The organism is Micromonospora sp. L5 (assembly GCF_000177655.2).
In the GTDB taxonomy this organism is placed as follows: Bacteria; Actinomycetota; Actinomycetes; order Mycobacteriales; family Micromonosporaceae; genus Micromonospora; species Micromonospora aurantiaca.
The window spans coordinates 110,826-167,156 of the sequence record NC_014815.1 but is presented as its reverse complement, the minus strand read 5'-3'; the positions used below and the strand labels follow the sequence as shown (position 1 = coordinate 167,156).

Annotated in this window: 57 protein-coding genes (2 of these 57 running past the window's edge); 21 read left to right on the top strand and 36 right to left on the bottom strand. The window is 72.8% G+C overall.

Annotated elements, in window-relative coordinates:
- Positions 1–84, bottom strand: the 5' portion of a protein-coding gene (locus tag ML5_RS00850; RefSeq protein WP_013473421.1) for a SigE family RNA polymerase sigma factor. The gene continues 399 nt to the left of window position 1, outside the view; the window shows 84 of its 483 coding nt (coding positions 1–84); the start codon lies at positions 82–84; its stop codon lies beyond the left edge, outside the window.
- 118 nt (positions 85–202) lie between these two features.
- Between ML5_RS00850 and ML5_RS00845 the strand changes: the two genes are divergently transcribed.
- From ML5_RS00845 to ML5_RS00835, 3 genes are all read left to right on the top strand, one after another.
- Complete coding sequence (locus tag ML5_RS00845; RefSeq protein ID WP_013473420.1) at positions 203–1,693, top strand: 3' terminal RNA ribose 2'-O-methyltransferase Hen1; 1,491 nt, start codon at positions 203–205, stop codon at positions 1,691–1,693.
- Complete coding sequence (locus ML5_RS00840; protein WP_013473419.1) at positions 1,690–4,206, top strand: polynucleotide kinase-phosphatase; 2,517 nt, start codon at positions 1,690–1,692, stop codon at positions 4,204–4,206. The genes ML5_RS00845 and ML5_RS00840 overlap by 4 nt, the downstream gene beginning before the upstream one ends.
- 80 nt (positions 4,207–4,286) lie before the next feature.
- Positions 4,287–5,075, top strand: coding sequence for a DedA family protein (locus ML5_RS00835; RefSeq protein ID WP_369752208.1), 789 nt, complete (start codon positions 4,287–4,289; stop codon positions 5,073–5,075).
- Between the two features lie 172 nt (positions 5,076–5,247).
- Here ML5_RS00835 and ML5_RS00830 read toward each other — a convergent pair whose 3' ends face one another.
- From ML5_RS00830 to ML5_RS00755, 16 genes are all read right to left on the bottom strand, one after another.
- The gene (locus ML5_RS00830; RefSeq protein ID WP_007454255.1) at positions 5,248–5,625 is read right to left on the bottom strand and encodes a helix-turn-helix transcriptional regulator; all 378 of its coding nucleotides are present in this window, start codon (positions 5,623–5,625) and stop codon (positions 5,248–5,250) included.
- A 57-nt stretch (positions 5,626–5,682) separates the two neighbouring features.
- Positions 5,683–6,222: an orotate phosphoribosyltransferase gene (pyrE, locus tag ML5_RS00825; RefSeq protein ID WP_013283387.1), complete on the bottom strand. Its 540-nt coding sequence runs from the start codon at positions 6,220–6,222 to the stop codon at positions 5,683–5,685.
- A gap of 154 nt (positions 6,223–6,376) precedes the next feature.
- Positions 6,377–7,186 carry an SDR family oxidoreductase gene (locus ML5_RS00820; RefSeq protein ID WP_013473418.1) on the bottom strand — a complete coding sequence of 270 codons (810 nt, stop codon included), beginning with the start codon at positions 7,184–7,186 and terminating at the stop codon, positions 6,377–6,379.
- On the bottom strand, positions 7,183–7,911 hold the full coding sequence (locus tag ML5_RS00815) for a hypothetical protein (protein WP_013473417.1): 729 nt from the start codon (positions 7,909–7,911) through the stop codon (positions 7,183–7,185). The genes ML5_RS00820 and ML5_RS00815 overlap by 4 nt, the downstream gene beginning before the upstream one ends.
- 72 nt (positions 7,912–7,983) lie before the next feature.
- A complete protein-coding gene (locus tag ML5_RS00810) occupies positions 7,984–8,763 on the bottom strand; it encodes a hypothetical protein (RefSeq protein WP_013283384.1) in 780 nt (259 codons plus the stop codon).
- A 69-nt stretch (positions 8,764–8,832) separates the two neighbouring features.
- A complete protein-coding gene (locus ML5_RS00805) occupies positions 8,833–9,831 on the bottom strand; it encodes a hypothetical protein (protein ID WP_041784385.1) in 999 nt (332 codons plus the stop codon).
- A gap of 67 nt (positions 9,832–9,898) precedes the next feature.
- The gene (locus ML5_RS00800; protein ID WP_013473416.1) at positions 9,899–11,467 is read right to left on the bottom strand and encodes a polyamine aminopropyltransferase; all 1,569 of its coding nucleotides are present in this window, start codon (positions 11,465–11,467) and stop codon (positions 9,899–9,901) included.
- The gene (locus ML5_RS00795) at positions 11,464–12,237 is read right to left on the bottom strand and encodes a hypothetical protein (RefSeq protein WP_013473415.1); all 774 of its coding nucleotides are present in this window, start codon (positions 12,235–12,237) and stop codon (positions 11,464–11,466) included. The genes ML5_RS00800 and ML5_RS00795 overlap by 4 nt, the downstream gene beginning before the upstream one ends.
- Entirely contained in the window at positions 12,237–12,659 is a 423-nt protein-coding gene (locus tag ML5_RS00790; RefSeq protein WP_013473414.1) for a DUF350 domain-containing protein, read from the bottom strand. Before ML5_RS00790 ends, ML5_RS00795 begins: the two co-directional genes overlap by 1 nt.
- 30 nt (positions 12,660–12,689) lie before the next feature.
- Positions 12,690–13,115 carry a DUF4247 domain-containing protein gene (locus tag ML5_RS00785; RefSeq protein ID WP_013473413.1) on the bottom strand — a complete coding sequence of 142 codons (426 nt, stop codon included), beginning with the start codon at positions 13,113–13,115 and terminating at the stop codon, positions 12,690–12,692.
- Entirely contained in the window at positions 13,112–13,606 is a 495-nt protein-coding gene (locus ML5_RS00780; protein ID WP_013473412.1) for a DUF2617 family protein, read from the bottom strand. The genes ML5_RS00785 and ML5_RS00780 overlap by 4 nt, the downstream gene beginning before the upstream one ends.
- Before the next feature lies 1 nt (position 13,607).
- Complete coding sequence (locus tag ML5_RS00775) at positions 13,608–14,246, bottom strand: DUF4178 domain-containing protein (protein WP_013473411.1); 639 nt, start codon at positions 14,244–14,246, stop codon at positions 13,608–13,610.
- A gap of 84 nt (positions 14,247–14,330) precedes the next feature.
- Positions 14,331–14,708 carry a hypothetical protein gene (locus ML5_RS00770; RefSeq protein WP_013473410.1) on the bottom strand — a complete coding sequence of 126 codons (378 nt, stop codon included), beginning with the start codon at positions 14,706–14,708 and terminating at the stop codon, positions 14,331–14,333.
- 216 nt (positions 14,709–14,924) lie between these two features.
- Entirely contained in the window at positions 14,925–17,516 is a 2,592-nt protein-coding gene (clpB, locus tag ML5_RS00765; protein WP_013473409.1) for an ATP-dependent chaperone ClpB, read from the bottom strand.
- An 85-nt stretch (positions 17,517–17,601) separates the two neighbouring features.
- Positions 17,602–17,868 carry a hypothetical protein gene (locus ML5_RS00760; RefSeq protein WP_013283374.1) on the bottom strand — a complete coding sequence of 89 codons (267 nt, stop codon included), beginning with the start codon at positions 17,866–17,868 and terminating at the stop codon, positions 17,602–17,604.
- On the bottom strand, positions 17,865–18,182 hold the full coding sequence (locus ML5_RS00755; RefSeq protein ID WP_013473408.1) for a DivIVA domain-containing protein: 318 nt from the start codon (positions 18,180–18,182) through the stop codon (positions 17,865–17,867). Before ML5_RS00755 ends, ML5_RS00760 begins: the two co-directional genes overlap by 4 nt.
- Positions 18,183–18,386: 204 nt before the next feature.
- On the opposite strand from ML5_RS00755, the gene ML5_RS00750 reads away from it, so the two are divergent.
- From ML5_RS00750 to ML5_RS00735, 4 genes are all read left to right on the top strand, one after another.
- Positions 18,387–18,605: a winged helix-turn-helix domain-containing protein gene (locus tag ML5_RS00750; protein ID WP_013283372.1), complete on the top strand. Its 219-nt coding sequence runs from the start codon at positions 18,387–18,389 to the stop codon at positions 18,603–18,605.
- An 81-nt stretch (positions 18,606–18,686) separates the two neighbouring features.
- On the top strand, positions 18,687–19,187 hold the full coding sequence (locus ML5_RS00745; protein WP_013283371.1) for a cation:proton antiporter regulatory subunit: 501 nt from the start codon (positions 18,687–18,689) through the stop codon (positions 19,185–19,187).
- 5 nt (positions 19,188–19,192) lie between these two features.
- A complete protein-coding gene (locus ML5_RS00740; protein WP_013283370.1) occupies positions 19,193–20,410 on the top strand; it encodes a cation:proton antiporter in 1,218 nt (405 codons plus the stop codon).
- Between the two features lie 164 nt (positions 20,411–20,574).
- Positions 20,575–21,003 carry a hypothetical protein gene (locus tag ML5_RS00735; RefSeq protein WP_013473407.1) on the top strand — a complete coding sequence of 143 codons (429 nt, stop codon included), beginning with the start codon at positions 20,575–20,577 and terminating at the stop codon, positions 21,001–21,003.
- Between the two features lie 229 nt (positions 21,004–21,232).
- Here ML5_RS00735 and ML5_RS00730 read toward each other — a convergent pair whose 3' ends face one another.
- The 5 genes from ML5_RS00730 to dnaK form a co-directional block, all read right to left on the bottom strand.
- Positions 21,233–21,439, bottom strand: a complete 207-nt coding sequence (locus ML5_RS00730) for a hypothetical protein (protein ID WP_013283368.1) — start codon at positions 21,437–21,439, stop codon at positions 21,233–21,235.
- A gap of 176 nt (positions 21,440–21,615) precedes the next feature.
- The gene (locus ML5_RS00725; protein WP_013283367.1) at positions 21,616–22,056 is read right to left on the bottom strand and encodes a heat shock protein transcriptional repressor HspR; all 441 of its coding nucleotides are present in this window, start codon (positions 22,054–22,056) and stop codon (positions 21,616–21,618) included.
- A gap of 24 nt (positions 22,057–22,080) precedes the next feature.
- Entirely contained in the window at positions 22,081–23,268 is a 1,188-nt protein-coding gene (dnaJ, locus tag ML5_RS00720) for a molecular chaperone DnaJ (protein ID WP_013473406.1), read from the bottom strand.
- Positions 23,269–23,347: 79 nt separating this feature from the next.
- Positions 23,348–24,085 (bottom strand): nucleotide exchange factor GrpE, encoded by a 738-nt coding sequence (gene grpE, locus ML5_RS00715; RefSeq protein ID WP_013473405.1) that lies wholly within the window; start codon positions 24,083–24,085, stop codon positions 23,348–23,350.
- A 48-nt stretch (positions 24,086–24,133) separates the two neighbouring features.
- Complete coding sequence (gene dnaK, locus ML5_RS00710; protein WP_013473404.1) at positions 24,134–25,996, bottom strand: molecular chaperone DnaK; 1,863 nt, start codon at positions 25,994–25,996, stop codon at positions 24,134–24,136.
- A 210-nt stretch (positions 25,997–26,206) separates the two neighbouring features.
- Between dnaK and ML5_RS00705 the strand changes: the two genes are divergently transcribed.
- The 3 genes from ML5_RS00705 to ML5_RS00695 are packed head-to-tail and all read left to right on the top strand — an operon-like array spanning position 26,207 to position 31,062.
- Positions 26,207–28,024 (top strand): ABC transporter, encoded by a 1,818-nt coding sequence (locus ML5_RS00705; RefSeq protein WP_013473403.1) that lies wholly within the window; start codon positions 26,207–26,209, stop codon positions 28,022–28,024.
- Positions 28,025–28,079: 55 nt separating this feature from the next.
- The gene (locus ML5_RS00700) at positions 28,080–29,783 is read left to right on the top strand and encodes a GTPase (protein ID WP_013473402.1); all 1,704 of its coding nucleotides are present in this window, start codon (positions 28,080–28,082) and stop codon (positions 29,781–29,783) included.
- Positions 29,784–29,835: 52 nt separating this feature from the next.
- A complete protein-coding gene (locus ML5_RS00695; RefSeq protein WP_013473401.1) occupies positions 29,836–31,062 on the top strand; it encodes a hypothetical protein in 1,227 nt (408 codons plus the stop codon).
- 15 nt (positions 31,063–31,077) lie between these two features.
- On the opposite strand, the gene ML5_RS31325 is transcribed toward ML5_RS00695, so the two are convergent.
- Together ML5_RS31325 and ML5_RS32250 are read right to left on the bottom strand one after the other, a co-directional pair.
- Positions 31,078–31,943, bottom strand: a protein-coding gene (locus ML5_RS31325; protein ID WP_013474031.1) for an IS5 family transposase whose coding sequence is annotated in 2 segments (ribosomal slippage) — positions 31,078–31,610 and positions 31,610–31,943 — 867 coding nt in all. Because the reading frame shifts where the segments join, the coding sequence is not laid out codon by codon here.
- A 678-nt stretch (positions 31,944–32,621) separates the two neighbouring features.
- A complete protein-coding gene (locus ML5_RS32250; RefSeq protein ID WP_168168207.1) occupies positions 32,622–33,335 on the bottom strand; it encodes a hypothetical protein in 714 nt (237 codons plus the stop codon).
- Positions 33,336–33,820: 485 nt separating this feature from the next.
- Here ML5_RS32250 and pdhA point away from each other — a divergent pair, with 485 nt between their 5' ends.
- The 6 genes from pdhA (at position 33,821) to ML5_RS00655 (ending at position 42,903) form a co-directional block, all read left to right on the top strand.
- Positions 33,821–34,999 (top strand): pyruvate dehydrogenase (acetyl-transferring) E1 component subunit alpha, encoded by a 1,179-nt coding sequence (gene pdhA, locus ML5_RS00675; protein ID WP_013473399.1) that lies wholly within the window; start codon positions 33,821–33,823, stop codon positions 34,997–34,999.
- Positions 34,999–35,988, top strand: coding sequence for an alpha-ketoacid dehydrogenase subunit beta (locus ML5_RS00670; protein WP_013283358.1), 990 nt, complete (start codon positions 34,999–35,001; stop codon positions 35,986–35,988). Before pdhA ends, ML5_RS00670 begins: the two co-directional genes overlap by 1 nt.
- Positions 35,989–35,993: 5 nt before the next feature.
- On the top strand, positions 35,994–37,463 hold the full coding sequence (locus ML5_RS00665) for a dihydrolipoamide acetyltransferase family protein (protein ID WP_013473398.1): 1,470 nt from the start codon (positions 35,994–35,996) through the stop codon (positions 37,461–37,463).
- Positions 37,464–37,687: 224 nt separating this feature from the next.
- The gene (locus ML5_RS32245) at positions 37,688–37,825 is read left to right on the top strand and encodes a hypothetical protein (RefSeq protein WP_013283356.1); all 138 of its coding nucleotides are present in this window, start codon (positions 37,688–37,690) and stop codon (positions 37,823–37,825) included.
- A 348-nt stretch (positions 37,826–38,173) separates the two neighbouring features.
- Positions 38,174–40,951 carry a hypothetical protein gene (locus ML5_RS00660; protein WP_013473397.1) on the top strand — a complete coding sequence of 926 codons (2,778 nt, stop codon included), beginning with the start codon at positions 38,174–38,176 and terminating at the stop codon, positions 40,949–40,951.
- Between the two features lie 119 nt (positions 40,952–41,070).
- A complete protein-coding gene (locus ML5_RS00655; protein ID WP_013473396.1) occupies positions 41,071–42,903 on the top strand; it encodes an NHL domain-containing thioredoxin family protein in 1,833 nt (610 codons plus the stop codon).
- Positions 42,904–42,963: 60 nt separating this feature from the next.
- Here the strand turns inward: ML5_RS00655 and ML5_RS00650 are convergent, their stop codons facing one another.
- From ML5_RS00650 to ML5_RS00640, 3 genes are read right to left on the bottom strand one after another with little or no spacing between them, the layout of a single operon-like run.
- Positions 42,964–43,713, bottom strand: a complete 750-nt coding sequence (locus tag ML5_RS00650; RefSeq protein WP_013473395.1) for a LamB/YcsF family protein — start codon at positions 43,711–43,713, stop codon at positions 42,964–42,966.
- Positions 43,697–44,566 (bottom strand): biotin-dependent carboxyltransferase family protein, encoded by an 870-nt coding sequence (locus ML5_RS00645; RefSeq protein WP_013473394.1) that lies wholly within the window; start codon positions 44,564–44,566, stop codon positions 43,697–43,699. Before ML5_RS00645 ends, ML5_RS00650 begins: the two co-directional genes overlap by 17 nt.
- Positions 44,563–45,177 carry an allophanate hydrolase subunit 1 gene (locus ML5_RS00640; protein WP_013473393.1) on the bottom strand — a complete coding sequence of 205 codons (615 nt, stop codon included), beginning with the start codon at positions 45,175–45,177 and terminating at the stop codon, positions 44,563–44,565. The genes ML5_RS00645 and ML5_RS00640 overlap by 4 nt, the downstream gene beginning before the upstream one ends.
- Positions 45,178–45,252: 75 nt before the next feature.
- Between ML5_RS00640 and ML5_RS00635 the strand changes: the two genes are divergently transcribed.
- Positions 45,253–45,930: a hemolysin III family protein gene (locus ML5_RS00635; protein WP_013283350.1), complete on the top strand. Its 678-nt coding sequence runs from the start codon at positions 45,253–45,255 to the stop codon at positions 45,928–45,930.
- Positions 45,931–45,994: 64 nt separating this feature from the next.
- Here ML5_RS00635 and ML5_RS00630 read toward each other — a convergent pair whose 3' ends face one another.
- On the bottom strand, positions 45,995–46,285 hold the full coding sequence (locus ML5_RS00630) for a DUF6458 family protein (protein WP_013283349.1): 291 nt from the start codon (positions 46,283–46,285) through the stop codon (positions 45,995–45,997).
- A gap of 117 nt (positions 46,286–46,402) precedes the next feature.
- Here ML5_RS00630 and ML5_RS00625 point away from each other — a divergent pair, with 117 nt between their 5' ends.
- The gene (locus tag ML5_RS00625) at positions 46,403–46,939 is read left to right on the top strand and encodes a histidine phosphatase family protein (protein ID WP_013473392.1); all 537 of its coding nucleotides are present in this window, start codon (positions 46,403–46,405) and stop codon (positions 46,937–46,939) included.
- A gap of 10 nt (positions 46,940–46,949) precedes the next feature.
- Here ML5_RS00625 and ML5_RS00620 read toward each other — a convergent pair whose 3' ends face one another.
- Entirely contained in the window at positions 46,950–47,357 is a 408-nt protein-coding gene (locus tag ML5_RS00620) for a helix-turn-helix domain-containing protein (protein WP_013473391.1), read from the bottom strand.
- Between the two features lie 150 nt (positions 47,358–47,507).
- Between ML5_RS00620 and ML5_RS00615 the strand changes: the two genes are divergently transcribed.
- Entirely contained in the window at positions 47,508–48,374 is an 867-nt protein-coding gene (locus tag ML5_RS00615) for an aldo/keto reductase family oxidoreductase (RefSeq protein WP_013283346.1), read from the top strand.
- A 9-nt stretch (positions 48,375–48,383) separates the two neighbouring features.
- On the opposite strand, the gene ML5_RS00610 is transcribed toward ML5_RS00615, so the two are convergent.
- The 4 genes from ML5_RS00610 to ML5_RS00595 all read right to left on the bottom strand — a co-directional run bounded on the left by ML5_RS00610 (position 48,384) and on the right by ML5_RS00595 (position 52,640).
- Positions 48,384–48,653 (bottom strand): DUF6458 family protein, encoded by a 270-nt coding sequence (locus tag ML5_RS00610; RefSeq protein WP_013283345.1) that lies wholly within the window; start codon positions 48,651–48,653, stop codon positions 48,384–48,386.
- Positions 48,654–48,837: 184 nt separating this feature from the next.
- The gene (locus tag ML5_RS00605) at positions 48,838–50,694 is read right to left on the bottom strand and encodes an acyl-CoA dehydrogenase (RefSeq protein WP_013473390.1); all 1,857 of its coding nucleotides are present in this window, start codon (positions 50,692–50,694) and stop codon (positions 48,838–48,840) included.
- A 120-nt stretch (positions 50,695–50,814) separates the two neighbouring features.
- Complete coding sequence (locus ML5_RS00600; RefSeq protein WP_013473389.1) at positions 50,815–51,939, bottom strand: PP2C family protein-serine/threonine phosphatase; 1,125 nt, start codon at positions 51,937–51,939, stop codon at positions 50,815–50,817.
- Positions 51,940–52,007: 68 nt separating this feature from the next.
- A complete protein-coding gene (locus ML5_RS00595; RefSeq protein WP_013473388.1) occupies positions 52,008–52,640 on the bottom strand; it encodes a septal ring lytic transglycosylase RlpA family protein in 633 nt (210 codons plus the stop codon).
- A gap of 168 nt (positions 52,641–52,808) precedes the next feature.
- Here ML5_RS00595 and ML5_RS00590 point away from each other — a divergent pair, with 168 nt between their 5' ends.
- On the top strand, positions 52,809–53,348 hold the full coding sequence (locus ML5_RS00590; protein ID WP_013473387.1) for a phosphoribosyltransferase: 540 nt from the start codon (positions 52,809–52,811) through the stop codon (positions 53,346–53,348).
- 40 nt (positions 53,349–53,388) lie between these two features.
- Positions 53,389–53,802: an ASCH domain-containing protein gene (locus ML5_RS00585; protein ID WP_013473386.1), complete on the top strand. Its 414-nt coding sequence runs from the start codon at positions 53,389–53,391 to the stop codon at positions 53,800–53,802.
- On the opposite strand, the gene ML5_RS00580 is transcribed toward ML5_RS00585, so the two are convergent.
- From ML5_RS00580 to ML5_RS00570, 3 genes are all read right to left on the bottom strand, one after another.
- The gene (locus ML5_RS00580; RefSeq protein WP_013473385.1) at positions 53,799–54,710 is read right to left on the bottom strand and encodes an LLM class flavin-dependent oxidoreductase; all 912 of its coding nucleotides are present in this window, start codon (positions 54,708–54,710) and stop codon (positions 53,799–53,801) included. The two genes, ML5_RS00585 and ML5_RS00580, sit on opposite strands and share 4 nt — an antisense overlap.
- A gap of 21 nt (positions 54,711–54,731) precedes the next feature.
- Positions 54,732–55,784, bottom strand: a complete 1,053-nt coding sequence (locus tag ML5_RS00575) for a MerR family transcriptional regulator (protein WP_013473384.1) — start codon at positions 55,782–55,784, stop codon at positions 54,732–54,734.
- Between the two features lie 76 nt (positions 55,785–55,860).
- Positions 55,861–56,331, bottom strand: partial view of an NUDIX hydrolase gene (locus ML5_RS00570; protein WP_013473383.1) — the 3' portion only. It continues 96 nt past the right edge of the window; 471 of the gene's 567 nt are visible here — the last part of the coding sequence; its start codon lies off the right edge, out of view — the gene reads right to left on this strand; its stop codon occupies positions 55,861–55,863.

The window sequence follows — 56,331 nt, the reverse complement described above, 5'->3', positions numbered from 1 at the left end:
GGCCTGGTGCGGATCCCCGGTCAGCATGACCGCGTACCGCAGCAGGGCGCCCAACCGCGCGTCGGCGAACTCCTCGTACGTCACTGCACCTCCCGGTGTCCCGTTTCATGGACGGTCCCGGGCAGCCGGAACATTGCGGCGGGATTCGGCCTCCCCGGAAACCCCCACGACAGGAACCGGGCGATCACGAGATCATCGATGGGTGCTGCTGACCCTGACCACGACCCACCGCCCGGCGACCGACCTCGGACACCTCCTGGTGAAGCATCCGGACCGCGTGCAGAGCTTCGACCTGCCCGCCGGTGCCGCGCATGTGTTCTACCCGGAGGCGGACGAGGCGCGCTGCACCGCGGCGCTGCTGGTCGAGGTCGATCCGCTCAAGCTGGGCGGCGGCCGCCGGAACCGGGCGCCGGAGGGCTTCGCGCTCGGGCAGTACGTCAACGACCGCCCGTACGCCGCCTCCAGCCTGCTCTCGTCGGCGCTGTCGAAGGTGTTCCGCTCCGCCCTGCGGGGCGAGTCGCGCGACCGTCCCGAGCTGGCGGCGAGCGCGATCCCGCTGACCGTACGGGTGCCGGTGCTGCGCTGCCGTGGCGGTGCCGAGCTGGCGGTACGGATCTTCGCCCCGCTGGGCTGGACCGTGACTGCCACCCCGATCCCGCTCGACGAGACGTACCCGGAGTGGGGTGACAGCCGCTACGTCGACCTGACGCTGACCGGCACGCTGCGGCTCGCGGACGCCCTCAACCACCTGTACGTGCTGCTGCCGGTGCTCGACGACGCCAAGCACTACTGGGTGGCGCCGGACGAGGTGGACAAGCTGCTGCGGGCCGGCGCCGGCTGGCTGGCCGGTCATCCGGAGCGGGGCCTGATCACGCGCCGCTATCTGGCGCACCGCCGGGCGCTCGCGGGTGAGGCGATGGCCCGGCTGACCGAGTTGCGGCTCGCCGACGAGCCGCCCGCCGACGACAGCATCGAGCCGTCGACCGGAGAGCCGGCCGAGTCGTCGGGCGGCGGGGCCGGGACGGCGGAGGACGTCCGCCGGGCCTCCCTGGCGGTACGGCGACGGGAGGCGGTGCTCGCCGCGCTGCGGGACAGCGGCGCGAGCCGGGTGCTGGACCTGGGCTGCGGTGGCGGTGCGCTGCTCACCGCGCTCGTCGCCGACCGGCGGTTCACCGAGGTGGTGGGCGTCGACGTGTCGGACCGGTCGCTCGGCCTGGCCGCCCGGCGGCTGCGCCTGGACCGGCTTCCGGAGCGGCAGCGGGACCGGATCCGGCTGTGGCAGTCCGCGCTCACCTACCGGGACGACCGGCTCCGGGGGTACGACGCGGCGGTGCTGATGGAGGTCGTCGAGCACCTCGACCCGCCGCGCCTGCCTGCGCTGGAGGACGCGGTGTTCGGTCACGCCCGGCCGGGCACGGTGGTGGTGACCACCCCGAACGTCGAGTACAACGTGCGCTACGAGGGGCTCGCGCCGGGCCGGTTCCGGCACGCGGACCACAGGTTCGAGTGGACCCGGGCCGAGTTCGCCGCCTGGGTGGACCGGGTGGCGGCGGCGCACGGCTACACGGCGGTGCTCGGCGGCGTCGGCGACGAGGACCCGGAGGTGGGCACGCCGACCCAGATCGCGGTGCTGACGCGGGATGACCGCAACGAGAACACCAGCAACGACCGGAAGGAGGCGACGAACCGATGACCGTCCTGGACATCCCCGAGCTGGCACTGGTGGCGCTCGTCGGCGTCTCCGGCTCCGGCAAGTCGACGTTCGCCCGGCGGCACTTCGCGCCCAGCCAGGTGCTCTCCTCGGACACGTTCCGCGGCCTGGTGGCCGACGACGAGAACGACCAGTCCGCGTCCGCCGACGCGTTCGACGCGCTGCACCACGTCGCCGCCATCCGGCTGCGGCGGGGACTGCTGACTGTGGTCGACGCGACGAACCTCCAGCCGCACGCCCGCGCCGGGCTGATCCGGGTGGCCCGGGAGCACGACGTGCTGCCGGTGGCGATCGTGCTGGACGTGCCGGAGGCGGTGGCCTGGGAGCGTACGGAGGCGCGCGCCGACCGGACGCACGGCCGCCAGGTGCTCAACCGGATGCGCCGCGACCTGCGGCAGTCGTACGGGCGGCTGGCCCGCGAGGGCTTCCGCAAGGTGCACGTGCTGCGCGGGGTGGACGAGATCGACGCCGCGGAGATCCGCTACGAGAAGCTGTTCAACGACCGGCGCGAGCTGACCGGCCCGTTCGACGTGGTCGGGGACGTGCACGGCTGCCGTACCGAGCTGGAGGCGCTGCTGTCCCGGCTCGGCTACGTGCTGCGGCACGACGACGCGGGCCGCCCGGTGGACGCGGCGCACCCGTCGGGGCGTACCGCGGTGTTCGTCGGTGACCTGGTGGACCGCGGCCCGGACTCGCCCGGCGTGCTCCGCCTGGTGATGGGCATGGTGGCGGCCGGGCACGCGATCTGCGTGCCGGGCAACCACGAGCAGAAGCTGCTGCGCAAGCTGCGCGGCCGGGACGTCCGGCTCACCCACGGCCTGGCCGAGACGATGGAGCAGCTCGCCGCCGAGCCGCCGGAGTTCGTCGCCGGGGTGGAGACGTTCATCGACGGCCTGGTCAGCCACTACGTGCTCGACGGCGGCCGGCTCGTGGTGGCGCACGCCGGGCTGAAGGAGGCGTACCACGGGCGGGCGTCCGGCCGGGTGCGGTCGTTCGCGCTCTACGGCGAGACCACAGGCGAGACCGACGAGTACGGCCTGCCGGTGCGCTACCCGTGGGCGCGGGACTACCGCGGCTCGGCGATGGTCGTGTACGGGCACACGCCGACGCCCGAGCCGGAGTGGGTGAACAACACCATCTGCCTGGACACCGGTTGCGTGTTCGGCGGGCAGCTCACCGCGCTGCGCTACCCGGAGAAGGAGCTGGTGGCGGTCCCGGCGGTGAAGGAGTGGTACGCCCCGGCACGTCCGCTGGTCCCGGTCACGCCGTCGCGGCCGGACACCGTGCTGGACCTGGCCGACGTGACCGGGCGACGGCACCTCACCCACGCGTACGGGTCGCTGACCGTGCCGGCCGAGAACGCCGCCGCCGCGCTGGAGGTGATGAGCCGGTTCGCGGTCGACCCGGGCCGGCTGGTGTGGCTGCCGCCGACCATGGCGCCCTGCTCCACGTCGGCAGTGGACGGGTTCCTGGAGCACCCGGCCGAGGCGTTCGCCGACTACCGCGCGGCGGGCGTCGAGCGGGTGGTCTGCGAGGAGAAGCACATGGGCTCGCGAGCGGTGGTGCTCGTGGAGCGGGAGCCGGGCCGTTTCGGCGGCGGGGTGGTGCACACCCGTACCGCGAGGCCGTTCTTCGATCCGCCGCTCGACGGCGAGCTGCTGACCCGGGTGCGCGACGCGGTCACCGGCGCCGGCCTCTGGGCCGAGCTGGACACCGACTGGCTGCTGCTCGACGCCGAGCTGCTGCCCTGGTCGGCGAAGGCGAGCGGGCTGATCCGCGAGCAGTACGCCGGGGTCGGCGCGGCCGGGCGGGCCGCGTTGCCGGCGGTGCTCGCCGCGCTGGACACCGCCGCCGGGCGCGGGATGCCGGTGGCGGGGCTGCGCGACCGGATGGCCGGGCGGGCCGCCGAGATCACCGCCTACTCGGCTGCCTACCGGGCGTACGTCCGGCCGACCGACGGGCTGCGCGGGGTGACGCTGGCGCCGTTCGCGGTGCTGGCCGGGGCCGGGGTGAGCTACGCCGACCGCGACCACGGCTGGCACCTGGCGCTGGCCGACCGGCTCTGCGCCGCCGACCCGGAGTTCTTCACGCCGACCCGGCGGCGGGTGGTGGACCTGGCCGACGAGTCGGCGGTGGCCGACGCCACCGAGTGGTGGCTGGCGCTCACCGCGGCCGGTGGCGAGGGCATGGTGGTCAAGCCGTACGCGGGCCTGGCCGCCCGTTCGCCGAAGGGCTCGTTGCTCCAGCCGGGGATCAAGTGCCGGGGGCGGGAGTACCTGCGGATCATCTACGGTCCCGGGTACACCGAGGCGGGGCAGCTCGCCGCGTTGCGCCGCCGTTCGCTGGGTCGCAAGCGCGGGCTCGCCCTGCGCGAGCACGGACTGGGCCTGGCCGCCCTGGACGCGCTGGCCGAGGACGCCCCGCTCTGGCGCCGCCACGAGCTGGTGTTCGCGATCCTCGCCTGCGAGTCCGAGCCGGTCGACCCCCGCCTCTGACGAGGACGCCCGGTCCGGCCGAAATGCCGGACCGGGCCGGGGTACCCTGTGTGGCCGTGGACACAGCAGAGAAGACCCGGATGTTCTCCGAGAGCGTGGCGCTGAACCCGCTCGATCCGAAGGACCTCATCCACACCTTCGGCATGATCGGCGTCTGGGTGATCCTCTTCGCCGAGACCGGGCTGCTCGTCGGCTTCTTCTTCCCGGGCGACTCGCTGCTGTTCCTGGCCGGGGTGGCCGCCTCTCCGGTGGCCGACGCCATCTTCGGCGACGGCACCCGCCTGTCCCTGGCCGGGCTGATGATCGGCGGTCCGCTCTGCGCCATCGCCGGCGCCCAGCTCGGGCACTGGCTCGGCGCCCGGTACGGCCGGCGCATGTTCGAGAAGCCCAACTCCCGTCTGTTCAAGCGGGAGTACGTGGAGAAGGCGGAGTACTACTTCCAGAAGTTCGGCCCGGCGAAGGCCGTGGTGCTGGCCCGGTTCATCCCGATCGTGCGGACGTTCCTCAACCCGGTGGCCGGGGTGCTCGGCATGCCGGCCCGCCAGTTCTTCGTGTGGAACGTGGTGGGCGCGGTCCTCTGGGTGGACGGCATCCTGCTGATCGGCTACCTGCTGGCCCGGCAGATCTACGACGCCATCGGCGACAAGATCGACAGGTACATCCTGCCGGTGGTCGCGCTGATCATCGTGATCTCGGTGCTGCCGATCTTCTTCGAGTTCCTCCGCGACCGGCGGGCACGCAAGCGCGGCGAGGCGGTCGCCGTCATCACCGCGGCGACTGTGGCCGGCACTGTGGAGGCGGCCCGGGAGGGCATCGAGGAGCACCGTCCCGGGCACGGCGACGGGCACGGCGGTCAGCACCGCCGCTGAGCACGTACGGACGCCGAAGGCCGGCCCTCGGACGAGGACCGGCCTTCGACAGCACTGCTCCAGCCGGGTCACACGGACGACGACAGCCGTCACCGTGCGCTGATGGCGCCACCCCTCGCACGCCACCGGTCACCCGGTCGGGACGACCCTCGGTCGGGTCGGCCCGAAGGTTTCAGCGAGCCTTCTTGGTGGCCCGCTTCCGCGGCGGGGTGAGCAGATCCGCGATCGTGGCGATCGCGGACGGCACCAGCCGGTAGTACGCCCAGACCCCGCGCTTCTCCCGCTCCAGCAAGCCGGCCTCGGTGAGGATTCGCAGGTGGTGGCTGACCGTCGGCTGCGAGAGGCCGAGCGGCGCGGTGAGGTCACACACGCACGCCTCCCCCTCGGGAGCCGACTGGATCAGGCTGAGCAGCCGCAGCCGGGCGGGGTCAGCGAGGGCCTTGAGGACCCCCGCAAGCCGCTCGGCGTCGGCGCGTTCGATCGGCTCGCCGGCAAGCGGCGAGATCTGAGGCATGGTCATTTCAGCCAACGCAGTTCCCACGTATTCCATCCTTCCACCAGCAGCATCGATCCGCCTGCATATCAGCAGATCCGAATCGGCAAACTTTTACGCCACAAGGCCGAGGTCAGCCAACGTATAGGCCGCCCGATAGGGCAATCCGGCGGCTCGCACCGTGTCGCCGGCACCTCGATCAACAATAACCGCCACACCCACCACCTCGGCCCCTGCCTCACGCAATGCGTCGACAGCCGTCAACACACTTCCACCGGTGGTGGAGGTGTCCTCGACCGCGAGCACCCGTCGCCCGGAGACGTCCGGCCCCTCGATCCGGCGCTGGAGACCGTGGGCCTTGCCCTCCTTGCGGACCACGAAGGCGTCGACCGCGTGGCCGGTGCCCGCCGAGGCGTGCAGCATGGCGGCGGCCACCGGATCGGCGCCCAGGGTCAGCCCACCGACCGCGTCGTAGGCCCAGTCGGCGGTGAGGTCACGCATGACCCGGCCGATCAACGGAGCCGCCTCGTGATGGAGCGTGACGCGACGCAGATCCACGTACCAGTCCGCCTCGCGGCCCGACGAGAGCACCACCCGGCCGTGCACCACAGCGAGGTCAGTGATGAATTTGCGCAGGTCGTCGTGGTCGCCCATGGCCCAAGAGCGTACTTCGCAAGTCTGAGCGCCATGTTTCGGGCCTGCCCTGGTCAACCCTGCGGGCGACCGACGGGTGGCGATGAGCGGCTACGCTGTGCGACCGTCCATCCCGGTCGGCCGCCGGGCCGGTGCGCGTACGGGCTGCCGCCGGTCAGCCGCGCTGCCGGCCGACCGCACCCCGGGTGTCCCGCCGGAAGCCGCGCAGCAGGCGCTTCGGCGCGTGCCGCAGCCCGGCCACCGCCACCTTGTACTTCCAGTCCGGCACGCTCACCGACTTGCCTTTGCACAGGTCACGGAGCCCTTCGGCGACCACATCGTCGGCTCGCAGCCAGGCCCAGGCGGGCAGGCGCGACATGTCGATGCCCGCGCGTTCGTGAACTCCGGTTCGCGTGTAGCCGGGACAGAGCGCCATCACGCGCACACCCAGCGGTGCGACGGACTGGCCGATCGATTCACTGAAATTCGTCACCCACGCCTTGCTGGCCGAGTACGTGGATCCCGGCATGGGGACACCGAAGCCGGCAACGGAAGAGACATTTATCACTGCCCCGTGGCCTCTCTCGATCATCGGACCGAGGGCGGCGTGGGTCAGACGCAGCACGGCGAGCACGTTGAGCCGGACCAGCCGCGCCTCGTCCGCCACCGACGAGCGGACGAACGACGTGCTCAGACTGATGCCGGCGTTGTTGACGAGCAGCTCGATCGGCGTACCGGCGGTCAGCCGCTGCTCGACCGCCGCGCAGCCGTCCTCGGTGGACAGATCGGCCGCGATCGTCTCGGCGTCACCGCCGTGCCGGCCGGTCAGCTCGGCCGCCAGCGCGTCGAGCCGGGCGGCGTCCCGGGCCACCAGGACGAGGTCCCAGCCGTCCGCGGCCAGCCGGCGGGCGAACGCCTCGCCGATGCCGAGGCTGGCGCCGGTCACCAGGGCGCGGCGCCGGGAGGGGTGGGTGTCACCGGTCATCGGCTGTCCTCGGGAGGTGGCGGGAACCCACCCGGCGGCGTCGCGGGCGGGACGGACGGGGGCGGGTTCAGGCCGGGTGGCGGCCCCCAGGGCGTCGGCCCAGGGGCGGCCGCGCCGGACACTGTCGAGCCGTAGCCGGACAGCCGCAGCGGTGCGGTACGGCGGCGCAGGAACGCGCCGGACGACGGCAGCGTGAGCAGCGCGGCGACCACCAGATAGCCGAGGATCTGCGCCACCGACAGCGTCGCGTTCACCGGGATCCACCACGACGGGTACGCGTCGCCGACGAGCCCCAGCAGGTCGGCGGTGATCCGGTCGTCCGCGCCGAGCCGCAGCGGGGCGGCCCGTTGGCCGACCAGCACCGCCAGCCCGCAGCAACCGCAGAGCAGGCCCGTGCCGGCGACCACCCAGGTCGCCGTGCGGGCACCGGACCGGCCGGCGAGCAGACCGAGCGCGAGCCCGACGAGCAGCAGCGCGGCGAGCACGCCGAGCACGGCGGCCAGCACTGTGGAGCCGCGCAGCAGACCGGCCACCTGGTCGACGTCGCCGCCGCTGGCGCCGGTCCGCTCGGCTGCCGCGTCCCGGAACCGGTCCACCGTGCCGCCGCCGACGGCCAGGTTGACCACCGCGTACGCCACGGCGCCCACCGCCATCACCAGCAGCAGCGCCGCCGCGGCGAGGACCGTGCCCGGCCGGCGGGGTGCGGCCCGTTCGGGGTACGACACGACTGATCCCTCCGGTAGGCGTCGGCTTGCAACCTACTCGGAGGGATCGTCGGCGTCGCTGCAATCCGGACGTCAACTTCCGGATGGCGGCTCCGGGTCGCGGCGCTCACCCGGCTGACCACCGGGCGCGGACGGCGGCTGACCACCCGGCGCGGACGGCGGCTGACCGCCGGGCGTCGACGGCGGGGTGCCGGGAGCCGGCGGGTACGACGGGTACGCCGGATCCCCGGACTGGCCCGGGTGCGACGGGTACGCCGGGTAGGCGCCACCGGGCACCGGCGGCTCCCAGCCGGCCTTGGGCTTGCGGAAGAACTCGTTCGCCTTCGGCAGCGCCAGCAGGATCAGCGCGGCCAGCAGGGCGAGCAGCGCGACCAGACCCAGCAGCAGGTTGACCGGGGTGTACCAGGACGGCAGCGCGTCCTCCAGCCGGCGCTGGATCTCCTCCGAGCTGGGCACGTCACCGGTGGTGTTGCCGCCGCCCGTCATGCCGCCGGTGAGACCGGTCAGCAGCCCGCCGCCGGTGCAGCAGAACAGGATGCCGCCCAGCACCCAGGTGGTGATCCGGGAGCCGTTCTTGCCCCGGTTGTTCAGCAGCGCGAGGACGACGAGCCCGGCCGCGATCAGCAGCGACACGACCGCCGTGATGATGCTGAACGCGTACGCGATGTCGCCGGCCCCTTCGGCCGAGGTGCCCGCGTACGCGTCGGTGAGAACGTCGCGGATCTTGCCGACGACGGTCAGCGCCACGATCAGGTTCAGCACCTGGATCGCGGCGACGAGGATGAGCAGCCAACTGGAGAGCGTCACCACGCCGGGACGCGTGCGGGGCGGGGTGCCCGGAGCATCGACCATGATTCTCCCTTCCTGGATCAGATGCCCACCGTAGCGATCTTCCACCAGCTCAGCACGCCGGAAACGGCTCTACCTCTCGGCGGCGCGCCGCAACCGGCGGTGCTCGGCGGTGACCACGCCGAGCAACGCGAGATCGAGCGCGACGGCGGAGACCGCGCCGAACTGGTTCACAGTGAAGTTGAAGACCTGCCCGAACAGCAGGTCGACGAGCAGCGCCAGCTTGAACAGGCGGAACGCCTCGGCCCGGTTGCGGCGCAGCAGCCAGGCGGCCCACAGACCGAGCACGGCGGTGATCAACGCGGTGGCGCTGACGCCGAGCACCGCGCCCCACTCCCGTTCCTGGTCCAGTTTCCCGGTCACCCCGTCGAGGAACACCGCCACCACCGTGAGCACCGGCTCCACCACCAGGTAGACCACCACCGGCCAGACCAGCCAGCGGCGTCCGGCCGCCCAGACGGCGAGGCGCCGGGCCCGGTCCGCCGCCCGCTGCCAGAGCGGCACCGGCGGCGGTTCCCGGTGGGGCACCGCTTCGAGCAGGTGCGCCACCGCCGTCTCGGTGGCCGGTCCGGTGCCCTGGACGAGCCGCAGCACGGCGATCCGGCGGCGGTCGGTCAGCCCGCCCGGCAGGCCGCTGAGCACCATGTCCAGTGCGTTCGCGGTGCGCTCGGCCGGGGTCAGCCGGGACCGGCCGGTGCGCCCGCGTACCGCCTGGATGAGCAGGACCAGCAGCGCGAACGCGACATAGATGATGGCGGCGGCGGGGGCGTAGAAGTAGTCGGTGCCGGTGGTGACGAACTTGCCCACCTCGTCGATGAACAACCCGAACCCGATGCCGCCGATCACCGCCCCGCCGCTGCGGGCGCCACCGCCGAGGAAGACGAGCGGGATGCCCAGGCCGACGGCGAGCAGCAGGCCGCCCCAGAGGACGTGCGCGATGTGCAGCCCGCCGCCGCCGAGCTGTGGATAGTCGGTGGCCTTCAGGTACGCCCGCACGGCCAGCACGGTGACCACGCCGGAGAGCACGAACGCCTGGAGGTAGGACGCCGCCTCGACCGCCCGGGTCGGCAGCCGGCGGACCAGCCAGCCGATCCCCGGTCGGTGACGCGACGACGATTCGGGTGGCATGTCCCGAAACCTAGTAGCCGCGCCACTCCTCGCGGGCGTAGTCCAGCACCCTCGGGCGCAACAGGGTGGAGGCCGGTACGTCGATCCGGGCCCGGTCGGCGGGGAACGTGCCGGCGGCGGCCAGCACCGCCGGGGTGAGGAAACGCAGCGGCGGCGGATCGTCCGGCAGCGCCAGTTCCGGCGCGACGTCACCCGGCGCGGCGAGCACGAACCCCCAGTCGCCGAAGCTCGGCACGTCGACGTGGTACGGCACTGTGGCGAAGCCCGCCTCGCGCACCGACCGCTCGATCGACCAGTACGACCGGGGTGCGAAGTAGGGCGACCCGGACTGCACGACGAGCCGACCGCCGGGGGCCAGCACCGGCCGGATCAGCGTGTAGAACTCGATCGTGTAGAGCTTCGCGGTGGCCGTCTCGTCGGGATCGGGCAGGTCGGCGATCACCACGTCGAAGCGGTCCGTGGCGGTACGCAGCCAGGCGAACGCGTCCAGGTTGAGCACCCGTACCCGGGGGTCGGTGAGCGACTCCCGGTTCAGCTCGCGCAGCTGCGGCTCCCGGCGGGCCAGCTCGACCACTGCCGGGTCGAGGTCGACGAGCGTCACCGAGCGCACGTCCGGGTACTTGAGGATCTCCCGTGCGGCCAGCCCGTCCCCGGCGCCGAGCACCAGCACGTCACCGTGCGCCCCCCGCATCGCCGGATGCACGAGCGCCTCGTGGTAGCGGTACTCGTCGATCGAGCTGAACTGGAGGTCGCCGTTGAGGAACAGCCGCAGGTCGGTGTCGGAGTGGCCGGGCTCGCGCACGGATCGGGTCAGCACGATCTCCTGGTAGCGGCTGCGCTCGGCGTGCACCACCGGGTCGCGGTAGAGCTGCTGGCGGGTGGTCACCTCGAAGTCGTGGGCGGTCACCCAGGCGTACCCGAGAAGCAGGCCGACCACGACGGTGGCCACGCCCAGCGCGGCCCGCGCCCGGCGGCCGAGTTCGGCGCGGAACACGGTGAAGACGAGCACCACACCGGCGACCGCGTTCACCGCGCCCACCACGAGCGCGCCCTTGAGCTGGCCGAAGACCGGGATCAGCAGGAACGGGAAGGCCAGCCCGCCGAGCAGCGCGCCCACGTAGTCGGCGGCGAACAGGTCGGCCACCGCGCTGCCCGCCGACTGCTCCCGGATGCGTTGCAGCATCACCATGAGCAGCGGGATCTCCGCGCCGATCAGCAGTCCGAGCACGAACGCGGTGCCGACGAGCGCCGGACCGTACAGGTCGAGCCAGGCGAACGCGGCGTAGAGGCCGAGCACGGACAGGCCCCCGAGCAGCGCCAGCGTCAGCTCGATCACCGCGAACGAGACCACCGCCCGGGACTGCAACGGCTTCGCCACCAGCGCGCCGACGCCCATCGCGAAGACCATCACGCCGAGCACGATCGACGCCTGACCGACCGTGTCGCCGATCAGGTAGCTGCCGAGCGCGACCAGCGCCAGCTCGTACACCAGGCCGCAGGCCGCGCACACGAAGACCGCGAGCAGGACCGCCGCGCGGGCCAGGCGCCACCGCGGCCGTGCGGCCACGTCGACTGTCACCGTCTGCTCCGGGTACGTCCGGCGGCTCCCGCCCCGGCGCGCTGCGCGGGCACCCGTCCCCGGTGGTTGCGGCGCTGGCGCACGCCCACGACGAGGAACAGCGCGGCGAACAGGAACAGACCGAGCGAGCTGAGGACGTAGATCCAGCGGTCCCGCCAGAAGTCGTTGCCGGCGTCCGGCAGCGGTGCGGCCGCGGTCGACGGCCCGGCGGTGGGGGTGGCGGCCGGCTCGGCGAGCCCGCGCTCGGCGGCGAGCAGCGGCAGGATCGTGGCGGCCCGGGTGACGGCCCAGCCCGGGTCGTCGACGAATGCCTCCTCGTCCAGCCCGAAGCGGCTCAGGCGGGTCTCGATCGCGGCGAGGTCGGCGAACTCGATGTCGTCCGAGCCCTTGATCCGGATCGTGGCGGAGTCCTCCGACTCGCTGCTCGACGAGGTGTACCTGACGTTCGCGGACACAGCGATCCAGCGCGTGCAGCCGGGAGCGTCGACGACTGTGGTGCCGTCGCCGAGGTTGGAGCCGACGCTCACCTCGTCGTACACGTCGAGCAGTTCCCAGCCGTAGCAGATGCCCTGGCTGTCGGCGGCGGCCCGGAGGATCGGCACGGTGCCGGACCGCTCGTCGGCCGCCGGCGCGGGGACGGAGGTGTCCGAGTCGCCGCTGAACACACCGATGGCGCAGACGACGACCACGATCCCCACGACCACGGACCAGATCACCGTCTGGGTGCGCTTGTCCTTCCCCGCCGAATGCTGTGCGGGCTTTCCGCTCATCAGATGATCGCGGCCGCGATGATCGCACCGGTGGCGAGGTGCACGGTGGCGGAGACCCACACCGCCGGGTGCGGCTCCGGGTCGACGAGCAGCTCACCGAGCTTGCCCGGAGTGGCCACGTCGAGCAGCACGAACGCCGCCGCCATGATCACCAGGCCGAGAATGCCGTACGCGCCCGCGCCGATCAGCCCCAGCGTGAAGTCGTCGTCGCTGGCGACGATCGCGGCCACCACGATCGTGCCCACCCCGAGCAGGTTCGACGAGAGCAACAGCGCCGCGTTGCGGTTGCGCTCGACCCAGATCAGCTCGTGAAGCTTGCCCGGGGTGGCCACATCGACCAGGACGTAACCGATGGCCATCAGAACGACGCCGACCACGCCGTACGCGAGGGTGACCAGCAGATCGGTGACGAGATGCTGCACAGAAGACTCCAGGGTGAGGGGCGAAGGGGGCTACTTACCGGAACCGGGGCCGCCGCCCCGCACCGTGCTGCCTCGGCCCCAGCCCCAGCTGTTGCCGACGACGGTGTGGTAGCGGGGGTAGGCGGTGGTCATCTTCTCCAGCAGGATCACCGAGCCGACGGCGAGCGGGAGGATCACCACCGAGTCGTCGTCGTAGCGCAGGTAGACGCCGCTGCCGTCGACGTACTGATCGGCCGGCCGCCAGGCGTCGGTGATCTGCTTGGACACCTCGCTCGGCGTCTTCCTGGAGGTGTACGCGATCGCGTTCGAGCCGATGTCCCGCCCGGAGGCGCGGGAGAAGTTGTCCTCCACGTAGCCCCGGGGCGAGAAGTTGCCGTAGAAGATCGTGAAGGCAGCGATGAGCGCGCCGATGACGGCGACCGCCACGCCCACCACGAACCACCGTCGGTACGTCACAGCTCCTCCACCACGGTCTCGGTCAGGACCAGCTCGTTCGTCTGGGGGTAGACGTGCCAGGTACGCCAGGCGAGCACGCCGTCCGGCGGCCGGGGCCGGACGGAGAGCGCGGTGACCGCGTCCTCGTCGCCGGGGAAGACCCCGATCAGCGCGTACGGGTCGCCGGCCAGCTCGGCGCGCAGCGCCGCGACCCGGGTACGCAGGCCGTCGCCGTCCGGCCGGAGCACCGTGGCGAGGAACCGGTAGCCGGTTGTCTCGTCGTGCAGCGCGTCCGGCAGGTGCGGCGGGCGGCCGGGCAGGCAGGCGACCGTCTCGGTGAGCCCGCCGAGCACCACCTGGTGGGAGGCGCCGAGCAGGCGCAGCCGCAGCCGGGGCAGCCCGGGCAGGTCGATGTCGCGTACGGCGAGCGCCGGCAGCTCCGGGCCGCCGAGGGCCAGGCTCAGATCCGCGGCGCTGGTGTCGACGTAGGGCGTGTCCAGGCAGACGAGCACGTCAGCGCACCGTCTCCGAGCCGCCCTGCGGGTAGATCATCACCTCGGCGCGGCGTAGCTCCTCACCGAGGTTGACCTCCCAGCCGGCCTCCCCGTACGCCTCGAACGACAGCCGTGCGCCGCCGGGCGCCTGGTAGTCGTAGTAGCGCATGGTGCCGTGCGGATCGAGGCCGGTGCCCTCGGTCGCGGTGTACCGGGCCTGGCCCGACTCGTCCCAGTTGTAGCGGCGGCCGGCGATCTCCAGCGTCGGGGCGCCCGGCGTCACGGTGGCCCCCGGCTCGCTGGTCCAGAGCACCAGCTCCAGATCCGGGTCGGACTCGACGGACAGCCAGCGCTTCACCCCGCCCGCGTCGTCGAGCAGGTGCTCCGCCCAGCTCCAGCCACCCTCGACCAGGTGCACCGAGCCGCGCACGGTGTACGGCACCGAGCGGATCTCGACGATGTCACCGGGCTTGAGCGCGCGCGGGTCGCCGCGCAGCGCGTCCGCGTCCCGGTCCCGGAACGGGTCGCCCGGTGCCGCCTTCGTCTTCGGGCCGGACGCGGAGCGGGACCTCCGCAGCGCGATCACGGCGATCACCACACCGGCCACCCCGACGAGGCACCCCAGCGTGGTCACCACGTACGCCAACGAACCGTTCACGACCGCCTCCCCAACGTGCTCGGCGGGAACGGTAACAACCGCATGCACGCCTGACGAAGTCCTGTTCGCTGAGTACGGGCTCAGCTACTGGCCGGTGCCGGCGAGCCGGTCGGCCGCGTACTCGCCCAGCGTGGCCCGGCCCATCAGGCAGCCGGAGAACGTGGTGAACTCGCCGTCGTCGTCGCGCAGCCGCGTCCACGCCGCCCGCCCGGCGGCCGGGTCGACCGCCTCCAGCAGCGTCGCCGCGTACGCCCGCCCGGCCGGGGAGCCCTTGCGGAGCAACCTGTCGACCCGCTTGCGGGCCGCCTCCGGGTGCTCCCGCAACCCCTGTTCCAGCCGTCGGTACGCCTCGGTCGCGGGCAGCACCTGCCCCGCCAGCCCCACCCCGCCGAAGGCGAGGGTGTCCGCGCCGTCGAGTTCCCGCACCGCCAAGTCCAGTTCCCGTTCCCAGCTCCCGCTCATGCCCCACTATGTGCCCACCCCACCAACCCCTCACGCTCACTCCGTTCGCGTGAAAGGAAGGGCCCCCTTTTAACGCCTCCGGTAGAGGAAGGGCCCCTTGTTAACACCACGGCGCACAGCACCCACGGCACGCAGCACCCACGGCACGCGGGCCGGCACGGCCGGGGACGGCGAAGGCCCGGCCGGGAGGGCCGGGCCTTCGCGGGGTGGTGCGGGTCAGGCGGCGGTCACCGCCAGGGACTCCTTGGAGTCGGACAGGTCGACGCGGACCGTGTCGCCGTCGCGGATGTCACCGGCCAGCAGCGCCTTCGCGAGCTGGTCGCCGATCGCCGACTGCACCAACCGGCGCAGCGGGCGGGCACCGTAGATCGGGTCGTACCCGTGCTCGGCCAGCCAGTTGCGTGCGGAGTCGCTGATGTCCAGTGCCAACCGGCGGTCCGCAAGACGGGTTCGCATCCGGTCGAGCTGGATGTCCACGATCGACCGCAGGTCCTCGCCCTGGAGCGCGGCGAACACCACGATGTCGTCGAGCCGGTTGAGGAACTCCGGCTTGAAGTGCGACCGGACCACCGCGAGCACACCCTCCCGGCGCTCGTTCTCGGTGAGCGTCAGGTCGCTGATCACCGACGAACCGAGGTTCGAGGTGAGGATCAGGATCGCGTTGCGGAAGTCCACGGTACGGCCCTGACCGTCGGTGAGCCGGCCGTCGTCGAGCACCTGGAGCAGCACGTCGAAGACGTCCGGGTGGGCCTTCTCCACCTCGTCCAGCAGGATCACCGAGTACGGCCGGCGGCGTACCGCCTCGGTGAGCTGGCCGCCCTCCTCGTAGCCGACGTACCCGGGCGGGGCGCCGACCAGGCGGGCCACCGAGTGCTTCTCGCCGTACTCGCTCATGTCGATGCGGACCATGGCCCGCTCGTCGTCGAAGAGGAACTCGGCGAGCGCCTTTGCGAGCTCGGTCTTGCCGACGCCGGTCGGGCCGAGGAACAGGAAGCTGCCGGTCGGCCGGTCCGGGTCGGCGACGCCGGCCCGGGCGCGGCGTACCGCGTCGGAGACCGCGCCCACCGCCTCGGCCTGGCCGACCACGCGGCCGCGCAGCGTTTCCTCCATCCGGAGCAGCTTGGCGGTCTCGCCTTCGAGCAGCCGCCCGGCGGGGATGCCGGTCCAGGAGGCGACCACTGCGGCGATGTCGTCCGCGCCGACCTCCTCCTTGAGCATCGCGCCGTCGGCCTGGAGCCGGGCCAGCTCCTCCTCGGCCTGCTTCAGCTCGGTCCGCAGCGCGGGGATCCGGCCGTACCGCAGCTCGGCGGCGCGTTCCAGTTCGCCGTCGCGCTCGGCCCGCTCGGCCTCGCCACCGAGGCGCTCCAGCTCCTCCTTGGCGGTGGAGAGCTTGGTGATGTGGCTCTTCTCGGTCTGCCAGCGCTCGGAGAGCGCGGTGAGCTGCTCGCGCTTGTCGGCCAGCTCCTTGCGCAGCCGCTCCAGACGCTCGGCGGACGCGGCGTCCGGCTCCTTTGCGAGCGCCATCTCCTCGATCTCCAGGCGGCGTACCGCCCGCTCGATCTCGTCCACCTCGACCGGGCGCGAGTCGATCTCCATGCGCAGCCGGGACGCCGACTCGTCCACCAGGTCGATCGCCTTGTCCGGCAGGAACCGGTCGGTGATGTACCGGTCGGAGAGCGAGGCGGCGGCCACTAGTGCGGCGTCGGTGATCCGTACGCCGTGATGCACCTCGTAGCGCTCCTTGAGCCCGCGCAGGATGCCGATGGTGTCCTCGATGGTCGGCTCGCCGACCAGCACCGGCTGGAAGCGGCGCTCCAGGGCCGGGTCCTTCTCGATGTGCTCGCGGTACTCGTCGAGCGTGGTCGCGCCGACCATCCGCAGCTCGCCGCGCGCCAGCATCGGCTTGAGCATGTTGCCGGCGTCCATCGAGCCCTCGCCCTTGCCGGCACCGACCACGGTGTGCAGCTCGTCCAGGAACGTGATGACCTGGCCGTCGGAGTTCTTGATCTCCTCCAGCACGGACTTCAGCCGCTCCTCGAACTGACCGCGGTACGACGCACCGGCGACCATCGCGCCGAGGTCGAGCGAGACGAGCTTCTTGTCCCGCAGCGACTCCGGCACGTCGCCGGCCACGATCCGCTGGGCCAGGCCCTCCACGATCGCGGTCTTGCCGACGCCCGGCTCGCCGATCAGCACCGGGTTGTTCTTGGTACGCCGGGACAGCACCTGGATCACCCGGCGGATCTCCGAGTCCCGGCCGATCACCGGGTCGATCTTGCCGTCGCGGGCGCTGGCGGTGAGGTCCACGCCGTACTTGGCCAGGGCCTGGTAGGTCTGCTCCGGGTCGGCGGTAGTCACCCGGCGGTCGCCGCCACGGACGGTCGGGAACGCGGCGACCAGGTTCTCCTCGGTGGCGCCGGAGTTCTTCAGCGCGACCGAGACCGCGCCGCCGACCCGGGCCAGCCCGGCCAGCAGGTGCTCGGTGGAGGTGTACTCGTCGCCCAGCGGCCGCGCGATCTGCTCGGCGGCGCCGATGGCGTTGACGAACTCGCGGGCCAGGGTCGGCTCGGCGATGCTCGACCCGCGTGCGGCCGGCAGCGCGTCGACCGAGCGTTGGGCGACGCGGCGCAGCTCGGCGGGGTCGGCCCCGACGGCGCGCAGCAGGCCCGCGGCGGTCGAGCCTTCGGTGTCCAGCAGTGACAGCAGCAGGTGCCAGGGCTCCACGGTGGCGTGACCGCGCTGGTTCGCCAGCGCGACGGCACCGGTGATGGCTTCGCGGCTCTTGGTGGTGAGACGTTCCGTGTTCATGGGCTCCCCCGGATCGGCGTGTCCACTGGACATGACACAACCAGAGTTGAGTCTATTCCGCTCAACTCCACCGCTGTGACCTGAGTCACCGTCCTCCGGTCCGGCCGGGGAGACGCGCGAGGCAGGGAGTCTCGTGGTCGGCGCGCAGCACGCAACGCCGGCCGCCGTCCAGCTTGCGGTCGCAGAACACCCAATGGCGTACGGACTGGTCGTCCTCCGTCGACACGGTGATCCCGCCCAGCTCCACCACCGCGAGGAACGCCAACGACCGGCCGGCCGTGCGACCGAGCATCTTCGCCCGGGCCAGGTCCGCCGCGCGCACCGGCAGATGGATCACGTACCGCCCGGTCACGGCCGCCCAGCCAGGTCGCCCATCGAGGGAGCCTGACGGGACTGCCACTCGCGCAACGCGCCCTTGATCCGCGCCGTCTCGTCCCGGCTACGTGCGACTTCGGCGTACGCGGCGGCGAGGTCCCCGGCGACGCGGTCGAGGAACGCGGCGACCTCGGCGGGGTCCAGCCCTCGCCGGCACGTCCTGAAACTGTGGCCCCGCACCTGCCAGGGCCGGAGCGGAAGGTACGACGCGGAGCGGTAGGCGCCGCCCGGCGCGGAGCCGGGCGGGCGCACGTTCCGCCGCTTCGGACGTATTCGCAGGAGGTTGCGCACGACACTGTCCCTTCTCGCCGAGGACGGGGGTCGGGACGAGCCACGGGGGATGCCCGCCCCGACCCTGGAAGCTCCAGGTGCCATCCGGGAGCGTTCGTCAGCAACCTACAATCGGTACCAGTCGTAGGTCAACGATCGACCCACAATTGCTTGAGGTTGGAGGTGGGCGCATGGTCGAATGGGCATGCCATCCGGGGAGTGTGTATGCCCAAGCAGCAGTACCAAGTGCTCGCAGACGAACTGAAGAGCAAGATCGATTCGGGAGAGTGGCCACCCGGCACCAAGCTGCCGAGCCGCGCCCAACTGTGCAAGGAATACGGCGTCTCCGACACGGTCGTCGGCAAGGCGATGATGATCCTGCGCGCGACCGGCCTCACCGAGACGCTCGAAGGTGTCGGCGTGTTCGTGGCCGAACGGACCTAGACGAGCCGCCCGAGCCGCATTGTGCAGTCTGCAGTTCGGCCCCGGACGCGGTGCGTGCGTGGCAGCGGTAGCCTCACCGACGTGCGAGTACGTGTCGAACAGACCGCCCTGCCCGGGATCGGCGTACGTCATGATCTGATGACGGAGTCCGGCCGCCGGCTCGGCGTGGTCTCCCACCGCAATGGCCGCCGCGACCTGGTCCTATACGACCCGGACGATCCCGACTCCTGCCAACATGACATACCCCTGACCGACGACGAGGCGGAGGCGCTCGCCGACATCCTCGGCGCGTCGCTGATGCTGGGTCAGCTCTCCGGGCTGCGCGAGCAGGCCGCTGGGCTGCTGACCGAGCAGATCGCCATGCCGGCAGGGTCGAAGTACGTCGGCAGGCGGCTCGCGGACACCAAGGCACGCACCCGGACCAGCGCGTCGATCGTGGCCGTGCTGCGTCAGGGCGCCGTGAACGTCTCGCCCGATCCCACCTTCCGGTTCGAAGCCGGCGATGTGGTCGTCGTGGTCGGTACCCGTCAGGGGCTCGACGGCGTGACCGCGATCCTCGCCGAGACCGATCCGGACGGCTGACGCGTATGCACGAAACCACAATCCTGCTCATCGAAGTCGGTGCGCTGCTGCTCCTGCTCGGCCTGCTCGGCCGGCTGAGCCGTCGCTTCGGCGTGTCGCCCATCCCCCTGTACCTGCTCGCCGGCCTGGCGTTCGGGCACGGTGGTCTGCTGCCGCTCAACGCCAGCGAGGAGTTCTTCGCGGTCGGCGCCGAGATCGGCGTGATCCTGCTGCTGGTCATGCTCGGCCTGGAGTACAGCGCGAACGAGCTGGTGGGCAACCTCCGGTCCGCCGCGCCGGCCGGCCTGATCGACGCGGTGTTCAACGCGCTGCCCGGGTTCGCCTTCGCGCTCCTGCTCGGCTGGGGCTGGGTGGCGGCGGTGGTGCTCGCGGGCGTGACCTGGGTGTCGTCGTCCGGCGTGATCGCGAAGGTGCTCGGCGACCTGGGCCGGGTCGGTAACCGGGAGACCCCGGTGATCCTCTCCGTCCTGGTGATCGAGGACCTGGCGATGGCCCTCTACCTGCCGCTGGTCACCGCGCTGCTCGCCGGGGTCGGCCTGATGAAGGGCGGCATCGCGCTCGCCGTCGCGGTGTTCACAGTGGTCGTGGTGCTGGCCGTGGCGATCCGGTACGGCCACCTGATCTCCGCCGCGCTCTCCGCCAAGGATCCGGAGGCTCTGCTGCTCGGGGTGCTCGGCCTGACCCTGCTGGTCGCCGGTGTCGCGGCCAAGCTCCAGGTGTCGGCGGCGGTCGGCGCGTTCCTGGTGGGCATCGCGCTGTCCGGGCCGGTGGCGCACCACGCCACCGAGCTGCTCTCCCCGCTGCGTGATCTGTTCGCCGCGGTCTTCTTCGTGTTCTTCGGGCTGGTCACCAACCCGTTGGACATGCCGCCGGTGCTGCTGCCCGCGCTGCTGCTCGCAGTGGTGACCATGGCGACGAAGGTGGCCACCGGCTACCTGGCCGCCCGCCGGGCCGGGATCGCCGAGCCCGGACGCTGGCGGGCCGGCCTGGCGCTGACCCCGCGCGGCGAGTTCTCCATCGTCATCGCCGGGCTGGCCGTCGCGGCCGTCTACCCGGTGGAGCCGAAGCTCGCCGCGCTCGCCACCGCGTACGTGTTGATCACGGTGGTGACCGGGCCGCTGCTCGCCCGCCTGCCGGACAGCCCGTGGTTCAAGCAGTGGCTGCGCACCCGCGCCGCCGCCGCACGGCCGCCCGCGCCGCTGCCCCTGGGCACCGGCGACTGACCGGGCCGGGCCGGATCAGCCGCAGGGCAGATCCGGCCCGGCGTTGTCAAATTGATCCCGGGAAGGTCTACCCCTGCTCCGTCCAACCGCGTTAACGTTTCGGCCCAGCAGCCAGGGTCCGCGGGTGGCCTGCGCCCCCGCCAGCGCAAGCGGAAGGTCGGCCGGTGAGCGTGCAGGAAGAGACGTTCCGCGGCTTCGCCAACCCGGTCGATCCCTCGCCCGCCGAGCTTCGGGCGTGGGCCTATCAGCCGGATTCGGTGCCGCTGACCTCGATGCCGCCGGACTGGGATCTGCTGGTCGCCGGTGACCACCTAGTGCAGACGCTGTTCGATCTGGCCATGGATCAGGGCTGCCCGGCGCGGCGGTTCACGCTGCACTGCCTCTACATCTACGCCGCCGACGGCATCCGGACGAACTTCCGCGCCCACCCCAAGCGCCGGTTCCGCAAGCTGGTCGAGCAGGCCGAGAAGTCCGGCGACGACCTGATGCGCAACTGGGCGCACAACAGCCGGGTGCTGCTCGCCCGGCCGGATCTCTTCGTCTACCGGGACTGGTGCGAGGGCGGCCTGGTCCGCGAGAACCGCCGCCTCTGACCACTCGACCCGCCCACGTCGACATCACTGGCCACGTCGACCCGACCGGCCTGGTCGATCATGAACTTGGCGGTGTTTGGTGTCCGGTTTGTCGCCGCCAACTTCATGATCGACCGCGAGGGCGGGTGGGTGGTGCCCGCCCGGAGCAGCCCGACGTCCCGGCCGGCCCTGCAGAACACGAACGGGCCGGGATCCCCCGTGGATCCCGGCCCGCACGTCGGCGGATCGTCTAGGTCGACCCGCCCTGCTTCTTGCGCCGCTCGTCGTCCCGCGCCCGGTCCACGCCGTGGTCCGTCTGGTCGGCGAAGCGCCCTTCCTTGACCTTGTCGCTGAAGCGTCCCTCGGTGACCCGGTCGAACCGCTCGCGCACGTTCTCGGCCACCTTCTCCAGCCGTTCCTCCGCGCGCTCGGCCACCTTCTTCGCCGGTTCCGTCATGACTCCCCCCGCCAGCCCGGAATCCGCTTTGGGGCTTTTGCCCCTATGGAAAAGCCTAGTTGACCCCGCTCTGCCGTACCCCGCTTTCCCCTGACCCGGCCCGCGAACCGACCGGGGAACGACGAAGGCCGGCGCGGCCCCGGGGGAGCGGGGCGCGCCGGCCTTCAGGTACGGAATCAGCGGTCGGGAGCGCGGCGCGGACGCCAGACGACGAGCGCGGTGGATGTGCGGTTGGTGGGCACGAGGTCGCCGCGGGGGAAGCCGCCGAGCGACTCCAGCTCGGCGATCCGCCGGTACGCGGCGTCCAGTTCCGCCTCCAGCCGGGCCACCCGCTGCTGCGCCTCTTCGAGCAGCCGCTCCAACCCGATGATCCGCTTGACCCCGGCCAGGTTGATCCCGTCGTCCTGGCTGAGCCGCTGCACCTCGCGGAGCAGCACCACGTCCCGGACGCTGTACCGGCGACCGCCGCCGGACGCCCGGCCGGCCTGCACCAGGCCCAGCCGGTCGTACTGGCGCAGCGTCTGGGGGTGCATCCCCGCCATCCGCGCGGCCACCGAGATCATCAAGACCTTGGCCTCGTATGCCTGGTCACCCGAGCCGACGTACTCCTCCGACATGCCCGCTCACCTCCGGTGCCGCCGTCAACTGAATCGACGTACCCGCGCGTCGAGATGTTCCCGCGCGGCGGGCGGAGTCTGCGCCGCGAAGGTCTCCAGCGCCGCCCGCGCCTCGTCCGAGACCTTCGCCGGAACCACCACGTCGAGCGTGACCAGCAGGTCACCGGCGCGGCCGTCCTTGCGTACGACGCCCTTGCCGCGGGCGCGCAGCACCCGCCCGCTGGGCGTACCCGGTGGCACCCGCAGGGTCACCGTCCCGTCCAGGGTCGGCACGCGCAGGTCCGTGCCGAGAACCGCCTCGGCGTACGTGATCGGGACGTTCAGGGTCAGGTCGTCCCCGGTGCGCCCGAACAGCTCGTCCGGGCGGACCTTGACCTGCACGAACAGGTCGCCCGCCGGACCGCCCCGCTCGCCGGGCTCACCTCGGCCGGCCAGGCGGATCCGCTGCCCGTCCGACACCCCGGCGGGGAAGCGGACGTGCAGCGTGCGGGTCTTGGTGACCCCGCCGGTGCCGTGGCACTCCGGGCACTTCTCCTCGACGATCGTGCCGACACCCTGGCAGTTGCGGCACGGCTCGGAGAAACTGAACGACCCCTGGTTGCGGGTGGTCACGCCGGCACCGTGGCAGACCGGGCAGGCCACCGGCTGGGTGCCGGGCTTCGCGCCGTTGCCGTGGCAGGTGTCGCAGACGCCGGGCGCGCGCAGCGTCAGCGGCAGCGTGACGCCGCGTACCGCGTCTTCGAAGTCGAGCGCCACCTCGGTCTCGACGTCCCGGCCGCGGGCCGGGCCGCGCGGACGTGCCGGACCGCCGCCACCTGCACCGCCGGAGAAGATCGAGCTGAACAGGTCGGTGAAGCCGCCGCCGCTGAACCGGCTGTCCCCACCCCCGGCACCGCCGCCGAACAGGTCGGAGACGTCGAACGGCATACCGCCCGGCTGGCCCGCGCCGCGGGCGTTGCGCCGGAAGGCGCCGGAGCCGAACAGCGAGCGCATCTCGTCGTACTCACGGCGCTTCTTCTCGTCACCGAGCACCGCGTACGCCTCGGAGACGGTCTTGAACCGCTCCTCGGCGCCGGTGTCGCCGGGGTTGTGGTCCGGGTGCGACTCCCGGGCCAACTTGCGGTACGCCTTCTTGATCTCGTCCGAGGAGGCGGACTTGTCCACGCCCAACGCGGCGTAGTAGTCCTTCTCGATCCAGTCCTTGGAACTCACCGGTCCACCCCCTTCCACGGGTCGAACCCCGGTCGTCCCGCCCGCCCGGTGCGGGCGGGCAGGACGTCACGGGTCGGCACTACTCCGGGTCCGCGACCGCGACCATGGCGGGCCGCAGCAGCCGCTCGCCGAGCTGGTAACCACGGCGCATGACCTGGACGCAGGTCGGCTCCGTCACGTCGGCGGAGGTCTGGTGCGCCACCGCCTCGTGCCGGGTCGGGTCGAACGGGTCACCCGTCTCACCGAACGCGGTCAGGCCGAACTTCGCGAGCGCGCCGGTGAGCTGCTCGGCCACGCTGCCGAACGGTCCCACCAGGTCGCCGTGCTCACGGGCCCGGTCCAGGTCGTCGAGGATCGGCAGCAGCGCGGTGAGCACCGCCCCGGTGGCCTGCTCCTGAACCAGGTTGCGGTCCCGGTCGACCCGCTTGCGGTAGTTGGCGTACTCCGCGGTCACCCGCTGGAGGTCGCGGGTGCGCTCCTCCAGGTCGGTGCGGAGCGACTCCAGCTCGGCGCCGAGCGGCGCGCCCGTGCCGGTCCCGCCGTTCGGCTCGGCGGGCGAGTCGACCACGGTCGGACCGCTGACCTCGGCCTCGCCGCCGATCTCGTCGACCACGACCTCGGCCTCCTCGACCAGCCCTTCGGCGGGTGCGTCGGCGGCCGCGTCGGCCGCCGAGGCGTCGTTCGCCGGCTGCTCGGTCACCTTGCCGAGCTTGCGCTTGTCGCGGATGACGACCCGGGGTTCGTCGCCGGTGTCCTTCCCGGCGCCCGGCGCCGACCCGGTGGCACCCGGGTCGGCCGCTCGTGGCTTGTCCGTCATGCGGTTACCTCATCCCTCTGCCGTGCGAATCGTGTCCGGGACCGGATGTCACTTCTTGTCCTCGTCCACGATCTCCGCGTCGACCACGTCGTCGTCGCCACCGGCCTTCGGGCCACCGGCCGCACCCGCGCCGGCACCCGGCCCGGCCGCACCCGGTGCGGTCTGCTCGCCCTCCTGCTGCTGGGCGTAGAGCAGCGAGCCCGCCTGCTGGGAGACCTGCGCCAGCTTCTCGTGCGCGGACTTGATCTTCTCGATGTCCTGCCCGCCGAGGGCGCTGCGCAGCTCGCCGAGCGCCTCGTTGAGCTGGTCACGGTTCTCGCCGGGCAGCTTGTCGCCGCTCTCGGCGAGGAACTTCTCGGTCTGCCACTGGAGCGCCTCGGCCACGTTGCGGGTCTCGGCCTCCTCACGGCGGCGCTTGTCCTCGTCGGCGTGCTCCTCGGCGTCCCGGCGCATCCGCTCGATGTCGTCCTTCGGCAGCGAGGAGCCGCCGGTGATCGTCATCTTCTGCTCCTTGCCGGTGCCCAGGTCCTTGGCGTGCACGTTCACGATGCCGTTGGCGTCGATGTCGAACGTGACCTCGATCTGCGGCACGCCGCGCGGGGCCGGCGGGAGACCGGTCAGCTCGAAGGTGCCGAGCTTCTTGTTGTAGGCGGCGATGTCCCGCTCGCCCTGGAACACCTGGATCAGCACCGACGGCTGGTTGTCGTCGGCCGTGGTGAACACCTCGGAGCGCTTGGTCGGGATGGTGGTGTTGCGCTCGATGAGCTTGGTGAAGATGCCGCCCTTGGTCTCGATGCCCAGGCTCAGCGGGGTCACGTCGAGCAGCAGGACGTCCTTGACCTCGCCCTTGAGCACACCGGCCTGGAGCGCGGCGCCGACGGCGACGACCTCGTCCGGGTTGACGCCCTTGTTCGGGTCGCGGCCGGTGAGCTGCTTGACCAGGTCGGTCACGGCCGGCATGCGGGTCGAGCCGCCGACCAGGATGACGTGGTCGACGTCGGAGATCTTGATGCCGGCGTCCTTGACGGCCTGCTCGAACGGGCCCTTGCAGCGGTCCAGCAGGTCCTGCGTCATGCGCTGGAACTCGGCGCGGCTGAGCGTCACGTCCAGGTGCAGCGGGCCGGCCGAACCGGCGGTGATGTACGGCAGGTTGATGTTGCTGGTGGTGGCGGCGGACAGCTCGATCTTGGCCTTCTCGGCGGCCTCCTTGAGCCGCTGCATGGCCATCTTGTCCTGCGAGAGGTCGATGCCGTGCTCGCCGCGGAACGTCTTCACCAGGTGGTCGATGATGCGCTGGTCCCAGTCGTCACCACCGAGCTGGTTGTCACCGCTGGTGGACTTGACCTCCACCACGCCCTCGGCCAGCTCCAGCAGGGACACGTCGAAGGTGCCGCCACCGAGGTCGAAGACCAGGACGGTCTGCTCCTTGGAGCCCTTGTCCAGGCCGTACGCCAGGGCCGCCGCGGTCGGCTCGTTCACGATCCGCAGCACGTTGAAGCCGGCGATCTCACCGGCCTCCTTGGTGGCCTGGCGCTGCCCGTCGTTGAAGTAGGCCGGGACGGTGATCACCGCGTCGGTGATCTGCTCGCCCAGGTACGCCTCGGCGTCCCGCTTGAGCTTCATCAGCGTGCGCGCCGAGATCTCCTGCGGGGTGTACTTCTTGCCGTCGATGTCGACGGTCCAGTTGGTGCCGATCTCACGCTTGACCGACCGGATGGTCCGGTCGGGGTTGGTCACCGCCTGGCGCTTGGCGACCTCACCGACGAGCACCTCGCCGTTGCGGGCGAACGCGACGATCGAGGGAGTCGTACGCGAGCCCTCGGCGTTGGCGATGACGGTGGGCTCACCGCCCTCGAGAACGCTGACGCAGGAGTTCGTCGTGCCGAGGTCGATGCCGACCGCACGTGCCATGTTCGCTTCCTCGCTTCATAACGGGTGAGCAGGTCAGACGGCCTGCCCGGCGGGTCGCCCGGAAGCGACCGCACCACAAGTTGAGTGAACTTGACTCAATAGTGCCACGCGATCGCCAATCCGCAAGTCGGGGTTGAGCCGACCCGGCGCAACCCGACCGTTACTACTGTCCGGTTGTCTTACCTTGCGTCGGTCGGGCACGCTTTAGCGGTGACGACGCATGGCGATTCCGCCACCCGTGCCGGCGCGCCCGCCGTCGCAGCCCGCACCGGAGCCACCACGGGCGACGACCAGCCTGCTCACGCCGCCGACGGCCTGCCCGCCGCGCTCACCGGCCTGCGCGCGGCGATCAGTGCGGCCCGCTTCCCGCTGACCCTGCCCTCGGCCGAGCCGGCCCGGCACGCCGCAACGAGCCTCACCGACCAGCTCGACGACTACCTGCTGCCCCGGCTGGCCCGGCTCGACGCCCCGCTCCTGGTGGTCGTCGGCGGTTCCACCGGCGCCGGCAAGTCGACGCTCGTCAACAGCCTGGTCCAGGCGCGGGTCAGCGCGGCGGGCGTGCTCCGCCCCACCACCCGCTCCCCGGTGCTGGTGTGCAGCCCGACCGACGCGGCCTGGTTCCGGCAGGGTGAGCTGCTGCCCGGTCTGACCCGGACCACCGAGCCCAGCGAGCAGCCGGGCACCCTGCACCTGGTCACCGCGCCGGCGCTGCCGCCCGGCCTGGCCTTCCTCGACGCGCCCGACATCGACTCGGTGGTCGACGCCAACCGGGCGCTCGCCGGTCAGCTGCTCGCCGCCGCCGACCTCTGGCTGTTCGTCACCACCGCCGCCCGGTACGCCGACGCCGTCCCCTGGGAACTGCTCCGCAGCGCCCGCGCCCGGGGCACCGCCGTGGCGATGGTGCTCGACCGGGTGCCCCCGGAGGCCGCCGACGAGGTCGCCACCCACCTGTCCGAGATGCTCGCCGAGCAGGAGCTGGGCGCCTCGCCGCTGTTCGTGCTCCCGGAGACCTGGGTGGACGGGCAGGGGCTGCTGCCGGACCGGATCACCGCGCCGCTGAGCGACTGGTTCGCCCGGCTCGCCGCCGACGCCGACGCCCGCGCCACCGTGGTCCGGCAGACGCTCGACGGCGCGCTGGCCGCGCTGCACCCGGTGGTCGAGGCGCTGGCCGAGGCCGCCGACGAGCAGGTCACCGCCGCCGACGCGCTGGACGAGCGGGTCCAGGCCGCGTACCGGAGCGCGGAGCGGAGCGTCGACCAGGGGCTCAAGGACGGCCGGCTGCTGCGCGGCGAGGTACTGGCCCGGTGGCAGGAGTTCATCGGCACCGGCGACTTCTTCCGTGGGCTGGAGGCCCGCATCGGGCGGCTGCGCGACCGGGTGGTCGCGGCGGTCACCGGGCGGCCCGCTCCCGCCTCGGAACTGCGTACCGCGATCGAGTCCCAGCTCGTCACGCTGCTGCGCGGGGTGGCCGCCGAGGCGGCGGAGAACGCGTACACCGGCTGGAAGGCGCACCCGGCGGGCGCGGCGCTGCTGGAGCCGGACCTGGCCCACCCCTCGGCCGACCTGCCGCAGCGGGCCGAGCAGCTGGTCCGCGACTGGCAGCGCGGCGTGCTGGAGCTGGTCCGGGTCGAGGGCGGCGACCGGCGGTTCGTGGCCCGCACGGCCGCGTACGCGGTGAACGCCACCGGCCTCGCGGTCATGATCGGCGTGTTCGCCTCCACCGCGTTCATCCCCACCGGGCTGGAGGTCGCCGCAGGCACCGGCACGGCGGTGGCCGGGCAGACCGTGCTCCAGGCGATCTTCGGCGACCAGGCGGTCCGCAACCTGGCCCGCAAGGCCCGCGTCGACCTGCTCGACCGGGTCGGCAAGCTGCTGGCCGAGGAGGCCGCGCGCTACCTGAGCCGCACCGAGGCCGAGCGCCCGGCCGCCAACGCCGGTGCGGCGCTGCGCTGGGCCGCCGTAGAGGTCGAGCGGGCCCGGCACCGCAGCGGCCTGTTCCCGGGCCCCGAGCAGGACGGTCGCCCGTGAGCGCGAGGAGTGAGCCGGTTCTGCGAGCCCCGCAGTCGCGAGCAAGGAACGCACCGTGAGCGCGAGCAAGGACGGCACCGTGGGCAACATCGTGGGACGGATGCGCGAGGCGATGCGGGGCGAGCAGCGGGTCGACCCGGACACCCTGATCGAACGGCTGACAGCGATCCAGCGGTTCCTCGGCGCGGTGGACGGCCACGTGCCCGACGCCCAGCTCGTCGCCGCGCACACGGTGGTCGAGCGTGCCGGTGACCGGCTGGCGCTCTCCGGCCGCCACACGGTGGTCGCGCTCGCCGGCGCGACCGGCAGCGGCAAGTCGAGCCTGTTCAACTCGCTGGCGCGGCTCGACCTGTCGCCGGTGGGCGTACGCCGGCCGACCACCGGTGTGGCGCACGCCTGCGTGTGGGGCCCGCTCGACGGCGCGGTCCGGCTGCTCGACTGGGTCGGGGTGCTGCCCCGGCACCGGTTCGTCCGGGAGAGCCCGCTGGACGCCGACGACGAGTCGAACCTGCATGGCCTCGTCCTGCTCGACCTGCCCGACTTCGACTCGGTGCAGCACGGCCACCGGCTGGAGGTCGACCGCCTGCTCGGCCTCGTCGACCTCGTGGTCTGGGTGGTCGACCCGCAGAAGTACGCCGACCGCGTGATCCACACCAGCTATCTGCGCGAGTTCCACAGGCACAAGGACGTCACGGTCGTGGTGCTCAACCAGGCCGACCGGCTGCACCCGACCGAGCTGCCGAAGGTCCTCGACGACCTGCGCCGGCTGCTCGACGCCGACGGGCTCGGCGGGGTGCCGCTGCTGCCCACCGTCGCGGTGGACCCGAACGGGCTGGAGGGGCTGCGGACCGAGCTGGAGCGTACGGTCGCCGAACGGCAGGCCGCCTTGCGCCGGCTATCCGGCGACGTGGACGCCGTGGTGGCCGATCTCGAACCGCTCGTGGGGCCGGAGCCGCCGCGCACCCGGCCCGGTGACGCCTCGGCGCAGGAGCTGACCCGGGCACTGGCCGGGGCGGCCGGGGTGCCGACCGTGGCGGCGGCGGTCGAGGGCGCGTACCGGCATCGGGCGGTGAGCAACACCGGCTGGCCGCTGCTGCGGAGCTGGCGCAAGCTGCGGCCGGATCCGCTGCGCCGGCTGCACCTGCCCGGGCGGGATCCGGACGCGCCCGCGGAGAGCCTGGTCGCGGCGACCTCCGTACCCGATCCGACAGCCGCGCAGCGCTCGGCGCTGACGCTGGCGATCCGCGCGGTGGCCGAGCGGTCCGGTAGCGGTCTGCCGGCGCCGTGGCCGACCGCGGTGACCGCCGCGGCCCGGGCCCGGCAGGCCGACCTGCCGGGCGCGCTCGACCACGCGGTCGCCGCGACCGACCTGGGCATGGACCGGCGGCCCGGCTGGTGGCGGGTGGTGGGCGTGATCCAGTGGGTGGTCACCCTTGCCGCGCTGGCCGGCCTGGCCTGGCTGGTCCTGGGGTACGCGCTGCGCCTGCTCGGCCTGCCGCCGCTCGAACACCCGACGCTCGGTGTGGTGCCCTGGCCCACGGTCCTGCTGCTCGGCGGCCTGCTGGCCGGGCTGCTCGTCGCGACGGTCACCCGGCCGGTGGTGGGGTGGGCCGCCCGGCGGGCCCGGCGGCGGGCGGAGGAGCGCCTGCTCACCTCGGTGGGCAGCGTCGGGGAGAAGTACGTGCTGGACCCGGTCTGGGCGGTGCTGGCACGCTACGGCACGGCCCGGGACGCACTGCGCGAGGCGGGACGGCGCTGAACCCGGCGTGCTGACCGGTGTGGGGGCGGCCGGTGCGGCGTAGGGTCGATGCATGGCCACGCCACAGACCCCCTACGACGCGGTGCTGCACGCCGCGCGCGACGTGACGAGGCTCGACTCGGCCCTGGACGCGGAGATGCTCGGCGCGGCGTTGCTGGGCAGCGTCTACGCCGTCGCGGAGCACGACCGGGAGCGGGCCGTCCGCGAGTTCGTCAGCGGCTTCCTCGCCGCCACGTCCCGGCGCCGCAGCGCCGCCGCGACCACACTGCGGGCCGTCTTCGCCGCCCTGGTGCCCGACGCCGAGGGCGCCGCCCGGGTCCGGCCCGGCGCGTACGCCCCGTCGTGGGCCGGCCAGCTCGGCCGGGTGCGCGTCACCGGCGCCTGGGCCTACGGCGACGTGTACGGCGACCAGACCTCCTACCTCGCCACGTTCGCGTACGACGACGAGGAGGAAGGCGGCCCGGAGCACGCCCTGGTTGCCCTCGTCGACCACAACATCGGCATCACCAAGGACGTCTTCGTCGGCGGCCCGGCCGGACGGATCGTCGAGCAGGCCCGGGAGATCTGCACCGAGGACGAGTTCACCTGGTTCCGCACCGAGGACCCGGCCCGGATGCACGCCGAGGTGAGCCGCCACCTGGCGGTCACCGACGACCTCACCGAGCTGCCCGCGCAGGGCTCGCTCGCCACCGACCGGGCGCTCGTGGGCGCCCGGCTGGCCGTACTCCCGGGGCCGACCCCGCCGGCCGGTCCGGCGGTCGTGCCGCCGCCCACCGACGAGGAGCGCACCCGCCTGATCCGCGCCTTCCTCGACTCGCCCGAGGCGACCCGGTTCGGCCTGCCCGAGGTGGCCGACGGCGAGCTGGCCTCGCTGCACTTCTGCCTCGGCCTGCTGCTCGACCACGCGGCCAGCTTCCCGGATGCCGACCCGATGCGGTGGAGCCCGATGGTCGCCGAGCTGTTCCTGCTCGACTGGGTGCACCGCCGGGCCGTGCTGGACATGGACGACGCGGCGATGCTGCCCCGGGTGCTGCGCGCCTGGGCGGCGTACGCGGCCCGGCAGCGCGGGCTGTCGCAGTCGGCCGCCGCCCGGACGGACGAGGCGATCACCGAGATGGTCCCGGAGTTCGCGCGGCTCTACAGCACCGGCGAGCGGCGCAGCCCGGCCACCGCGGCGGTGGCCCAGCTCATGGCGGACGGGGTGGACCCGGACGACCCGGAGGCGCTGAATGCCTGGATCGAGGCGAACCGCCACCGTCTCACCGACGACCCGGCCTAGGGCCTGTCCTGTCGATCATGGAAGCCAGATGATGGCGGCGATGAGGATCAGGCTGGCTCGGTAGAGGGATGCGCGTTTGGCGTAGCGGGTGGCCAGGTCACGCCATTGCTTGAGTCGGTTGAAGCAGCGTTCCACGACGTTGCGTTTGCGGTAGGTCGCCTTGTCGAAGGCGGGTGGTCGCCCGCCGGTGCTGCCCTTGGCGGCGCGGCGGGCGATCTGGTCGCTGCGTTCGGGGATGACGTGCCGGATCCCGCGTTGGCGCAGGGCTCGACGGGTGGAGTCATGGGCGTAGCCCTTGTCCGCGATCAGCACGTCCGGACGTTTGCGGGGCCGGCCCGGTCCGGGCTGGTTGACGCGGATCGCGTCGAGCAGGGCGAGGAGCTGGGGGTTGTCGCCGGCCTGGCCCGGGGTGAGCAGGATCGACAACGGCCGGCCGCGTCCGTCGACTGCGAGGTGGATTTTCGTGCTCAGTCCTCCGCGTGATCGGCCGATGGCCTCGCCATCTTGCGCACCAGGCGTCGCCGGACTTGTCGGGGAGCCCCCTTTTTGCGGGCGCCAGCGGCATGCTGATGCGCCCGCACGATCGACGAGTCGATGCTGATCGTCCACTGCACCGGTGTGCCGTCGTCGTGCACCTGCGCCGCCGCGAGGATCCGATCCCATGTCCCGTCGGCGCTCCACCGACGCAGCCGCTCATGGCAGGTCTTCCACGGCCCGAAACGTTCGGGCAGGTCACGCCACGGCGCACCCGTGCGCAGCTTCCACAAAATCCCGTTGATGACCTGCCGGTGATCTCGCCACCGCCCACGAGCACCGCCCGGCTCCGGTAGCAGCGGCGCGATCACCGCCCACGCCTCATCGGTCAACTCACCACGACGCACCACCGACACATCGTCAACGACCAACCCCTACAAGATCGGCAGGACACGCCCTAGGCACTCGCGCCCCGCATTGATTCGGCACCACCTCGTCGAGGTGGCGGCATCCGACCGGCCAGAACCACACCACCACGCCGAGCTGGTGCCGATCATGCAAGACCGACCCCGATCACCTCGCCCCTCGGTGATCCACATGATCCACACCATCTCGGCGAGGTGGCTGCATCGCGCCGACCGGAACCACACCACCACGCCGTAATGGTGTCGATCATGCAGCCTGCACCCTCCAGACCACCCCGCCCAACACCAGGGAAATGAACCCGGGATCTCGTTGATCCACACCATCTCGGCGAGGTGGCTGCATCGCGCCGACCGGAACCACACCACCACGCCGTAGTGGTATCGATCATGCGCCTGCCATGTCCTGACCACCCCGGCCCGACACGAGTGGGGCATGGCACGGACCTCCTTGATCCACACCAGCTCGGCGAGGTGGCTGCATCGGGCCGGTCGGGACTGCACCACCACGCCGTCATGGTGTCGATCATGTGGCCAGACGTCCCCCGACCGCACCGCTCGACACGAGGGGCATGAACCCGGACACCGTTGATCCACACCATTTCGGCGAGGTGGCGGCATCAAGCCGGTCGGGACTGCACCACCACGCCGGAGTGGTGTGGATCATGAGGTGTGGGAGACCGACGGGCTGGCCGGGCCGGACGGATCGGCGGGACCGGACGGGTCGGCGGGACCGGACGGATCCGATGGGCTGGACGGGTCGGACGAACCTGCCGAGGGTGTCGGCTCGGCGGTCGTGACCGACGGCTCGGGGCTCGGGCTCGGCTCGGGCGTCGGCGTGGCCGGGTCCGACGGCGAGTGCGACGGCGACGGTGAGGGCACCGGCGACGGGCGCGGCGGGCGCACCGGGGTGGGCCGGACCGGCGCGGACGGCGGTGGCGGCGCGGCGACCGGGCGGGACCGGTGCCGGGAGCCGAGGTCGCTGTCGTCGGGCAGGGCCGGTGCCGCCGGGAGCACCGGCCGCGCCGGGGGCACCGATGTCACGTCGACGGCGGGCGTGGGCGTGGACGGCGCCGGGGCCTGGGTGCCCTGGGGCATCGGGATGACCACCGGGCCGACCGAGGGGGTCGGCAGGAACGGGGTGCTGGTGTCGGGGAGGGCGCTGTTGCCGACGGTGGCCGACCCGGTGCTGATCGCGGCGAGGATCGGCATCGACGCGGTGCCGGCGAGCAACGCCACGGTGAGCAGGTAGCCGCGGCTGGGACCGCCCGTTCCGGGGGCGCGGTGCGCGCCCACGACCCGGCGGTACGGGGAGGCGGGCAGGGCCCGGTGCCGGCCGAGGAAGGGCGTACCGGGCGGACCCTCTGGTTCGGACACCGGCACACTCCTCACGCACGGACGGACGAAGAGCACGCGCGGATATTCGGACAAATGCCGCGCAACAGCTCACCGCAAGCTTGACCCAGTGACGCTCAGTTCACCAGCCGCAACCGCGTGTCGACACACATTTTGTACGTCGGCCGCACCCGCCACTGCGGACAAAAGCGCCTATCCGTCGTGAACCCGATCGAACCTCACCGGCGAGGGAGGCCATACTGTGGGCCCGCTCACCTCCTCTGCAATCATTCAGACACGACGGCAACGCAGCCGCCACCTCCGCGTACCCCGCGGCTGGTGCGGAACGGCGCCGGCGCTCCCGGGCCTGGGTCTGTCCCCGACCGACTCCGGCTCACGCCGCGCGGCAACCCCTACCGGGGTCAGGCGCGGTCGCCAGGGACCGACCCGGCACCAGCCGGGCGGGCGCACGAGGTGCTCGGCTCGGGTAACCCCCGGCGCCGGCGCAGACAGACAGGGAGAGACGGATGGCAAAGGGCGACCCCGGGGCCGCCACCCGCAGCAAGCGGGCCGCACCCCGCACCAGGCGCGCCGCCGCGACCGGTGAACCGGAACTCGTACAACTGCTCACCCCCGAGGGTGAGCGGATCGAGAGCGCGCTCGGCCCGGACGGGACCGAGTACCGCGTCGACTTCACCGACGAGGAGTACCGCGGGCTGTACCGCGACCTCGTGCTGGTCCGCAAGCTGGACGCCGAGGCCACCGCTCTGCAGCGCCAGGGCGAGCTGGGACTGTGGGCCAGTCTGCTGGGCCAGGAGGCCGCGCAGGTCGGCTCCGGCCGGGCGCTGCGTACGCAGGACATGGCCTTCCCGACCTACCGCGAGCACGGCGTGCTCTACTGCCGCGGCATCGACCCGATCATGCCGCTGGGCCTGTTCCGCGGCGTCGACCAGGGCGGCTGGGATCCGAACGAGTTCAAGTTCAACATGTACACGATCGTGATCGGGGCGCAGACCCTGCACGCGACCGGGTACGCCATGGGTGTCGCCATGGACGGCAAGACCGGCGGCGAGGACGGCGAGGCGGTCATCGCCTACTTCGGCGACGGCGCCACCAGCCAGGGCGACGTCAACGAGTCGTTCGTCTGGGCCAGCGTCTTCAACGCCCCGCTGGTGTTCTTCTGCCAGAACAACCAGTACGCCATCTCCGAGCCGCTGGAGCGGCAGACCCGCGTGCCGCTGTACCGGCGGGCCGGCGGGTTCGGCTTCCCCGGTGTCCGGGTGGACGGTAACGACGTGCTCGCGTCGTACGCGGTGACCCGGCACGCGCTGGACAACGCGCGCAACGGCCAGGGCCCGAGCCTGATCGAGGCGTACACCTACCGGATGGGCGCGCACACCACCTCCGACGACCCGACCCGCTACCGCATCGCCAGCGAGGTCGAGGCGTGGCAGGCGAAGGACCCGATCGCCCGGATGAAGGCGTTCCTGACCAAGCAGAAGATCGCCGACGAATCGTTCTTCACCGCTGTCGACGAGCAGGCCCGCACCGAGTCGGTGCACCTGCGCGAGCGCGTGCTCGCCATGCCCGACCCGCAGCCGGTGACCATGTTCGACCACGTCTACCCCAACGGCTCTCCCGAACTGGACGAGCAGCGGGCCCGGTTCACGCAGTACATGGAGTCCTTCGAGGGGAGCGCGCACTGATGGCCACGGAGACGCTCACCCTCGGCAAGGCGCTCAACACCGGCCTGCGGCGGGCCCTGGAGAACGACCCCAAGGTCGTCATCATGGGCGAGGACGTCGGCAAGCTCGGCGGCGTGTTCCGGATCACCGACGGCCTCCAGAAGGACTTCGGCGACCAGCGCGTGATCGACACCCCGCTGGCCGAGTCCGGCATCATCGGCACCGCCGTCGGCCTGGCCATCCGCGGCTTCCGGCCGGTCTGCGAGATCCAGTTCGACGGCTTCGTCTACCCCGCGTACGACCAGATCGTGTCGCAGGTGGCGAAGATGCACTACCGCTCGCAGGGCAAGGTGCGGATCCCGATGGTCATCCGCATCCCGTTCGGCGGCGGCATCGGCGCTGTCGAGCACCACTCCGAGTCGCCCGAGGCGTACTTCGCGCACACCGCCGGTCTCAAGGTGGTGAGCTGCGCGAACCCGCAGGACGCGTACGTGATGATCCAGCAGGCGATCGCGTCGGACGACCCGATCGTGTTCCTGGAGCCGAAGCGGCGCTACTGGGAGAAGGGTCCGGTGGACCTGGACGCGCCGATCGCCGACGCGTACCCGCTGCACTCGGCCCGGGTCGCGCGGCCCGGCGCCGACGCGACGGTCCTGGCGTACGGCCCGATGGTCCGCACCGCGCTCGACGCGGCCACCGCCGCCGCCGAGGACGGCCGCGAGCTGGAGGTCATCGACCTGCGGACGATCTCGCCGCTGGACCTGACCGCCGCGTACGAGTCGGTGCGGCGCACCGGCCGCTGCGTGGTCGTGCACGAGGCCCCGGGCAACCTGGGTCTCGGGTCGGAGATCGCGGCCCGGATCACCGAGGAGTGCTTCTACTCCCTGGAGTCCCCGGTGCTGCGGGTGACCGGCTTCGACACCCCCTACCCGGCCGCCCGGGTGGAGGAGGAGTACCTGCCCGACCTGGACCGGGTGCTCGACGCCGTCGACCGCACGTTCGGCTGGTGAGCGGCATGTCCCGGATCAAGGAGTTCAACCTTCCCGACCTGGGCGAGGGCCTGACCGAGGGCGAGATCCTCGCCTGGCTGGTCAAGGTCGGCGACGACATCGAGCTGAACCAGCCGATCGTCGAGGTGGAGACCGCCAAGGCGGCGGTCGAGATCCCGGCGAAGTGGGCCGGCCGGGTGCAGGCGATCTTCCACCCGGAGGGGTCGACGGTCGAGGTCGGCGTACCGATCATCGCGATCGACACCGATCCGAACGCCGGGCCGATCGAGGAGTCGACGACCGCGACCCCGGCGTCGGACCTGCCCGCACCGTCGGCAGCGTCGCTTGCAGCGGTCCAGGTCGCGCCGGCCGAGGGCATGGTCGAGCCGGGCCTGATCGGTGGTGTGGCCCCGGGTGGGCGTACCGCCGTGCTGGTCGGCTACGGCCCGCGCAACGCCCCGGCCAAGCGCCGCCCCCGCAAGGGCGACGCGCCGGCCGCGGCACCGATTCAGGCCGCCGCCCCGGTGGCACCCGCGCCTGTCGCTCCCGCGCCGGTGGCGCCCGCTCCGGCGCCGGCGGTCAACGGCAACGGCCGGGTCTCCGGCCCGGTTCTGGCCAAGCCGCCGGTCCGCAAGCTGGCGAAGGATCTCGGCATCGACCTGGCCACGCTCACCGGCTCGGGTCCGCTCGGCTCGATCACCCGTGAGGACGTACAGCGGGCGGCGAGCGCGACCCCGGCGGCGGCCGAGCCGCTGACGGTCGCGGCGCCTGCCGCGTCGGCCGCGAGCTTCGGCGCGGACCGCGAGCAGCGCATCCCGGTCAAGGGGGTACGCAAGCTCACCGCGGAGAACATGGCCCGCTCGGCGTTCACCGCCCCGCACGTGACGGAGTTCCTGACCGTCGACGTGACCCGGGCGATGAAGGCGCTGGACCGGCTGCGTGACCGGCGCGAGTGGCGGGACGTGCGCGTCTCGCCGCTGCTGCTGGTCGCCAAGGCGGTGCTCCTGGCCGTCAAGCGGCACCCGATGGTCAACTCGACCTGGGCCGGCGACGAGATCGTGGTGAAGGAGTACGTCAACCTCGGCATCGCGGCGGCCACCGAGCGCGGCCTGATCGTGCCGAACATCAAGGACGCCGGGCGGCTCTCGCTGCGCGAGCTGGCGGACGCGATGACGGAACTGGTGCAGACCGCGAAGTCGGGCAAGACGTCCCCGGCGGATATGTCCGGCGGCACGCTCACCATCACCAACGTCGGCGTCTTCGGCGTCGACACCGGTACGCCCATCCTGCCCCCGGGTGAGTCGGCGATCCTCGCCTTCGGCGCGGTACGGGAGCAGCCGTGGGTGCACAAGGGCAAGGTGAAGCCGCGCCTGGTGACCACGCTGGGCCTGTCCTTCGACCACCGGATCATCGACGGTGAGCTGGGTTCGAAGTTCCTCCGCGACATCGGGGACTTCCTGGCCGACCCGGAGGCGGCGCTGCTCGCCTGGACCTGACGCACCACCGCTCCGGTCACGGCCGGTGTGCCACGGGTGAACGCCCGGCACACCGGCCGTGACTTTTTTGGGAACGGATTCGTCGGATCTGAGGGCGTGAACACCTACGATCCGTAGGTACGTGGTTCAGCTCACCTAATAATCGATGGCGATGGGCGTCCCGGTGCGCTTAAATAGAGACATCAAGGGGCTGACAACCGAATAGCCAGGAGGAGAGACCCGAGATGAGCATGATCGAGCGAATCCGCACCCGCCGCGACGCCAACCGCCGCGCCCGCGCCATCGAGCACGCGCTGCGCTCCGCCAACTCGCCCGCGGTCCGCGAGGAGCTTCTCGCCATCGCCCAGCGTCACATGAGCTGACGCCATCGACCTTTCTCACCTCCTCCAGTCCGAAGACCCGCCCGGCACCGGGCGGGTCTTCGGCGTATCGGTGTCGGTCGGCACCGGGATTCCACCTCGCTCCACCGCCCGGTACGGTTGGCACGGTCGCCAACCGGCTGACTCCGGACGGACGCGGGACAACGAAACCCATCGACGTCGTCCGGTGACTTTCGGTGACCGCTGATGCTCCCCCGGGCGGCCTCGGGCGACCACCGGATACGGTGCGGGGAGCCCGCACGGCCGGTACCCGCCGGCGACGCCGGCAGCCGTGCCGACGGTTCCCCCGACCGGCATCGGCGGCCGACCTGTGATGGAGGAGGCGCACCCATGACGTCCGAGGCTCCGCACCGCCCCGGCCAGGAGCCGGGCGAGGTGTCGCCGGGCACCGGCGGACCGGTGCCGTACGGCGATCAGCCGGCGCAGCAGGACAACGGGTACAACGGCGCACCCGACCTCGGCTGGGCACCGCCCCCGCCGGCCGGTCGGCCCGCGCAGCCGGCCCCGGCCTGGGCCGCGAACGACGACCAGCCACCCGCGTGGGCCCCGCCCGCCGGGCAGCCGGTGACCGGGCGGGCGACCGCCCAGGTCCCGCAGCCCGCCTGGGGCGGCAACGACCAGGGCAACCCCGCCTGGGCCGGTTCCGGTGGCCCCTCCTGGGGCAACCAGGAGCAGTCCGGCCCTGATCGCGGCGCCGAGCAGGCGCCGCCCGCCTGGGCCGCCACGCCGCCGGGCAGCCCGGCCGAGCCGTCGCAGGCCCCCTGGGCCGCCGAGCAGAACCGACCCGGGTGGGGCTCCGGCGAGCAGCCGGGCTGGTCGCCGTCCGGTGACCCGGCCGCCCGCGGCACCGGTTACGTGCCCGCCCCGGCCACCGTGCCGAACGAGACCTGGGTCACGCCCGCCCCCGCTGACGACCCGCACCGCTCCGGCGGCTTCGCGCCCACCGGCGGGCAGCACGAGGACGCCTCCGGTCGCGCCGGTGGCTGGGCCGCCGCACAGCAGCAGGACGACCCGAACCGCTCCGGCGGCTGGAATCCGCGCGACGAGCAGCCCGCCGCGTCCGACGACCCGAACCGCTCGGGCGGCTGGAACCCGCGGGAGAGCCAGCCGGCCTGGGCACCGGGTCAGCAGACCGGTGCCACCTGGCCGCCGGCCGACCCGCCCGCCCGTGCCGCCGCCGCGGTCTCCGTGCCGGGCGCCGCCCGGCCGGACAACGCGTGGTCCACTCCGGAGCAGTCCGATCAGGACAACCGCTCCGTCGAGGACAGCGGCGGCTGGCGCGCGACCGGTGGGCCGCAGCACGACGAGGGACAGCGTTCCGGCGGCTGGCCCGCCCCGCAGGCCGAGAACCGGTCCGGCGGCTGGGACGAGCCGGCCCGCCCCGAGGACCCGGACCGCTCCGGCGGCTGGGCCGCCGGGCGCGCCGCGAGCCCCGCCGAGGCGGCACAGCCGGGCGGCTGGGAGCCGAACCAGAGCCGGCAGGTCGGCGGCTGGGGTGACGACACCGCCGTACCGCAGCAGCGTGACTCCGGTGAGCAGGCCGGCGCCTGGAGCGGCGCAGCCTCCGTACCGCAGCAGCACGAGCCCGGGCGGCCGTCGGACGAGCCCGCGCAGCCCGCCTGGGGCGCCGCCGCGCCGGCCGAGGCCCGCGCGAGCGTGTCCGTGCCGTCGTCCGACGCGCCCGCCGGCTGGGGCGGCAACCAGGACGAGCGTGCGGCCGCACCGTCGCCCGAGCCGTGGTCGCCGGCCGAGGCGTGGGGCCGGTCCGAGGACTCCGCCCCGGCCTACCAGCCCGCGCCCGCGCCGGGCATCTCCCCCGGCAACGCGGTGCCGCTGCCGGCACAGCAGCAGCGGGTGCCGGGCGCCGCGCTGGCCGCGTCGTCGCCCGCCGACCACCCGGGCCCCGAACCTCAGGGGTACGAGCCGGAGCGCGGCGACGGCGGCTGGAACGAGCCGCAGTCGCCAGCCGTTCCCGGACCGCGTACCTCCCCGGAGGGCGGCCCGGTCTCGGCGAGCGCGTCGGTCCCGGTGGCCAGCCGGGTCACCCCGCCGTCCGACCAGCCGCTGCCGACCAGTGGCCCGGCGCCGCAACCCCGGGTGTACGGGCGGCCCGCCCGCCCGGAGCCCGACGAGGCTCCCGAGCAGGACGAGTCCGGGTTCCCCGGCCAGGACGGGCCGCACGGCAACGGCTTTCCCGGCCCGCAGTCGCGGTCCGAGGACGCCGACGGCCCGCACGGGTATGCCGGAGCGCCCTCCTCGCCCGCCGCGCCGCCGGCGTTCCCGGTCGGCGTGCCGTCCTTCGTGGACACGCCCGGCAACACCCGTCCCGCCAACGGCGTGCACCCGGGAGGCGAGCAGCCCGATGCCTCCCGTGACCCGTTCGGCGGCCCGCAGAGCCCGTATGGCGCTCCCGGCGGCCAGGACGCGTTCGGCGGCCCGGGTGGGCGGCCGGACCCGTTCGGCGCCCCGGGCGGCCAGCAGGATGCGTTCGGCGGCCCCGGCCAGCAGGACCCGTTCGGCGGTCCGGGCGGGCAGCAGGCGCCGTTCGGCAGCCCGGCCGGCCGGCCCGAGCCGTTCGGCGAGCAGGACCGGTTCGGCCCGTCGGCCGGGGGACGCGCCTCGGTCGCGGTGCCCGGCCAGGGCCCGGCTGGTGGCGGCAACACCTTCCCGCCGCCGCCCCAGCAGGCCCCGCCGGCCTGGTCGCAGGACGGGCCCGGCACCGAGCCGGAGCAGGGCCGCTTCGACGCGTTCAAGCCGGACGCCGCCGAGTCGCAGACCGAGGCGCCCCCGCCGAAGGTGCGCAACGGCCGGGTGCTCGCCGCCGTGCTGATCGCGGCGGTACTCATCCTCGCCGTACCGCTGGGTCTGCTCACGCTGCTCGGCAAGGTCGGCGACGACAAGTCGGCCGGCTTCGACCCGGCGGTCGGCTCCTGCGTGAAGCAGTCCGGCACGAGCGCCGTGGCCGCCGACTGCGGTGAGCCGGGAGCGTTCAGCGTGGTGTCGAAGGTGGACAACAAGGACAAGTGCGCCGATCTGGCGCAGCCCTCGGTCTCGGTCGAGAGCGGCGGGACCACCCGGGTGCTCTGCCTGAAGCCCGCCGGCCAGTAACCGCACGTACGCGGAGCGTCCATCCCTCACCGGGGTGGGCGCTCCGCGTCGTTCCGGTGTGCGTCTGTTCACCCCGGGATCGCCGGGAGCACGCCCGGCCGGTGCGGCACGATGGGGGCATGAGCGCACGCGTACGGGCACCGGAACTGCGGGGTCGGGCCTGGCTGAACACCGGCGGCAAGGCCGTCACGCTGGCCGACCTGCGCGGCAAGATCGTCCTGCTCGATTTCTGGACGTTCTGCTGCATCAACTGCCTGCACGTGCTCGACGAGCTGCGTCCGCTCGAAGACAAGTACGGCGACGTCCTGGTCGTGATCGGCGTGCACTCGCCGAAGTTCGAGCACGAGAAGGACCCGGCGGCGCTGGCCGCGGCCGTCGAGCGCTACGGCGTGCACCACCCGGTGCTCGACGACGCCGAGATGGACATGTGGCAGCAGTACGCGGCCAAGGCGTGGCCGACGCTCGCCGTGGTCGACCCCGAGGGGTACGTGGTCGCCACCATGGCCGGCGAGGGGCATGCCGAAGGGCTGGCCCGGCTGATCGACGAGCTGATCGCCGGCCACGAGGCGAAGGGCACGCTGCACCGGGGCGAGGGCCCGTACGTGCCGCCGGCCGAGCCGGACACCGTCCTGCGGTTCCCCGGCAAGGCGCTGCCGCTCGACGGCGGGAACCTGCTGGTCAGCGACTCGGCCCGGCACTCCCTGGTCGAGCTGGCCGCCGACGGCGAGACGGTGGTCCGCCGCATCGGCACCGGCTCCCGGGGCCGCACCGACGGCCCGGCCTCCGCCGCCACGTTCGCCGAGCCGCAGGGGCTCTGCCTGCTGCCGCCGCACGTGGCCGAGGTGGCCGGCTACGACGTGGTCGTCGCGGACACGGTCAACCACCTGCTGCGCGGCGTACGGCTGTCCTCCGGCGAGGTGGTCACGGTGGCCGGCACCGGACGGCAGTGGCGCTCGACTGTCGACGACCACGCGCACGACGCCCGCGCTGTCGACCTCTCCTCCCCCTGGGACGTGGCCTGGTACGACGACCGGGTGGTCGTGGCGATGGCCGGTATCCACCAGCTCTGGTGGTTCGACCCGATCAAGCGGACCGCCGGCATGTACGCCGGGACCACTGTCGAGGCGCTGCGCGACGGCCCGCTGCCGGACGTGTGGATGGCCCAGCCGTCCGGGTTGTCGGTCTCGGCCGACGGCTCCCGCCTCTGGGTGGCCGACAGCGAGACCAGCGCGATCCGGTGGGTCTCCGACGGCGAGATGCACACCGCCGTCGGTCAGGGCCTGTTCGACTTCGGGCACGTCGACGGCCCGGCCGACCAGGCGTTGCTCCAGCACCCGCTGGGCGTGTGCGCGCTGCCCGACGGCTCGGTGCTGATCGCGGACACGTACAACGGGGCGGTGCGCCGCTTCGACCCGGAGACCGGCCAGGTGGGCACCGTGGCGGACGGGCTGGCCGAGCCGAGCGACCTGGTGCTCACCGGCGAGGGCGACGTGCTCGTGGTCGAGTCGGCCGCGCACCGGCTGACCCGGCTGGCGCCGGGCGCGCTGACGTCGGCCGGGGCCAACACGGTGGACGGCCCCCGGCACCGGCTGGAACGCAAGCCCACAGACGTGGCGGCCGGGGAGCTGACGCTCGATGTGATCTTCACGCCGGCGCCGGGACAGAAGCTCGACGAGACGTACGGGCCGTCCACCCGGCTCGTGATCTCGGCGTCCCCGCCGGAGCTGCTGGTCGAGGGTGCCGGCACGACCACCGACCTGTCCCGCAAGCTGGTGGTCAGCGGCGACGTGGCGCAGGGCGTGCTCCAGGTGACCGCCCAGGCGGCGACCTGCGACGCCGACGTCGAGCACGCGGCCTGCCACCTGACCCGGCAGGACTGGGGCGTGCCGGTGCGGGTGGTCACCGGCGGCGCGACCCGCGTGCCGCTGGTCCTGCGCGGGATGGACGCCTGACGGTGCGTGTTAAGAAGGGCCCCTTCCTCTACCGGAGGCGTTAAGAGGGGGCCCTTCCTTTCACGCGAACGGAGTGAGCGTGACCCCCGCGTCGATGAGCGCGGCCCGTACCAGCTCCGTGCACCGCACCGCGCCCGGCGTGTCCCCGTGCAGGCAGATCGACTCGACCGGGGCCGGGATGACAGTCCCGTCCACGGCGACCAGCGTGCGCTCGACGGCCATCCGTACCGCCCGGACGGCCACCTGCTCCGGGTCGGTCACCAGCGCGTCCGGTGAGCTGCGCGGCACGAGCGTGCCGTTCGGGAGGTAGTTGCGGTCGGCGAAGCCCTCGGCCACCACCCGCAGCCCGGCGCCCGCAGCGAGCTGGGCCAGCACGGTGCCGGGCTGGCAGAGCACCGGCAGCTCGTGGTCGTACCCGCTGATCGCCGCCACCAGCGCGGCGGCCTGGCCCTCGTCGCGGGCGGCCGCGTGGTAGAGCGCGCCGTGCGGTTTGAGGTAGCGGACCCGGGTGCGGTACAGGCGGCAGAACGCGTCGAGCGCCCCGAGCTGGTAGATCGTCTCGTCGCGCAGCTCGGCGAAGTCGTACGCGATGTGCCGCCGGCCGAAGCCGGCGAGGTCCCGGTAGCCGACCTGCGCGCCCACCGCGACGCCACGTTCGGCGGCGCCGGCGCAGACCCGGTGCATGGTGGCCGCGTCGCCGGCGTGGAAGCCGCAGGCGACGTTCGCGGAGCTGATCAGGTCGAGGAGCGCGTGGTCGTCGCCCAGCCGCCAGCTTCCGAATCCCTCGCCCAGGTCAGCGTTGAGGTCCATGGAACGTCACCGTAGTGCCTGGCCGGGCCTGGGCGAGCGGGGTCACGTCGTCCACCACCCCGATGACGGGGTACCCGCCGGTGGTGGGGTGGTCGGCCAGGAAGACGAGCGGCCGGCCGTCCGGCGGGACCTGCACCGCGCCGAGCACCAGGCCCTCGCTGAGCAGTTCGCCGGCGACCGCGCGGGTCACTGCCGCGCCGGCGAGCCGGGCGCCGACCCGGTTGCTGTCCGGGCTCACCGTGTACGCGGTGCGGCACAGCACGTCCAGCGCCTCCGGGGTGAACCAGTCCTGCCGGGGGCCGGGGCGCACCGTGAGCCGCAGCTCGTCCGGGACCGGCCGGGTGACGGCGAGGTCGACCGGTGCGGGTGGGCCGGCCGGGGTGCCGATCGGCAGCCGGTCCCCGTCGCGCAGCGGCGGCGGTCCGAGGCCGGAGAGCGTGTCGGTGGCGCGGCTGCCGAGCACCGGTTCGACAGCGATCCCGCCGCTGACCGCGAGCCAGGTCCGCACCCCGGCGCGGGCCGGTCCGACGCGCAGCACCGCACCGGCGGGCAGCGCGAGCGGCCGTCCGACGTCCCCCGGGCGCCGCCGTGCGGATCCGGCCCGCCACTCGACGACCACGTCGGCCGGCGCGCCGGTGAGGGCGACCGCCACGGCCCGGGTGAAGCGCAGCGTGCAGCCGGTCACGGTGATCTCCAGCCCGGCCGCATGCTCGTCGTTGCCGACGAGCCGGTTGGCCAGGCGCAGGGCGGCCGGGTCGAGCGCGCCGGAGCGGGGTACGCCGAGGTGCGCCCAGCCGGGCCGGCCCTGGTCCTGGACCGTGGTGAGCGCCCCGGCCCGCAGCACCTCGATCACGACGCGTCGACCAGGCGGACGCGGGTGCCGGGGGTGAGCCGGGCCGGTGGGTCGGCGTGCACGTCGAACAGCGGCAGATCGGTGCGGCCGACGAGCAGCCAGCCACCGGGTGACGCGGCGGGGTAGATGCCCGCGTACGGGCCGGCGAGCGCGACCGAGCCGGCCGGTACCCGGGTACGCGGCGTGGCGAGCCGGGGCACCGCCAGCTCGGGCGGCAGCCCGGTCAGGTACGCGAACCCGGGTGCGAACCCGCAGAACGCGACCCGGAACTCGGTACGCCGCAGCCGGTCGACGACTGCGGGCACGTCGACGTTCCAGTGGCCGGCGACGAGCGGAATGTCCTCGCCGTCGTACACGACCGGTACCCGGACCTCGGTGGTGGCCGCGCCGGAGGCGGCGGTGCGGGGGTGCCAGGCGGCGATCCGCGCGGCGGCTGCCTGCGGGTCCGGTACGCCGTCGAGCAGCACGGTGACCGCGCCGGGGACGATCTCGGTGGCGGTCAGCTCGCCCGCTTCACGCCGGTGCCACAGTTCGGCCCCCCACGCCTGCGCCTGCTCCGCGTCGTCACAGTCGAGGAGCAGGGCGTGCGCCCCCACCGGCCGGATCCGCATCCGGTCATCCTCCCGTCGAGTGAGGTGACGGTCCACACTACTTGCAAGTAACCTACGCCGTCGTAACCTATTGCTGTGACGACCTCCGCACCGTTCCGGCTCCGGCCGGCCGACATCGGGAAGCCGCGTATGCGCGGCTGGCTGCACGCGTACGCGTTCTTCGCCGCTCTCGTCTGCGGCATCGTGCTGTGTTCGATCGCCGCCGGCCGTCCCGGCTGGGCGCCGCTGGTGAGCTGCCTGATCTACAGCTTCACCGTGTGCGGGCTGTTCGGCACCAGCGCGCTCTACCACCGGCGGGTCTGGACCGAACGCGGCTACCAGATCATGCGCCGGATGGACCACTCGATGATCTTCGTGTTCATCGCCGGCACCTACACACCGTTCTGCGCCCTGCTGCTGGACAACCGGCAGGCCACGATCATGCTGAGCCTGGTCTGGGGCGGCGCGATCGCGGGCGTGGCGGTGAAGCTGATCTGGCCGCACGCGCCGCGCTGGGTCTCCGCCCCGCTCTACCTGGCGCTCGGCTGGGTCGCGGTGGCCATGCTGCCGCAGATCCTGCACTCCGGTGGCGTCACCGCGCTGGTGCTGCTGAGCGTGGGCGGCGCGATCTACAGCGTGGGCGCGGTGTTCTACGCGCTGCGCCGGCCGAATCCGTGGCCCACAGTCTTCGGGCACCACGAGTTCTTCCACGCCTGCACGCTCGTCGCGGCGATCTGCCACCACATCGCGATCTACTTCGCACTGTTCGCCTGACCGAGCGGACCCCGGACATGCGCGAGGGCCCCGCACCGTTGCGGGGCCCTCGGGTTCTCGGGGGTCAGGCCGGGTAGCCCGAGCCCGGGCGGCGCACCTCGCGGTACTCCTCGCGCACCACGCGGTCGTCGCGCACCGGCACCACCGGCTCGGCGACCACCTGCTCGCGGACCGGGGCGGCCACGACCCGGCGGCGGCTGTTCCAGAAGTAGAGCGTGGTGAGCAGGCCGGCGACGCCGGCGAGCATGAGCACCCAGCCCACCACGTTGAGGTTCAGCCATCCCAGATCGGCGTCGATGGCGAACGCGAAGATCGCGCCGAGCGCGATGAGGAAGATGCTGGCACCGATGCCCATGACGTCGCCTCCTTGGCGTCCTGCTGGCGTTTCCTGCCCGCCGCGGCCATGGATGAGGTAGCGGCACACATCGACATACCCAGGCGCTTCGATCGTCAATCAGGCAAGCTGGGCGGTATGACGGACGGCAGGAACGGGCAGCGGACGCTGGTTCTGCTGCGGCACGCCAAAGCCGAGCAGTCCGCGGACGGCCCGGACGCGGAGCGGTCGCTCACCGCGCGGGGCCACGCCGACGCGGCGGCGGCCGGCGCCTGGCTGGCCCGGCAAGGGCTGCTTCCCGACGTGGTGCTCTGCTCGCCCGCGCGGCGCACCCGGCAGACCTGGCACGACGTGGCGATGGGCATGACCGGCTCGCCACCGGAGGGCGGCCCGGCGGGTTCGCGCCCGGCGGTGCGGTACGAGGCGGCCGCGTACGACGCGCACCCGGACCAGTTGCTGGCCCTCGTCCGGACGGTCGAGCCGACGGCCGGCACGGTGCTGCTCGTGGCGCACAACCCTGGTGTCTCGCTGCTCTCGGCGCTGCTCGACCCGCAGCGGGCCGACCCGGACGGGCTGCGTACCACCGATCTCGTGGTGCACCGGCCGACGACCCGGTGGGCCGAGCTGGCCCTCGGCGGCGCGCCGCTCACCGCCCGCCACACCGCCCGCGCCTGACCGGTACGACTCAGACCCGGCTGTCGTAGGCCTCCCGGTTGGTGAGCACGTCGTCCATGTGCGTCTCCGCCCAGACCTTCAGGCCCTGGATCGTCTTGAGCAGCGAGAGCCCGAGCGCGGTCAGCTCATAGGTGACTGTGACCGGCACCGTGGGCTCCACGGTGCGGGTGACCAGGCCGTCGCGTTCCAGGGCGCGCAGCGTCTGGGTGAGCATCTTCTGGCTGACGCCGGCGAGCGTGCGGGACAGCTCCGAGTAGCGCATCGGGCGCGGGACACCTGCGCAGTCGGCACCGAACCGGTGCGAGCCGTCGCTGCGCAGCGCTGCCAGCACCAGCGTGACCCACTTGTCGGCGATCCGGTCCAGTAGTTGCCGGCTGGGGCACTGGGCCAGGAACGCGTCGTACTCCGCCTTGCTCATCTCTGCTCCTGCCGCCCTCTCCTGCCGTCCGGTGAGCTACGCACTTTTAGGTGCCTACTTCCCAGCAGAAAGTTACACCCCGATAGTGGAGGTCGGCGCCGCGACCCGGCGGCGTCGCGTAACGGACGACGAGAGCCAAGAGGTACACGCATGGCCCGCACCACCCTTCCCGGCGGCACCTGGACGCTGGGCGACCTGACCGTCACCCGGTTCGGCTACGGCGCGATGCAACTCGCCGGCCCCTGGGTCATGGGACCACCGGCCGACCATGACGGCGCCCTGGCGGTGCTGCGCGAGGCGGTCGCACTCGGCATCACCCACATCGACACCAGCGCGGCGTACGGGCCGTACGTCACCAACCGGCTGATCCGGGAGGCGCTGCACCCGTACCCGGAGTCGCTGCACGTCGTCACGAAGGTCGGCGCGGACCGGGACGAGCAGGGCGGCTGGCCCACGGCCCGGGATCCGCAGAGCCTGCGCCGGCAGGTCCGGGAGAACCTGGAGACGCTAGGCGTGGACGCGCTCGGCCTGGTCAACCTGCGGCTCGGCGACGCCACGGGGCCGCAGCCCGGGTCGCTCGCCGAGGCGCTGGAGACGCTCGTCGCGCTCCGGCAGGAGGGCCTGATCCGCCACCTCGGCCTGAGCAACGTGACGCCCGAGCAGGTGGCCGAGGCGCAGACGATCGCGCCGATCGTCTGCGTGCAGAACCGGTACAACCTGGCCCACCGCGGCGACGACGACCTGATCGACGAGTTGGCCCGGCAGGGCGTCGCCTACGTGCCGTTCTTCCCGCTCGGCGGGTTCACGCCGTTGCAGTCCTCGGCGTTGTCGGCGGTGGCGGAACGCCTGGGGGCGACGCCGATGGGCGTCGCCCTGGCCTGGCTGCTGCGGCGCTCGCCGAACATCCTGCTGATCCCCGGCACCAAGTCCGTCGCGCACCTGCGCGAGAACGTCGCCGGTGCCGGGCTGGCCCTCTCCGGCGACGACCTCGCCGAACTGGACCGGATCGGCCGCTGAGACGCGGCGTCAGGACGGCGGCGCGGTCGGCGGCGGCGGGTCGGGCGGCGGCGGCATCATCGCTGTCGGATGCGAGAGCCGGTTCTCCTCCACGATGAGCGTGCGGGCCCGCTTGCGGCGGTCCTGCCAGAACCACAGCGTGGTCAGCAGAACGCCCAGCCCGGCCAGGATGAACACCCAGCCGACCGCGCGCAGGTCGATCCACCAGACGTTGGCCCGGATGGCGAAGGTCATGATCGCGCCGAGCGCGATGAGAAAGATGGCGCTACCAATGCCCATGTGCGCTGCACTCCCCCGTGCGATGGCCTTGGGCGTACTCCGGTCGTGGTCCGCGACGGTTACCCGCCACCGGGCCGCCTATCCACCCGGGCGCACGCACGACGACGGCCGGCGGGCTGGTGCCCGCCGGCCGTCGTCATGAGGGGGAGAGTGACGTGTCAGGGGTGAAAGCCCCCGGAAGGGCTCAGAAAGCCTCCTCCGGGAGGTCCATGATCTCCAGGTCGGTGCCCTCGATGATCCGGCGGTCGGCGCCGATGCGGGGCAGCACCTCGCGGGCGAAGAACCGGGCCGCGGCGACCTTGCCGGTGTAGAAGGACTTGTCGGCCGCGGAGACCTCGCCGGCCAGCGCCTTCAGAGCCACGTCCGCCTGCTTCTGGAGCAGCCAGCCGACCACCAGGTCGCCGATCGCCAGCAGGAACCGGCGGCTGCTCAGGCCGACCTTGTAGAGCGCGCGGGTGTCGCCGCCCTGGGCCTCGCCCAGCCAGCCGGTCATCACGCCGAGGATGTTCTGGATCTCGGCGAGCGCCTTGCCGAGCGCCTGACGCTCCTCCTTGAGCTGGCCGTTGCCGGCCTCGGAGGCGATGTGCTCCTGGATCTCGGCGGCGACCGCCATCAGGGCCTTGCCGTTGTCCCGGACGATCTTCCGGAAGATCAGGTCGAGGCTCTGGATCGCGGTGGTGCCCTCGTACAGGGTGTCGATCTTGGCGTCCCGGACGTACTGCTCCAGCGGGTAGTCCTGGAGGAAGCCGGAACCGCCGTAGGTCTGGAGCGACTCGTGGCCGAGCAGCTCGTACGCCCGCTCCGAACCGACGCCCTTGACCAGCGGCAGGAGCAGGTCGTTGACGCGCTTCGCCAGCTTGGTGGCCTTCTCGTCACCGGCCGCCTCGGCGATCGCGACCTTGTCCTGCCAGCTCGCGGTGTAGCAGACCAGCGCGCGCAGGCCCTCGGCGTACGACTTCTGCAGCAGCAGCGAGCGGCGCACGTCCGGGTGGTGGGTGATGGTCACCCGCGGGGCGGTCTTGTCGGTCATCTGGACGAGGTCGGCACCCTGCACCCGGTTCTTGGCGTACTCCAGGGCGTTGAGGTAGCCGGTGGAGAGCGTGGCGATCGCCTTGGTGCCGACCATCATCCGGGCGTACTCGATGATCATGAACATCTGGCGGATGCCGTCGTGCTTCTCGCCCAGCAGCCAGCCCTTGGCCGGTACGCCGTGCTCGCCGAAGGTCACCTCGCAGGTGTTCGAGACCTTCAGGCCCATCTTGTGCTCGACGTTCGTCGCGTAGACGCCGTTGCGCTCGCCCAGCTCGCCGGTCTCGGCGTCGAAGTGGTACTTCGGCACGACGAACAGCGACAGGCCCTTGGTGCCCGGACCGCCGACGCCCTCGACGCCGACCGGACGGGCCAGCACGTAGTGGACGATGTTGTCGCTCAGGTCGTGCTCACCGGAGGTGATGAAGCGCTTCACGCCCTCGATGTGCCACGAGCCGTCCGGCTGCTGGATCGCCCGGGTACGGCCGGCGCCCACGTCGGAGCCGGCGTCCGGCTCGGTGAGGACCATGGTCGAGCCCCACTGCTTCTCGATGAACAGCCGGGCCCACTTCTTCTGCTCCTCGGTGCCCTCGACGTGCAGCACGTGCGCGAAGGACGGGCCGGAGGCGTACATCCAGATCGGGGCGTTGGCGCCGAGCACCAGCTCGGCGAGCGACCACCAGAGGGCGCGCGGGGCGTTGGTGCCGCCCAGGGTCTCCGGCAGGTCCAGGCGCCAGAACTCGGAGTCCATGAACGCCTTGTACGACTTCTTGAACGACTCCGGCAGCGGCGCCGTGAACGTCGCCGGGTCGAAGACCGGCGGGTTGCGGTCGCTGTCCGAGTAGCTGGCGGCCAGGTCCTCGCGGGCGAGGCGGTCGACCTCGGAGAGGAAGCTACGGGCGGTGTCGACGTCCAGGTCCGTGTACGGCGCCTGGCCGAACGTCCGGTCCGCCCCGAAGACCTCGAACAGGTTGAACTCGAGGTCCCGCACGTTGCTCTTGTAGTGGGTCATGCTCGCTGGCCCCGCTTCCCGGACAGGTGTTACCGATCAGTAACTCCAGACTGTATTACTCACCGGTAGGCAACGACAAGCCGATCTCGGAAGTGACAGCGATTACACACTTCCCGTTCATCAGTCGGCGGCGCCGACCTCCCAGCTCGGAACCGGGGTGGCGGTGGTGCTGCGCGGCCCGACGTACTCCATCAGGACCAGCGCGATGTCGTCGTCGAGCCGGCCGTGCACCCACTCGACCAGGGCGGTCTCCAGCGAGGCCAGCCCGTCCGCGACGGTGCCGTGGCCGAGCAGCCGCCAGGCCCGGTCGGCGGTGGGGAAGAACTCGCCGTCCCGGCGCGCCTCGCCCAGCCCGTCGGTGAACAGGAGCAGCCGGTCGCCCGGTTCCAGCCGCTCCACCCGGGGCCGGACCACGGGCATGAAGCCGAGCGGGGGCGCGGGCGCGGGCGGCTCCAGCGGGATCACCGCACCCCGGCGCAGCAGCAACGGCGAGGGGTGCCCGCAGTTGACGATGGTGAGCGTGCCGCCGCGCTCCTCGATCAGTGCGGCGGTGACGAAGTCCTCGTCGCCGACGTTGCGGGCCACCGCGCGATCCAGGTCGGTCACCACGGCGCGCAGGTCGGCCCGCTCGTACGCGACGTGCCGGTAGGAGCCGAGCACGATGCTGGCCAGGCGGACCGCGTCCAGTCCCTTGCCCCGTACGTCACCGATGATCATGCGGACGCCGTACGGGGTGTCCATCACCTCGTACAGGTCGCCGCCGATCTCGGCCGTCGCGGTGGAGGAGATGTACCGGGCGGCCACCGCGAGCGTGCCGACCTGCGGGCCGAGCGGTCGCAGCACCGCCTGCTGGGCGACCGAGGCGAGCCGGGACAACTCCGCGATCCGGTCCGCCTGGCGCTGGCGTATCGCCGCCGTGGCAGCAGCGATAGCGGTGGCCACCCCGACGGCTGTCACGTTGACCACTGTCACCAGCGGGCTACCCCGTTCGGCGACCGCGAAGCCGATCCCGATGGCGGTGGCCAGGCCGCCGACCGCGAGCACCACCCGCCAGGACGCCAGTGCCGCCGCGAGGAGCGGCGCGACGACCATCAGCGCGAGGTAGTGCGCCGGGCGGCCGTCAGCCAGCTCCACCGCGACCACGATCGCGAGCAGCGCGAGGGCCGCGCCGAGACCGGCGCGGGATCCGGGACTCAGCGGGCCTCGGCCCGGCTGGAAGGGTTGCGTGCGTACATCCGACAGCATGCCTGATGGACGTGAACGGGAGAATGAACCTGGCCCGTCGGTCGTGGAAGTTCTGCCCGACTGGCCGGTCAGCCGAGCACCTCGTACCGGACGTTCACGTGGCCGAGGCTGGTGGCGGCGATGGTCGCGAACGCGGCGCGGGACAGGTCCAGGCACCGGCCGTCGATGAACGGGCCACGGTCGTTGATCCGCACCACCACCGACTTGCCGTTTGCCGGGTTGGTCACCCGGACCTTGGTGTTGAACGGCAGCGTCTTGTGCGCGGCGGTGAGCGCGTCCGGGTTGAACGTCTCGCCGTTCGCCGTCATCTGGCCCTCGGCGTAGAAGGAGGCGCCGCAGGAGCCGCTGTCCACGACCTTCGGGCTGCTCGTCTTCTTCGCCGTCGGCGACGGGGAGGCGGTCCGGGCCTTGCTGCGGGAGGCCGCCTGGGTGCGGCTCGCCTTCGGACTCGGGGTGGCCTTCGGCGACGGGCTGAGGCTCGCGCTCGGCGAGGCGGACGCGCTCGGCGAGGGGGCGGCCGACGTGGGGGCGGGCGTGCTGGGCAGCGTCTCAACCACGGCCGGCTCGGCGGGCGGCTCGGCGGAGGTGAGCCGCACGGCGCCGACGGTACCGCCGACCGCGAGCGCCACGCCGACCGCCGCGGTCGCGGCGATGGCGGCGGGCGAGGAGAACTTGCGGGTACGAAGGTGCCTAGCAGCCACCGGCCCGGTCCTTTCGTCAACTGAACAAACCGGCCCGGACCGTAACGAGAGAAGCACTTCCGAAGTCAACGTGATCATGGTGCTATGCCCGCATTTACCCTGGTACGTGTAGCCGATCACGCCACTGTCGATCGGCCGAACGGCCCACCGATCGGCCAGGATGGAAACGTGCTGAGTCGTCGCCTGGTCGAGCTGTTCGAGTGGATCGACCCCGGCCCGGGCAGCACCCACCTGGTCAGCGACATCTCCGGCTGGTGGCGTGACCCCGACGTGCTCGCCCAGGTCGGGCCGGCCCTGGCCGGGCTGTTCCCCGAGGACCGCCCGACCGTCGTGATCGCCCCCGAGGTGACCGGGCTGCTGCTCGGCCCACTGGTGGCGGTCGCCGCCGGAGCCGGTTTCCTGCCCGCGTACAAGGACGGCGGCGAGCGACGCCGGGCCGGGCCGACGCGCTGGGCCGAGACGCCTCCCGACTACCGGGGACGGCGGCTGCGGGTCGGCGTGGACGGCCGGCGGCTGAACCCCGGCGACCGGGTGCTGCTCGTCGACGACTGGGTCGACACCGGCGCGCAACTGGACGCGCTGCGCCGGGTCGTCCGGGACGCCGGGGCCGGCCTGATCGGGGCCGCCGCACTGGTCGCGACCTGCCCGCCCGAGGTCGCCGCACGGCTCAGGCTGCGCGCCCTGCTCACCGGCGCCGACCTGCCGTGAGCCCGTCGGCGGTGGCGGAGCATGCCGTAGCGTCGGCGGCATGTGGCCCCGCATCGGTGGATTGCGCGCACTCGCCCTCGGCACGCCCGGCGAGCTGCGTACCCGGCTCAACACCCTCGTCCTCTCCGGCGCGAAGACCGCCACCGCCGGGCTGGTCCAGGAGTACGACGACGAGAACGAGGAACTGGAGTACGTCGGCGAGCGACTGGTCCTGGTCGACGACAACGACGCGCTCGTCGGCGTCGTGGAGGTCACCGGCGTCGAGGTGGTGCGCTTCGCCGACGTGCCATGGGACTTCGCCCGCGCCGAGGGCGAGGGCGACCGGTCGATCGAGGAGTGGCGCGAGGGCCACGGCGCCTACTGGGCCCGGCAGCGCACCCCGGTCACCGACGACACCCGGATCGTCTGCCTCCGGTTCCGGCTGGTCTCCACCGAGGGCAGCGTCGGCACCTAGCCGGCCCGGCGCAGCTCCGGCAGCAGCGCCGCCGCCTCCACCAGCACGGCCTCGTCGCCCGCGTACCAGCTGCTGGCCCGGGGCCAGTGCGTCACCACGTCGGTGAAGCCCAGCCGGGCCGCCCGGGCCACCTGCTCGGCGAGGAAGTCGGCGCTGGTGAGCGAGAACACCGGCGCGGAGTCGAGCGACAGGTAGCGGTCGAGCGTCGCCGGGTCACGGCCGGCCTGCTCCAGCGTCCGGGTCATCCGGTCCGACAACTCCGCCACCGTGCCCCACCACGCCTCGATGTCGTCGCCGCCGAGCCCGGTGGTGACCCAGCCCTGCCCGAACCGGGCGACCAGCCGCATCGAGCGGGGACCGTTCGCGGCCATCACGAACGGCACCCGGGGCTGCTGGACGCAACCCGGGTTGTTGCGCGCGTCCACGGCGGTGAACCATTCCCCGCGCCAGGTCGTGCCGTCCTCCCGCAGAATCAGGTCGAGCAGCTCGGTGAACTCGGCGAACCGGTCCACGCGCTGCCGGGGCGGCAGCGTCTCGCCGCCGAGCACCGCCGAGTCGAAGCCGATGCCGCCCGCGCCGAGGCCGAGCAGCACCCGGCCGTCCGACACGTCGTCGAGCGCGGTCACCTGCCTGGCGAACGCCGCCGGGTGCCGGAAGTTCGGCGACGCCACGAGCGTCCCGAGCTTCACCCGGGACGTCACGCCGGCCGCCGCGGTGAGCGTCGTCCACGAGTCGAACCACGGTCCGTCGACCAGGTCACGCCAGCCCAGGTGGTCGTAGGTCCAGGCGTGGTCGAAGCCCCACTCGTCCACCTGGGCCCACCGCCGACGCGCTTCCGACCAACGCTGGTCGGGCAGGATCACGATGCCGATTCGCATGATCGCCAGGGTACGACCCGGGCCGGACATCCCGGCCCGGGTCGCGGGGGATCACGCCGCCAGGTCGGCCACCACGCAGGCGATGTTGTCCGGCGCGCCGGCCGCGTACGCCTGCTCGACCAGGCGCTCGACGGCGGCCGCCGGATCGTCCGCCTCGGCCAGCGCGGCGTGCAGCGCGCCCGGGTCCACCACCGCGGAGAGGCCGTCGGAGCAGAGCAGGTAGCGGTCGCCGGGCAGCGCGGTACGCAGCGCCAGGTCCGCCTCCACCTCCGCGCCCGCGCCGAGCGCCCGGGCCAGCAACGCCCGCTGCGGATGCGCCAGGGCCTCGGCCGGCGTGAGCCGCCCCTGGTCGACGAGCGTCTGCACGTACGTGTGGTCCTGGGTGAGCCGGGACAGCTCGCCGCCGCGCAGCAGGTACGCCCGGCTGTCCCCGACGTGCACCAGCGCGAGCCGGGTGCCACGTCGCACGAGCGCGGTGAGCGTGGTGGCGGGCTGGTCGGCGTCGGTGGCGTGCGCGCGTACCGCCCGGTCGGCCCGGTTCACCGCGTCGGCAAGCGCGGCGAGCAGATCGGCCCCCGACGCGTCCGCCTGCTCCAACGGCCGCAGCGCGTCCACCGCCGCCGCGCTGGCAGTGGACCCGGCGGGACCGCGTACGCCGTCGGCGACCGCGAGCAGCGCCGCGCTCGCGTACGCGGTGTCCTCGTTGGAGTCGCGGACCGTGCCGGTCTCGCAGCCCGTCGCGTACCGGAAGGTGGTCTCGGACATGGTGGTGCCCCTCTCGCTGAGCCTGTCGACGAGGAGCGCGACGGCCCGGCCGCGCGCCGCGGTGTCCGCGCTGACCCGCCGCCACCAGGCGTCGAGCGCCTCGGCGGCGGCAGCGGGCGGCAGGCCGCAGACGGTACGGATCTCGGCCAGCGGCATCCCGGCCCGGCGCAGCCCGGCGATCAGCCGTGCGCGGTCCGCCTGCTCCGGCGCGTAGTAGCGGTAGCCCGAGTGCGGGTCCACAGCAGCAGGGGGCAGCAGCCCGCAGTCGTCGTAGATGCGCAGCGCCTTGGCGCTCAGGCCGGTCGCGCGGGCGAACGCGCCGATGGTCAGCAGTCGCACCGTGCCTCCCTCGCGCTCCTCGTGCCGGTCACCGCGACCGGCACCGGTCACGCTGGGCCTTGCCGCAGGGGACGGGTCAAGGCGTCGTTGTCGCCAGTTTGGTCAGCATCCGGCCCAGATGCGGCTCGATCGTGCCGGTCGGCGCCTCGTTCACCTCGGCCGGCGTCCACCAGCGGATGCCCGCGAACTCCACCGGATCGGGCGTGAACCGCTGGTCACGGTCGGCGGACAGCACGTACCAGAGGCTCACGTCGGTGTGCCGGTGCTCGGGCGGGCCGACCGTCTCAGTGACGGTGAGGAACGCCGGGCGCTCGCCGAACGGCGGCGCGAAGACCGCCGCCACGCCCAGTTCCTCCCGCAGTTCGCGGCGCACCGTGTAGGCCGGGTGCTCACCGGGCTCGACGTGCCCGCCGCTGGGCAGCCACATCCCCGCCAGGCGGTGGTCGACAAGCAGCACCGCGCCGTCGGCCGGGTCGCGGAGCAGGAAGTACGCGACCAGGTGCGGCGACGGCGTACGCGGCTTGACCCGGCGGAAAATGTCATCCGT

Excerpts from the sequence above, each read along its gene's own strand:
- pdhA (WP_013473399.1), top strand. The coding sequence starts at position 33,821 with ATGGCAAAGGGCGACCCCGGGGCCGCCACCCGCAGCAAGCGGGCCGCA.
- ML5_RS00740 (WP_013283370.1), top strand. The coding sequence starts at position 19,193 with ATGCACGAAACCACAATCCTGCTCATCGAAGTCGGTGCGCTGCTGCTC.
- pyrE (WP_013283387.1), bottom strand. The coding sequence starts at position 6,222 with ATGGGCGACCACGACGACCTGCGCAAATTCATCACTGACCTCGCTGTG.
- ML5_RS00610 (WP_013283345.1), bottom strand. The coding sequence starts at position 48,653 with ATGGGCATTGGTAGCGCCATCTTTCTCATCGCGCTCGGCGCGATCATG.
- dnaK (WP_013473404.1), bottom strand. The coding sequence starts at position 25,996 with ATGGCACGTGCGGTCGGCATCGACCTCGGCACGACGAACTCCTGCGTC.
- ML5_RS00585 (WP_013473386.1), top strand. The coding sequence starts at position 53,389 with ATGTGGCCCCGCATCGGTGGATTGCGCGCACTCGCCCTCGGCACGCCC.
- clpB (WP_013473409.1), bottom strand. The coding sequence starts at position 17,516 with ATGAACACGGAACGTCTCACCACCAAGAGCCGCGAAGCCATCACCGGT.
- ML5_RS00820 (WP_013473418.1), bottom strand. The coding sequence starts at position 7,186 with ATGACCGGTGACACCCACCCCTCCCGGCGCCGCGCCCTGGTGACCGGC.
- ML5_RS00650 (WP_013473395.1), bottom strand. The coding sequence starts at position 43,713 with ATGGACCTCAACGCTGACCTGGGCGAGGGATTCGGAAGCTGGCGGCTG.
- ML5_RS00810 (WP_013283384.1), bottom strand. The coding sequence starts at position 8,763 with ATGGTCGATGCTCCGGGCACCCCGCCCCGCACGCGTCCCGGCGTGGTG.
- ML5_RS00665 (WP_013473398.1), top strand. The coding sequence starts at position 35,994 with ATGTCCCGGATCAAGGAGTTCAACCTTCCCGACCTGGGCGAGGGCCTG.
- ML5_RS00580 (WP_013473385.1), bottom strand. The coding sequence starts at position 54,710 with ATGTCCGGCCCGGGTCGTACCCTGGCGATCATGCGAATCGGCATCGTG.
- grpE (WP_013473405.1), bottom strand. The coding sequence starts at position 24,085 with ATGACGGACAAGCCACGAGCGGCCGACCCGGGTGCCACCGGGTCGGCG.
- ML5_RS00730 (WP_013283368.1), bottom strand. The coding sequence starts at position 21,439 with ATGACGGAACCGGCGAAGAAGGTGGCCGAGCGCGCGGAGGAACGGCTG.
- ML5_RS00795 (WP_013473415.1), bottom strand. The coding sequence starts at position 12,237 with ATGAGCGGAAAGCCCGCACAGCATTCGGCGGGGAAGGACAAGCGCACC.
- ML5_RS00840 (WP_013473419.1), top strand. The coding sequence starts at position 1,690 with ATGACCGTCCTGGACATCCCCGAGCTGGCACTGGTGGCGCTCGTCGGC.
- ML5_RS00640 (WP_013473393.1), bottom strand. The coding sequence starts at position 45,177 with ATGCGGATCCGGCCGGTGGGGGCGCACGCCCTGCTCCTCGACTGTGAC.
- ML5_RS00615 (WP_013283346.1), top strand. The coding sequence starts at position 47,508 with ATGGCCCGCACCACCCTTCCCGGCGGCACCTGGACGCTGGGCGACCTG.
- ML5_RS32245 (WP_013283356.1), top strand. The coding sequence starts at position 37,688 with ATGAGCATGATCGAGCGAATCCGCACCCGCCGCGACGCCAACCGCCGC.
- ML5_RS00655 (WP_013473396.1), top strand. The coding sequence starts at position 41,071 with ATGAGCGCACGCGTACGGGCACCGGAACTGCGGGGTCGGGCCTGGCTG.
- ML5_RS00660 (WP_013473397.1), top strand. The coding sequence starts at position 38,174 with ATGACGTCCGAGGCTCCGCACCGCCCCGGCCAGGAGCCGGGCGAGGTG.
- ML5_RS00725 (WP_013283367.1), bottom strand. The coding sequence starts at position 22,056 with ATGTCGGAGGAGTACGTCGGCTCGGGTGACCAGGCATACGAGGCCAAG.
- ML5_RS00630 (WP_013283349.1), bottom strand. The coding sequence starts at position 46,285 with ATGGGCATCGGTGCCAGCATCTTCCTCATCGCGCTCGGCGCGATCTTC.
- ML5_RS00835 (WP_369752208.1), top strand. The coding sequence starts at position 4,287 with ATGTTCTCCGAGAGCGTGGCGCTGAACCCGCTCGATCCGAAGGACCTC.
- ML5_RS00670 (WP_013283358.1), top strand. The coding sequence starts at position 34,999 with ATGGCCACGGAGACGCTCACCCTCGGCAAGGCGCTCAACACCGGCCTG.
- ML5_RS00695 (WP_013473401.1), top strand. The coding sequence starts at position 29,836 with ATGGCCACGCCACAGACCCCCTACGACGCGGTGCTGCACGCCGCGCGC.
- ML5_RS00605 (WP_013473390.1), bottom strand. The coding sequence starts at position 50,694 with ATGACCCACTACAAGAGCAACGTGCGGGACCTCGAGTTCAACCTGTTC.
- ML5_RS00750 (WP_013283372.1), top strand. The coding sequence starts at position 18,387 with ATGCCCAAGCAGCAGTACCAAGTGCTCGCAGACGAACTGAAGAGCAAG.
- ML5_RS00770 (WP_013473410.1), bottom strand. The coding sequence starts at position 14,708 with ATGAGCGGGAGCTGGGAACGGGAACTGGACTTGGCGGTGCGGGAACTC.
- ML5_RS00830 (WP_007454255.1), bottom strand. The coding sequence starts at position 5,625 with ATGGAATACGTGGGAACTGCGTTGGCTGAAATGACCATGCCTCAGATC.
- ML5_RS00600 (WP_013473389.1), bottom strand. The coding sequence starts at position 51,939 with ATGCTGTCGGATGTACGCACGCAACCCTTCCAGCCGGGCCGAGGCCCG.
- ML5_RS00620 (WP_013473391.1), bottom strand. The coding sequence starts at position 47,357 with ATGAGCAAGGCGGAGTACGACGCGTTCCTGGCCCAGTGCCCCAGCCGG.
- ML5_RS00625 (WP_013473392.1), top strand. The coding sequence starts at position 46,403 with ATGACGGACGGCAGGAACGGGCAGCGGACGCTGGTTCTGCTGCGGCAC.